General features: G+C 53.1%; 58 protein-coding genes and 2 pseudogenes (1 of these 60 cut by a window edge). 43 read left to right on the top strand and 17 right to left on the bottom strand.

Annotated elements, in window-relative coordinates:
* Nucleotides 1-62, bottom strand: partial view of a GMP/IMP nucleotidase gene (yrfG, locus tag OGV57_RS21875; RefSeq protein ID WP_003023533.1) — the 5' end (the start) only. 607 nt of this gene lie to the left of the window's left edge; only the first 62 of its 669 coding nucleotides appear in the window; its start codon is at nt 60-62; its stop codon lies off the left edge, out of view.
* 62 nt (nt 63-124) lie between these two features.
* On the bottom strand, nt 125-2,260 hold the full coding sequence (igaA, locus tag OGV57_RS21870; protein ID WP_054528853.1) for an intracellular growth attenuator protein IgaA: 2,136 nt from the start codon (nt 2,258-2,260) through the stop codon (nt 125-127).
* Between the two features lie 322 nt (nt 2,261-2,582).
* On the opposite strand from igaA, the gene nudE reads away from it, so the two are divergent.
* Nucleotides 2,583-3,143 carry an ADP compounds hydrolase NudE gene (nudE, locus tag OGV57_RS21865; RefSeq protein ID WP_003023537.1) on the top strand — a complete coding sequence of 187 codons (561 nt, stop codon included), beginning with the start codon at nt 2,583-2,585 and terminating at the stop codon, nt 3,141-3,143.
* A gap of 120 nt (nt 3,144-3,263) precedes the next feature.
* On the opposite strand, the gene mrcA is transcribed toward nudE, so the two are convergent.
* Nucleotides 3,264-5,816 carry a peptidoglycan glycosyltransferase/peptidoglycan DD-transpeptidase MrcA gene (gene mrcA / locus OGV57_RS21860; RefSeq protein ID WP_003837905.1) on the bottom strand — a complete coding sequence of 851 codons (2,553 nt, stop codon included), beginning with the start codon at nt 5,814-5,816 and terminating at the stop codon, nt 3,264-3,266.
* A 120-nt stretch (nt 5,817-5,936) separates the two neighbouring features.
* Here mrcA and OGV57_RS21855 point away from each other — a divergent pair, with 120 nt between their 5' ends.
* The 20 genes from OGV57_RS21855 (at nt 5,937) to OGV57_RS21760 (ending at nt 23,699) form a co-directional block, all read left to right on the top strand.
* A complete protein-coding gene (locus OGV57_RS21855) occupies nt 5,937-6,716 on the top strand; it encodes a type IV pilus biogenesis protein PilM (protein ID WP_032950388.1) in 780 nt (259 codons plus the stop codon).
* Complete coding sequence (locus OGV57_RS21850) at nt 6,716-7,255, top strand: PilN domain-containing protein (protein ID WP_003837909.1); 540 nt, start codon at nt 6,716-6,718, stop codon at nt 7,253-7,255. The genes OGV57_RS21855 and OGV57_RS21850 overlap by 1 nt, the downstream gene beginning before the upstream one ends.
* Complete coding sequence (locus tag OGV57_RS21845) at nt 7,239-7,694, top strand: HofO family protein (protein WP_044713870.1); 456 nt, start codon at nt 7,239-7,241, stop codon at nt 7,692-7,694. The genes OGV57_RS21850 and OGV57_RS21845 overlap by 17 nt, the downstream gene beginning before the upstream one ends.
* Nucleotides 7,684-8,097, top strand: a complete 414-nt coding sequence (locus tag OGV57_RS21840; protein ID WP_032937259.1) for a HofP DNA utilization family protein — start codon at nt 7,684-7,686, stop codon at nt 8,095-8,097. Before OGV57_RS21845 ends, OGV57_RS21840 begins: the two co-directional genes overlap by 11 nt.
* A complete protein-coding gene (gene hofQ / locus OGV57_RS21835) occupies nt 8,000-9,247 on the top strand; it encodes a DNA uptake porin HofQ (protein ID WP_032937260.1) in 1,248 nt (415 codons plus the stop codon). Before OGV57_RS21840 ends, hofQ begins: the two co-directional genes overlap by 98 nt.
* Before the next feature lie 404 nt (nt 9,248-9,651).
* Nucleotides 9,652-10,173, top strand: coding sequence for a shikimate kinase AroK (aroK, locus tag OGV57_RS21830; protein WP_003023552.1), 522 nt, complete (start codon nt 9,652-9,654; stop codon nt 10,171-10,173).
* 57 nt (nt 10,174-10,230) lie between these two features.
* Nucleotides 10,231-11,319 carry a 3-dehydroquinate synthase gene (aroB, locus tag OGV57_RS21825; protein ID WP_003837915.1) on the top strand — a complete coding sequence of 363 codons (1,089 nt, stop codon included), beginning with the start codon at nt 10,231-10,233 and terminating at the stop codon, nt 11,317-11,319.
* Between the two features lie 96 nt (nt 11,320-11,415).
* Nucleotides 11,416-12,717 (top strand): cell division protein DamX, encoded by a 1,302-nt coding sequence (gene damX / locus OGV57_RS21820; protein WP_032937261.1) that lies wholly within the window; start codon nt 11,416-11,418, stop codon nt 12,715-12,717.
* Nucleotides 12,718-12,834: 117 nt separating this feature from the next.
* A complete protein-coding gene (dam, locus tag OGV57_RS21815; protein WP_003023558.1) occupies nt 12,835-13,671 on the top strand; it encodes an adenine-specific DNA-methyltransferase in 837 nt (278 codons plus the stop codon).
* Nucleotides 13,672-13,688: 17 nt separating this feature from the next.
* Nucleotides 13,689-14,366, top strand: coding sequence for a ribulose-phosphate 3-epimerase (rpe, locus tag OGV57_RS21810; protein WP_003023561.1), 678 nt, complete (start codon nt 13,689-13,691; stop codon nt 14,364-14,366).
* Nucleotides 14,359-15,117 (top strand): phosphoglycolate phosphatase, encoded by a 759-nt coding sequence (gene gph, locus OGV57_RS21805; protein WP_003837920.1) that lies wholly within the window; start codon nt 14,359-14,361, stop codon nt 15,115-15,117. Before rpe ends, gph begins: the two co-directional genes overlap by 8 nt.
* Nucleotides 15,110-16,114, top strand: a complete 1,005-nt coding sequence (trpS, locus tag OGV57_RS21800; RefSeq protein ID WP_003023564.1) for a tryptophan--tRNA ligase — start codon at nt 15,110-15,112, stop codon at nt 16,112-16,114. Before gph ends, trpS begins: the two co-directional genes overlap by 8 nt.
* A gap of 165 nt (nt 16,115-16,279) precedes the next feature.
* On the top strand, nt 16,280-17,185 hold the full coding sequence (yhfZ, locus tag OGV57_RS21795) for a GntR family transcriptional regulator YhfZ (RefSeq protein WP_044713866.1): 906 nt from the start codon (nt 16,280-16,282) through the stop codon (nt 17,183-17,185).
* A 15-nt stretch (nt 17,186-17,200) separates the two neighbouring features.
* Nucleotides 17,201-17,563 carry a hypothetical protein gene (locus OGV57_RS21790; protein ID WP_003023568.1) on the top strand — a complete coding sequence of 121 codons (363 nt, stop codon included), beginning with the start codon at nt 17,201-17,203 and terminating at the stop codon, nt 17,561-17,563.
* Nucleotides 17,564-17,646: 83 nt separating this feature from the next.
* Nucleotides 17,647-18,810 carry a YhfX family PLP-dependent enzyme gene (locus tag OGV57_RS21785; RefSeq protein WP_054528852.1) on the top strand — a complete coding sequence of 388 codons (1,164 nt, stop codon included), beginning with the start codon at nt 17,647-17,649 and terminating at the stop codon, nt 18,808-18,810.
* On the top strand, nt 18,810-20,036 hold the full coding sequence (locus OGV57_RS21780) for a phosphopentomutase (protein ID WP_054528851.1): 1,227 nt from the start codon (nt 18,810-18,812) through the stop codon (nt 20,034-20,036). The genes OGV57_RS21785 and OGV57_RS21780 overlap by 1 nt, the downstream gene beginning before the upstream one ends.
* Complete coding sequence (locus OGV57_RS21775) at nt 20,033-20,911, top strand: phosphotriesterase-related protein (protein ID WP_032950375.1); 879 nt, start codon at nt 20,033-20,035, stop codon at nt 20,909-20,911. Before OGV57_RS21780 ends, OGV57_RS21775 begins: the two co-directional genes overlap by 4 nt.
* 10 nt (nt 20,912-20,921) lie before the next feature.
* Nucleotides 20,922-21,275 carry a DUF2620 domain-containing protein gene (locus tag OGV57_RS21770; protein ID WP_003023576.1) on the top strand — a complete coding sequence of 118 codons (354 nt, stop codon included), beginning with the start codon at nt 20,922-20,924 and terminating at the stop codon, nt 21,273-21,275.
* Nucleotides 21,276-21,286: 11 nt separating this feature from the next.
* Complete coding sequence (locus OGV57_RS21765) at nt 21,287-22,591, top strand: YhfT family protein (protein ID WP_032950373.1); 1,305 nt, start codon at nt 21,287-21,289, stop codon at nt 22,589-22,591.
* 13 nt (nt 22,592-22,604) lie between these two features.
* Entirely contained in the window at nt 22,605-23,699 is a 1,095-nt protein-coding gene (locus tag OGV57_RS21760) for an aminotransferase class I/II-fold pyridoxal phosphate-dependent enzyme (RefSeq protein WP_054528850.1), read from the top strand.
* Nucleotides 23,700-23,766: 67 nt separating this feature from the next.
* On the opposite strand, the gene OGV57_RS21755 is transcribed toward OGV57_RS21760, so the two are convergent.
* From OGV57_RS21755 to tsgA, 6 genes are all read right to left on the bottom strand, one after another.
* Nucleotides 23,767-23,937, bottom strand: coding sequence for a YhfL family protein (locus tag OGV57_RS21755; protein ID WP_070808248.1), 171 nt, complete (start codon nt 23,935-23,937; stop codon nt 23,767-23,769).
* 271 nt (nt 23,938-24,208) lie between these two features.
* Entirely contained in the window at nt 24,209-25,582 is a 1,374-nt protein-coding gene (gene cysG / locus OGV57_RS21750) for a siroheme synthase CysG (protein WP_016151091.1), read from the bottom strand.
* A 15-nt stretch (nt 25,583-25,597) separates the two neighbouring features.
* A complete protein-coding gene (nirC, locus tag OGV57_RS21745; RefSeq protein ID WP_003023587.1) occupies nt 25,598-26,407 on the bottom strand; it encodes a nitrite transporter NirC in 810 nt (269 codons plus the stop codon).
* 186 nt (nt 26,408-26,593) lie between these two features.
* Complete coding sequence (nirD, locus tag OGV57_RS21740; RefSeq protein ID WP_003023590.1) at nt 26,594-26,920, bottom strand: nitrite reductase small subunit NirD; 327 nt, start codon at nt 26,918-26,920, stop codon at nt 26,594-26,596.
* The gene (gene nirB / locus OGV57_RS21735) at nt 26,917-29,460 is read right to left on the bottom strand and encodes an NADPH-nitrite reductase large subunit (RefSeq protein WP_003023592.1); all 2,544 of its coding nucleotides are present in this window, start codon (nt 29,458-29,460) and stop codon (nt 26,917-26,919) included. The genes nirD and nirB overlap by 4 nt, the downstream gene beginning before the upstream one ends.
* Nucleotides 29,461-29,766: 306 nt before the next feature.
* Complete coding sequence (tsgA, locus tag OGV57_RS21730; protein WP_003023593.1) at nt 29,767-30,948, bottom strand: MFS transporter TsgA; 1,182 nt, start codon at nt 30,946-30,948, stop codon at nt 29,767-29,769.
* A 264-nt stretch (nt 30,949-31,212) separates the two neighbouring features.
* Here tsgA and ppiA point away from each other — a divergent pair, with 264 nt between their 5' ends.
* The 6 genes and pseudogenes from ppiA to OGV57_RS23865 form a co-directional block, all read left to right on the top strand.
* Nucleotides 31,213-31,785 (top strand): peptidylprolyl isomerase A, encoded by a 573-nt coding sequence (ppiA, locus tag OGV57_RS21725; protein ID WP_003023595.1) that lies wholly within the window; start codon nt 31,213-31,215, stop codon nt 31,783-31,785.
* 106 nt (nt 31,786-31,891) lie between these two features.
* Nucleotides 31,892-32,059: a FicA/YhfG family antitoxin gene (ficA, locus tag OGV57_RS21720; RefSeq protein WP_003023597.1), complete on the top strand. Its 168-nt coding sequence runs from the start codon at nt 31,892-31,894 to the stop codon at nt 32,057-32,059.
* On the top strand, nt 32,049-32,651 hold the full coding sequence (locus OGV57_RS21715; protein WP_003023599.1) for a putative adenosine monophosphate-protein transferase Fic: 603 nt from the start codon (nt 32,049-32,051) through the stop codon (nt 32,649-32,651). The genes ficA and OGV57_RS21715 overlap by 11 nt, the downstream gene beginning before the upstream one ends.
* Nucleotides 32,652-32,682: 31 nt before the next feature.
* Complete coding sequence (gene pabA, locus OGV57_RS21710; RefSeq protein ID WP_046671296.1) at nt 32,683-33,246, top strand: aminodeoxychorismate synthase component 2; 564 nt, start codon at nt 32,683-32,685, stop codon at nt 33,244-33,246.
* Between the two features lie 85 nt (nt 33,247-33,331).
* On the top strand, nt 33,332-34,549 hold the full coding sequence (gene argD / locus OGV57_RS21705; RefSeq protein ID WP_054528849.1) for a bifunctional acetylornithine/succinyldiaminopimelate transaminase: 1,218 nt from the start codon (nt 33,332-33,334) through the stop codon (nt 34,547-34,549).
* A gap of 4 nt (nt 34,550-34,553) precedes the next feature.
* Nucleotides 34,554-34,652 (top strand): annotated as a pseudogene (locus OGV57_RS23865) (hypothetical protein); the annotation flags it as partial.
* Here OGV57_RS23865 and OGV57_RS21700 read toward each other — a convergent pair.
* Together OGV57_RS21700 and crp are read right to left on the bottom strand one after the other, a co-directional pair.
* On the bottom strand, nt 34,645-36,732 hold the full coding sequence (locus tag OGV57_RS21700) for a YccS/YhfK family putative transporter (RefSeq protein WP_054528848.1): 2,088 nt from the start codon (nt 36,730-36,732) through the stop codon (nt 34,645-34,647). The pseudogene OGV57_RS23865 and the gene OGV57_RS21700 sit on opposite strands and share 8 nt — an antisense overlap.
* 51 nt (nt 36,733-36,783) lie before the next feature.
* Nucleotides 36,784-37,416, bottom strand: a complete 633-nt coding sequence (gene crp, locus OGV57_RS21695; protein WP_000242758.1) for a cAMP-activated global transcriptional regulator CRP — start codon at nt 37,414-37,416, stop codon at nt 36,784-36,786.
* A gap of 306 nt (nt 37,417-37,722) precedes the next feature.
* On the opposite strand from crp, the gene OGV57_RS21690 reads away from it, so the two are divergent.
* Nucleotides 37,723-38,127, top strand: a complete 405-nt coding sequence (locus OGV57_RS21690) for an OsmC family protein (protein WP_003023611.1) — start codon at nt 37,723-37,725, stop codon at nt 38,125-38,127.
* A gap of 98 nt (nt 38,128-38,225) precedes the next feature.
* Here OGV57_RS21690 and OGV57_RS21685 read toward each other — a convergent pair whose 3' ends face one another.
* The 4 genes and pseudogenes from OGV57_RS21685 to OGV57_RS21670 all read right to left on the bottom strand — a co-directional run bounded on the left by OGV57_RS21685 (nt 38,226) and on the right by OGV57_RS21670 (nt 41,187).
* Entirely contained in the window at nt 38,226-39,095 is an 870-nt protein-coding gene (locus tag OGV57_RS21685; protein WP_003827751.1) for a phosphoribulokinase, read from the bottom strand.
* Between the two features lie 53 nt (nt 39,096-39,148).
* Nucleotides 39,149-39,367 carry a YheU family protein gene (locus OGV57_RS21680; RefSeq protein WP_003023615.1) on the bottom strand — a complete coding sequence of 73 codons (219 nt, stop codon included), beginning with the start codon at nt 39,365-39,367 and terminating at the stop codon, nt 39,149-39,151.
* Nucleotides 39,364-40,432 (bottom strand): annotated as a pseudogene (locus OGV57_RS21675) (hydrolase). The gene OGV57_RS21680 and the pseudogene OGV57_RS21675 overlap by 4 nt, the downstream one beginning before the upstream one ends.
* 35 nt (nt 40,433-40,467) lie before the next feature.
* Entirely contained in the window at nt 40,468-41,187 is a 720-nt protein-coding gene (locus tag OGV57_RS21670) for an NUDIX hydrolase (protein WP_054528846.1), read from the bottom strand.
* Nucleotides 41,188-41,378: 191 nt separating this feature from the next.
* Here OGV57_RS21670 and prs point away from each other — a divergent pair, with 191 nt between their 5' ends.
* Nucleotides 41,379-42,239, top strand: coding sequence for a ribose-phosphate diphosphokinase (gene prs / locus OGV57_RS21665; RefSeq protein WP_003023622.1), 861 nt, complete (start codon nt 41,379-41,381; stop codon nt 42,237-42,239).
* Between the two features lie 14 nt (nt 42,240-42,253).
* Nucleotides 42,254-43,744 carry a nicotinate phosphoribosyltransferase gene (locus OGV57_RS21660; protein WP_054528845.1) on the top strand — a complete coding sequence of 497 codons (1,491 nt, stop codon included), beginning with the start codon at nt 42,254-42,256 and terminating at the stop codon, nt 43,742-43,744.
* Nucleotides 43,745-43,853: 109 nt separating this feature from the next.
* Here the strand turns inward: OGV57_RS21660 and OGV57_RS21655 are convergent, their stop codons facing one another.
* On the bottom strand, nt 43,854-45,755 hold the full coding sequence (locus OGV57_RS21655) for an ABC transporter ATP-binding protein (RefSeq protein ID WP_044701446.1): 1,902 nt from the start codon (nt 45,753-45,755) through the stop codon (nt 43,854-43,856).
* Between the two features lie 132 nt (nt 45,756-45,887).
* Between OGV57_RS21655 and kefG the strand changes: the two genes are divergently transcribed.
* The 4 genes from kefG to slyD all read left to right on the top strand — a co-directional run bounded on the left by kefG (nt 45,888) and on the right by slyD (nt 49,148).
* Nucleotides 45,888-46,439, top strand: coding sequence for a glutathione-regulated potassium-efflux system ancillary protein KefG (gene kefG, locus OGV57_RS21650; RefSeq protein ID WP_003023629.1), 552 nt, complete (start codon nt 45,888-45,890; stop codon nt 46,437-46,439).
* A complete protein-coding gene (kefB, locus tag OGV57_RS21645; RefSeq protein ID WP_032937277.1) occupies nt 46,439-48,244 on the top strand; it encodes a glutathione-regulated potassium-efflux system protein KefB in 1,806 nt (601 codons plus the stop codon). The genes kefG and kefB overlap by 1 nt, the downstream gene beginning before the upstream one ends.
* Before the next feature lie 9 nt (nt 48,245-48,253).
* A complete protein-coding gene (locus OGV57_RS21640) occupies nt 48,254-48,454 on the top strand; it encodes a YheV family putative zinc ribbon protein (protein ID WP_054528844.1) in 201 nt (66 codons plus the stop codon).
* Nucleotides 48,455-48,548: 94 nt separating this feature from the next.
* A complete protein-coding gene (gene slyD / locus OGV57_RS21635) occupies nt 48,549-49,148 on the top strand; it encodes a peptidylprolyl isomerase (protein WP_054528843.1) in 600 nt (199 codons plus the stop codon).
* A 198-nt stretch (nt 49,149-49,346) separates the two neighbouring features.
* Here the strand turns inward: slyD and OGV57_RS21630 are convergent, their stop codons facing one another.
* Nucleotides 49,347-49,565, bottom strand: coding sequence for a protein SlyX (locus OGV57_RS21630; RefSeq protein WP_003023639.1), 219 nt, complete (start codon nt 49,563-49,565; stop codon nt 49,347-49,349).
* A 232-nt stretch (nt 49,566-49,797) separates the two neighbouring features.
* On the opposite strand from OGV57_RS21630, the gene fkpA reads away from it, so the two are divergent.
* From fkpA to tuf, 9 genes are all read left to right on the top strand, one after another.
* Nucleotides 49,798-50,616 (top strand): FKBP-type peptidyl-prolyl cis-trans isomerase, encoded by an 819-nt coding sequence (fkpA, locus tag OGV57_RS21625; RefSeq protein WP_003023641.1) that lies wholly within the window; start codon nt 49,798-49,800, stop codon nt 50,614-50,616.
* 167 nt (nt 50,617-50,783) lie between these two features.
* A complete protein-coding gene (locus tag OGV57_RS21620; protein ID WP_003023643.1) occupies nt 50,784-51,506 on the top strand; it encodes a helix-turn-helix transcriptional regulator in 723 nt (240 codons plus the stop codon).
* Complete coding sequence (gene tusD, locus OGV57_RS21615; RefSeq protein ID WP_054528842.1) at nt 51,506-51,892, top strand: sulfurtransferase complex subunit TusD; 387 nt, start codon at nt 51,506-51,508, stop codon at nt 51,890-51,892. Before OGV57_RS21620 ends, tusD begins: the two co-directional genes overlap by 1 nt.
* Nucleotides 51,892-52,251 (top strand): sulfurtransferase complex subunit TusC, encoded by a 360-nt coding sequence (gene tusC / locus OGV57_RS21610; protein ID WP_003837966.1) that lies wholly within the window; start codon nt 51,892-51,894, stop codon nt 52,249-52,251. Before tusD ends, tusC begins: the two co-directional genes overlap by 1 nt.
* A 7-nt stretch (nt 52,252-52,258) precedes the next feature.
* Entirely contained in the window at nt 52,259-52,546 is a 288-nt protein-coding gene (gene tusB / locus OGV57_RS21605) for a sulfurtransferase complex subunit TusB (protein ID WP_003023651.1), read from the top strand.
* Between the two features lie 125 nt (nt 52,547-52,671).
* On the top strand, nt 52,672-53,046 hold the full coding sequence (gene rpsL, locus OGV57_RS21600) for a 30S ribosomal protein S12 (RefSeq protein WP_286531714.1): 375 nt from the start codon (nt 52,672-52,674) through the stop codon (nt 53,044-53,046).
* Between the two features lie 95 nt (nt 53,047-53,141).
* Nucleotides 53,142-53,612 carry a 30S ribosomal protein S7 gene (rpsG, locus tag OGV57_RS21595; RefSeq protein WP_003023657.1) on the top strand — a complete coding sequence of 157 codons (471 nt, stop codon included), beginning with the start codon at nt 53,142-53,144 and terminating at the stop codon, nt 53,610-53,612.
* A 96-nt stretch (nt 53,613-53,708) separates the two neighbouring features.
* Nucleotides 53,709-55,823 (top strand): elongation factor G, encoded by a 2,115-nt coding sequence (fusA, locus tag OGV57_RS21590; protein WP_003023659.1) that lies wholly within the window; start codon nt 53,709-53,711, stop codon nt 55,821-55,823.
* 69 nt (nt 55,824-55,892) lie between these two features.
* On the top strand, nt 55,893-56,989 hold a 1,097-nt coding region (tuf, locus tag OGV57_RS21585; protein ID WP_118262821.1), incomplete at its 3' end, for an elongation factor Tu.

Raw genomic sequence — 56,989 nt, 5'->3', positions numbered from 1 at the left:
AGCGTGCCGTCCATATCTAACAACACGGTGTCGACATCCTGCCAGGCAATATTGATATGCATGGAAACTCCCCACAAGAAAACATGATGCGCGACAGAGTAGCATATCCTGTCGTGCGAGCGTGTTATCGAATCAGGCTTTCCGGGTCGTCAATCAGCGTTGGATTCAGGCAACTTTCGTAGTAGCTCTGAATTTCCGCGATGCGGGTGCGGTGACGCTGGTAGCGTCTGAATGCCTGCACGCTGTTGTAGACAGCGCATCCGAGCATGGAGAACATCAGCAGCGTCGTGCCAAGGTAGCGCCATAACCCTGAACGATCCGGGATACGGTGCAGGCCAATGTGCTGGGTGCCATTGGCGTCAGTCGAAATATTGGTGACGATCCCCTCTGCGCGAAATGGTGTCTGCATCAGCATCTGCGCCAGGCGCTGGAAGGCGTTCCACTGTTCCTGGGGAGGATAGTCATATAGCGAGGTCGTCGGCCACGGCTGATCGACCAGATCGCTGCCTTCATCGCTGATAATCAGGAAACCGCCGGGAGCAGGGCTATTCAGCGCCTGGGCCGCTCGCGCAGTCTCGCGTGAAATAAATGGTGCCGTAGAGGTATTCACCAGATTATCTAACGACTCAGCGCTTACCGGACGCAGCAGCACGTTCACCCCATCCAGTTTGCCTGCGTTCGCTCGCTTTACCAGCGCGGCCCAGTCTTTGCTGTTACCGAGGTTAACCAGCGCATTCTTTAAGCGTACACATTCATCTTTGGCTGCACACAGATCGGCCGTTTTCAGGACAATCTCACCAAAATCGTCCAGTAACACCATGCCGGACTTTTGGATTGCCGAGCGTAGTGATGCGCTGACGCGAGAGTCATCGTCAGGTTTGGGATGCAGCTGGCGGTTCACGGCCTGCGTGAGCGCAGTGGCCTTATTCACCAAATCGGATTCGGGCAGTGGTAATGCGCGTGCGTCATTCCAGATAATTTGTGAGCAATCGAAAGGCATAAACGGCGTGGTGGGCTGCGCATTCCAGCTCCCTTGGGTATGAATATTACACATACCCGTACCGCTCAGGTGCAGCGTATCACCCACGCGAACGCCCGCGTTTTCGAGCTGTTTAACGCTGGTGGCTTCGATAGTTTGCGCGCCCTTCATCCAGGAAAGCGTGACCTTTATCGGCATATCCAGCGGGATCCAAAACAGCAGCATCAGCAGTACCAGCAACGAGCCGCCAGCGATGACGGCGTTGCGCAGCCAATGTTGCAACGGGAAATTTTTGACTTCATCGTGCAGAGATAAAAAACGCCCCTGGCGGACAACGTGGCGATCGAGATAAATATCGATATCCGTTTGCTGGCCAAGGTCTTGGGCGATGTAAGGTTGCCAGTGAGGTGGGTAGATCAGATCGATAATACCCAGCGAGATATTATTAATTTGCTCCTGGTCGTTTTCGCCAAACAACCCCCAGCGACGCGGCGTACCGCGCAGACAATGAATTTCCCGCAGGGCGGTATTGGGCGGCGGGGCGAATAATCCCCACAGACCCGCAGCTAACAGCAACACCGCGCCACCGACTGCCCACGGAACAAACGTATTCGGGATAACCAAACAGAAAAAGAACAGCAGGAATGATGCGGTTATCAGCAACGCCTCGCGCAATCCCGAAGGGCGGCTGAGCGCATATTCTTCATGGGTTTCCTGGCGAATATTCAGCAGTTCAATCTGCTCACTTTCTTCACCACGAATGGATGCCTGGGTAGAAGCGGTGTGCTGCAACGCATAGCCACGCGCTTCCTGCATATATTCCTGCAGCGTATGGCCGTTCAACGAGATAACCAGCGGTATTGTATTGGTATGGATTATCTCAACGCTGTTTTCGTCATTGATGTATTGTTCCCAGAAAGGGGGAAGGTGCACCTCAACGGAATCAAGATAGTAGCGCCATTTGTTAGGATCGTCGGTGGTGATGCCGTAACGTGTAATCGAACGAGTAAGCACGATGACGCTATTACTTTGGGCATTCAACGTTAATGAGACTGGCGCAGAACTGGCTCCAGTTGGACCAGGTACTTGCTGAATTTGACTAAGGCTTTCGAGATAGTTTTCGACGGCACTGCGTTCTTCAGGCGCGAGTTTACGTTTCGAGGCGTCTGAGAAGACGCTGCTCAAGGGTAAATTTTTCTGCCTGGATTTTGATTTGAGTAGCCATCCTGCAAGCAATGAGCAGGCCAGCAAAGCAGCTAAAAAAATCAGAATGGTGCTCATGCTTTCCCCATCTTACTTAGTCTGTCAGGCGTGGTCAGTCGCACCCTGTTCAATATTCGTGATTCTGTGGTTGGCTATCGGCAAGTGTGGAGTCGAACTTGAGCATCTTTAAGTACAGCCCAGTAAAAGCGAATCATAGCAAAATCACTAAAAATGGAATATCAGCAAATTCCTGGAGTTATTTCAACCTATTGACTTTTAATTTGAAATAGGGATTAACTTTTAGTACGTTACATAAATGTAAATAAACGGCAATTCACATTGCCGAAACCGTGCGGTATATCGCACAATAACCCCAGATTTCACAGCAAAGATCCTCACAATGAGCAAATCATTACAGAAACCCACGATTTTGAAAGTGGAAACCGTCGCCCAATCCCGGCTGTTTAAAGTCGAAAGCGTGGACCTTGAGTTCAGCAATGGCGTACGCCGCGTTTATGAACGTATGCGTCCATCCACGCGTGAAGCGGTAATGATTGTGCCGATTGTTGACGACCACATGATCCTCATCCGCGAGTACGCAGTCGGGACCGAATCTTACGAACTGGGTTTTTCCAAGGGATTAATCGATCCTGGCGAAAGCATTTTTGAGGCGGCGAATCGGGAGCTGAAAGAAGAGGTGGGGTTTGGCGCAAAAGATCTGACGTTTTTAAAGAAACTCAGCATGGCACCATCTTATTTCTCCAGCAAGATGAACATCGTGGTGGCAGAAGATTTATATCCTGAATCGCTGGAGGGTGATGAACCTGAGCCATTGCCGCAGGTGCGCTGGCCGCTGGCGCATTTGATGGACCTGCTGGAAGATCCTGATTTTCACGAAGCGCGTAATGTCAGTGCGTTGTTCCTCGTACGCGAATGGCTGAAAGGGCAGGGGCGATTGTAGTTTATATTGCCGGATGGCGGCTGACGCCTTATCCGGCCTACAGAGTTCAGCACTTTCAAATAATTGCGCCGAAAATGTAGGCCGGATAAGACGCCCCTGGCGTCGCCATCCGGCAAAAGATTAGAATAGTTCGTGCGTCTCACCATTATCGATAATGGTCGTCCCCACTTCATGCACCGCCTGTTGCGTCGGCTGAGTGCCTTCAATGAAGTACTCTGCGCGGCTATTGCCACCGCTTGCCAGTTGTCCTGTGCTGCGATCGATATTGACCGTTACGATACCCGGTGGCGGCGTCAACGGCTGTTCAGGCACGCCTTCCAGCACGGACTTCATGTAGGCATCCCATGCTGGCTGCGCACTCTTCGCACCGCCTTCGTAGCCGGAGATTTGGTCTTTGATCGCGCCGGAAGCTGTCGTATGGCCAAGGTTGCGGCGATGATCATCAAAGCCGATCCATACTGACGTCACCACGCCTGGTCCGTAACCGGAGAACCACGCATCTTTAGAGCTGTTGGTGGTTCCGGTTTTCCCGCCGATATCATGACGCTGTAAATCGCGACCTGCGCGCCAACCGGTTCCCATCCAGCCTGGTTCACCAAATATATTGGTGTTCAGCGCGCTTTTAATCAGGAAGGCCAGCGGTGTGTTGATCACGTGCGGAGCGTATTCCTGTGTGCCGCTTTGCGCGACCAGTGCCTGGTTAGCCTGCTCAAGCTGCGGCATAGGCACGGCGGCATTCTGCTGTTCCTGCGAGACGGCGACATCTTCTACATTACTGTTTTCCAGCACGTTAGATTTCTGGGTATCGCCGTAAATCACCGGAATATCGCATTCCGGGCAGGCAATTTTCGGCTTCGCTTCGAAGATAACGCCGCCCATATCGCTTTCGATCTTACTGATGAAATACGGATCGACCAGGAAGCCGCCGTTAGACATCACTGCGTAACCGCGCGCCACCTGCAACGGTGTGAACGAAGCCGAACCCAGCGCCAGTGACTCGGTATGCACAATGTTCTGTGCCGGGAAACCGAAACGTTGCAGATACTCTGCCGCGTAATCCACGCCCATGGCGCGCATGGCGCGTACCATCACCACGTTTTTCGACTGACCCAGCCCCTGACGTAAGCGGATAGGACCGGCGTACTGCGGCGGGGAGTTCTTCGGCTGCCAGTCGGAACCAGCACCGGCATCCCAGCGGGAGATTGGCACGTCATTGAGCATGCTCGCCAGCGTCAGACCTTTATCCATCGCGGCGGTATACAGGAATGGCTTGATGTTAGAACCCACCTGGCGTAACGCCTGCGTTGCACGGTTAAACTTGCTCTGGTTGAAGTCAAAACCACCAACCAGTGCCAGCACCGCGCCGTTTTGCGGATTGATGGAGACCAGTGCGGAGTTGACGTCTGGCACTTGCGCCAGCCACCAGGCATCGCCCACCTGGCGTACCCAGATTTGCTGGCCGGCCTGTACCACGTCGGTCACTTTGCGCGGCGTTGGGCCTTGTTGAGTATCCGAGCGGTAAGGACGCGCCCAGCGCATGCCATCCATGCGTAATGACACTGACGTACCATCCGCCAGCGCGGCAATGGCTTCCTGCGGATTGGCACTGGTAACAACCGCCGGTAACAGCGGTCCATAAGTCGGCAGCGCTTTCAGCGTATCGGTGATTTTTTTGCTGTCCCAACTGCTTTCGCCCACTTTCCACAGCACGTTCGACGGGCCGCGGTAGCCGTGGCGCATGTCGTAATCCATCACGTTGTTGCGTACTGCCTGCTGAGCTGCCTGCTGTACTTTGCGTGTAATGGTGGTGGTGATGCGATACCCGTCTTCATAGGCTTTCTCACCATAACGGTTATACATCTCCTGGCGCACCATTTCAGACAGATACGGTGCAGAGAAAGCGATTTCCGGCGCGTGGTAGTTGGCGTCAATGGCCTCGCCGCGCGCCTGATCGTACTGGGCCTGCGTGATGTAGTTTTCGCTCAACATACGCGACAGTACAACGTTACGTCGCGCGGTTGCCCGGTCCATCGAATAGAGAGGGTTGAAGGTTGACGGCGCTTTTGGCAGACCGGCAATCACCGCAATTTCACTTAAGCTGAGTTGATCCACCGTTTTACCGAAATAGACCTGCGCGGCAGCACCCACACCATAGGCGCGATACCCCAGGTAAATCTTGTTCAGATACAGCTCGAGGATCTCATCTTTACTCAGCAGTTGTTCAATGCGGATCGCCAGGAACACTTCTTTGATCTTACGCATCAGCGTACGTTCCGGGCTCAGGAAGAAGTTTCTCGCCAACTGCTGGGTAATGGTACTCGCCCCTTGCGACGCGTGACCAGAGAACAATGCTACGCTGGCCGCACGGAAGATCCCCACCGGGTCTACCCCGTGGTGCTCATAAAAGCGGCTGTCTTCTGTGGCGATAAAGGCTTTAACCATTACCGGCGGCATCTGATCCAGCGTGACCGGGATTCGACGTTTCTCGCCATACTGCGCGATTAGCTCGCCGTCAGCGCTGTAAACCTGCATCGGGATCTGTAAACGCACATCTTTGAGCGTCGCGACGTCAGGTAATTGCGGCTCGATATAGCGATAAAGGCCATAAATCGAGCCTGCTCCCAGCAGGATGCAACATACTGCAAGGATTAATAAATACTTTACGAACTTCACTGGAGATTTCCCATTTAGTGGCATTTGGGCAGTTTATAAACAAACGCGCGGTAGTATAAAGGCAAGCCAGACGCATTGATATACCCGTTAAAGCGACGGGTGATAAGGAGATCATCAGCAATGGCTTTCAATATCTGGAAAATTGGTCTGCATATTCAGCAACATGAAGTGCTGGCTGTCGCTATCGTTCGCGAAGCATCAGGTTGGTATCTGCAACGCTGGTGGCGTATACCGCTGACGCCTCAGGTTATCGTCGATGGCCACATTCGCGAGCCTGAACAGCTGGTCGCCGCGCTACTGTCGTGGAGCCGGGAGCTCCCTCGCCGACACCATATTCATCTCTCTTTTCCCGCCAACAGGACGTTACAAAAAAAGTTTCCTCGTCCGACAATGACGTTACGTGAGCCAGAGCAAACCGCATGGCTGTCCGGTTCGATGGCGCGTGAACTGGATATGGCGCCGGATGCACTGCATTTTGATTATAGCGAAGACACGTTGAGCCCGGCGTTTAACGTCACTGCTGCGCAAAGCAAAGAGATTTCAGCGCTTCTGACGCTTATCCAAACCCTGAAGGTGCAGGTTACGGCGATTACCCCGGACGCCAGCGCGTTACAGCGATTTATTCCCTTCCTGCCGGAGCATCACCAGTGTCTGGTATGGCGTGATGATGCCCAGTGGTTATGGGCGACCCGTTCAGCATGGGGACGTAAATCAACGGGCGATATTGGCCGTATCGAGGAGCTTGCCACGACATTATCTCTGCCCACGACAGTCATTGCGCAATGCTCCCCCGGCGGCTTCGATCCTTTAAGCGCCGTGTCTGTACGCCAGCCGCCCATTCCAACGCAAAGCCATCACTTCGCCATTGCGCTGGGACTCGCTATGGGGGGCGTGTACTGATGATTGCGACCATTAATCTTCTGCCCTGGCGTCAGGCTCGGCGTTACGCTTGCCTGCGCTTCTGGGGCATCTTATTTAGCGCTTCACTCTTGCTTAGTATTGGCGTGTTGTTGCGCTATTACAGCGCTTTGAGTGTAGAAAATCGGGCTGAATTGTTGCTGGCAGACGCCGAAAAGACGCGGGCTGAGGCCCTCATGGCGCTGAAGCCGCGTGTGCAACAGCGCCAGCAACGATGGCAGCAGGTTCAGGCGCGGAACAAACAGCGTGAGCAGACCCGAAGCTGGCAGCGGGCTTTGCAAGGGCTGGCGGAATTACTGCCGGAGCAGGCGTGGTTAACAAAAATGACCTGGCAGGAGGACACGCTGGAACTGACGGGAAACACACTGAACTTTGCCGCATTGAAGGCATTGGAAGCGCAATTACGCCAGTTGCCGTTGTTTATGTTGAACAGCCCTGGAGAAACGCAGCAGGATGCGCAGGGACGCTGGCAATTCCACTTTCGACTGACACGGAGCGGTGCGCATGATAACGCTCTGTGATGTCTGGTTAGCGCAGTCGCCACGCTTTCGACTCATATGCTGGTGCGGCTGGATGTTGGGGTTACTCATACTGGTGACGCTATGTCTTTACCCCTTAGCGCGGGAGCGGACTATGCAACGCGAGTCGCTGGTCCAGCAACGTGCGGCTATTCAGATGCAATGGCGAGATGTATATCTGCTGGCGGCATCACCAGCAGAGTCTGAAGAGAAACTGACCCTGTTCTCCCCGCTGCTGTTTCAGAATTCACTTACCCGTCTTATCCACTGGCAACCCTCAGCTCAGGGGGGAGAGATGGCGCTGATATCGGCCTGGGATGCTATCCCGCTGACGTTTGTCCAGTTGGCGGCTCAGGGGATGAACGTCAGCCGATTTTCGCTTAGCGCAGAAGGTACGGAGCTGCTGCTAACGCTAAAGCTGGAGCGCCTGAATGATGGTTGAGCGCTGGCTGTTGATATGCGTAAGCGTACTGATGCTTACCGGTATGCGTAATCCCTTCCTGCCGCCGGAGGACCGTTGTCAAATTGCTGAGCTGTCGACATGGCGTTTTCAGGGCATGGTGAGTCAGGGCACACGACCCATCGGCATCGTTCAGGATAGCCAGAAAAAATGGCTGCGGGTTAAGCGAAATGACGTCCTGAAAAACGGTTGGACGATTATGCAGATAACGGCCCAGAACATAACTCTCGACACAGAAAAAAACTGCGAACCGCCGCGGTGGCAGTGGCAGCGACAAGGAGCGGTAAATGAAGCGATGGATAGCGTTGATACTAATGGCACTGGCGGTTGGGATAACAAGCGCGCTGGCGACGAAACCGCAAAACGTGACGCTGGTAGTCGATGATGTGCCGGTTACGCAGGTATTGCAGGCGCTGGCTGAACAAGAACAAAAAAACCTGGTGGTTTCGCCGGATGTCAGCGGTGTGCTGTCGCTGCATTTGACGGATGTCCCCTGGAAGCAGGCATTGCAGACGGTGGTGAAAAGCGCCGGTCTGGTATTACGCCAGGAGGGCAATATTCTGCATGTGCATTCTGTTCAATGGCAGAGTGAAAATGCGGCTCGTCAGGAAAACGAGCAGGCGCGGATTCAGGCTAGTCTTCCGCTGGAACATCGCAGCATCATTTTGCACTATGCTGATGCCACCGAGCTGGTAAAAGCCGGAGAAAAGCTGCTCAGTGCCAAAGGAAGCATGACGGTGGATAAACGAACCAACCGCTTACTGCTGCGTGACAATCGTGTTGTTCTCAACACCCTGGAAACGTGGGTGGCGCAAATGGATTTGCCGGTTGCCCAGGTTGAACTGGCGGCGCATATCGTCACCATTAATGAGAAAAGTTTGCGTGAGCTGGGGGTGAAGTGGTCACTGGCTGACGCACAACAACCGGGGGCGGTTGGGAATGTCACAACGCTTGCCAGCGATCTCTCTGTAGCCACCGCCACATCCCGTGTGGGATTTAACATTGGCCGTATTAACGGTCGTTTACTGGAACTGGAGTTGTCTGCGCTGGAGCAAAAACAGCAACTGGATATCATTGCCAGTCCACGATTACTGGCATCTCACCTGCAACCTGCCAGTATTAAGCAGGGCAGTGAGATCCCTTATCAGGTCTCCAGCGGTGAAAGCGGTGCGACATCCGTCGAGTTCAAGGAAGCGGTACTGGGGATGGAGGTGACGCCAACGGTGTTGCAGAAAGGGAGAATCAGGCTGAAACTGCATATCAGCCAGAATGTTCCGGGACAGGTTCTACAGCAGGCAGATGGCGAAGTGTTGGCTATCGACAAGCAAGAGATTGAAACGCAGGTCGAGGTAAGAAGCGGCGAGACGATTGCGCTTGGCGGGATTTTTTCACATAAGAATAAATCCGCAGCCGACAGCGTGCCGCTATTAGGCGACATTCCCTGGCTTGGCTCTCTTTTTCGCCATGATGGTAAAGAAGATGAACGGCGCGAATTAGTGGTCTTTATAACGCCCAGACTGGTTTCAACGGAATAACTTATGCATGAAAAGCCATTGTTTTTGCACTGAACACGTTTCAGGGATTTGACGTGAGGGTGTATTTAGCATACAAGGAGTACCGATTTGAGCGTCGGTACTTTTCTTTACTTATGCGGCAGTGAATACGCTTTGCCTTTCCGGTGGTGTGCCATAGGCTTATTGGGTGTCATTTGGCTGCGCGATACGTCGCCAGGTCTGATGTTTGCAGGGTAGCATGCCTGCCACGACCAGAAATGCGTTAGGTTTGGTGATTTATTCAGTTGCCAAACCCGCTTGAGTATTGAGATAATTTTCAGTCTGACTCTCGCAATATCTTATGAGGTTTCAGTTCATGTCCTGCTGCGCTGGGTGTCTGCGAAGCGGGTTTACCATTAACGAATAGTCTTAGTAGTACCGAAAAAATGGCAGAGAAACGCAATATCTTTCTGGTTGGGCCTATGGGTGCCGGAAAAAGCACTATTGGGCGCCAGTTAGCTCAACAACTCAATATGGAATTTTACGATTCTGATCAAGAGATTGAGAAACGAACCGGAGCTGATGTGGGCTGGGTCTTCGATGTAGAAGGTGAAGACGGCTTCCGTGATCGCGAAGAAAAAGTCATCAACGAGTTGACGGAAAAACAGGGTATTGTGCTGGCAACTGGCGGTGGCTCTGTAAAATCACGTGAAACACGTAACCGTCTTTCCGCGCGTGGCGTCGTGGTCTATCTTGAAACGACAATTGAAAAACAACTTGCGCGTACTCAACGTGACAAGAAACGCCCGTTGCTGCAGGTAGAATCACCGCCTCGTGAAGTTCTGGAAGCGTTGGCTGACGAACGCAATCCTCTGTACGAAGAGATTGCTGACGTGACCATTCGAACCGACGATCAGAGCGCAAAAGTCGTAGCAAACCAGATTATTCATATGTTGGAAAGCAACTAATTCTGGCTGAATACACACTCGTCTGCGGGTACATGTAACTAAGGTGGATGTCGCGTAATGGAGAGGATCACAGTCACTCTCGGGGAACGTAGTTACCCTATCACCATCGCGGCTGGTTTGTTCAATGAGCCAGCTTCATTCTTACCGCTGAAATCGGGCGATCAGGTTATGTTGGTGACCAACGAAACCCTGGCCCCCCTTTATCTCGATAAGGTTCGCGGCGTACTTGAACAGGCGGGTGTTAACGTTGATAGCGTTATCCTTCCCGATGGCGAGCAGCATAAAAGCCTGACGGTTCTGGATACGGTTTTCACCGCGTTACTGCAAAAACCGCACGGTCGTGATACCACGTTAGTTGCCCTTGGCGGCGGCGTGATTGGCGATCTGACCGGTTTTGCGGCAGCCAGCTATCAACGTGGTGTTCGTTTTATTCAAGTCCCGACAACCCTGTTGTCGCAGGTCGACTCCTCCGTTGGCGGCAAAACCGCCGTAAACCATCCCCTCGGTAAAAACATGATTGGCGCGTTTTACCAACCGGCCTCCGTGGTGGTGGATCTCGATTGTCTGAAAACGCTTCCTGCGCGTGAGCTGGCATCGGGGCTGGCGGAAGTGATCAAATACGGCATCATTCTTGACGGTGAATTTTTCAGCTGGCTGGAAGACAATCTGGATGCGTTGTTGCGTCTGGACGGTCCGGCGATGGCGTACTGTATTCGTCGTTGTTGTGAGCTGAAAGCAGAAGTTGTCGCAGCAGACGAGCGTGAAATGGGCTTACGTGCTTTACTGAATCTGGGGCACACGTTTGGCCATGCGATCGAAGCTGAAATGGGTTATGGCAATTGGTTACATGGTGAAGCGGTGGCCGCTGGTATGGTAATGGCTGCCCGTACGTCTGAACGTTTGGGTCAGTTCACCTCCGCTGATACGCAGCGCATCATTACGCTGTTACAGCGAGCAGGCTTACCGGTGAATGGGCCGCGTGAAATGTCCACTGAGGCTTATCTGCCGCACATGCTGCGAGATAAAAAAGTGTTAGCGGGAGAGATTCGTTTGGTGCTTCCGCGAGCGATAGGGAAGAGTGAAGTGCGCGGCGGAGTGTCGCACGAGGTGGTTCTTAACGCTATTGCTGATTGCCAGCAGGCGTAACAACAAGAAAGGTCAGGCTTACGTTGCGAAACGTAGGTCTTTTAGCTTCAGGTTATGTGCAAAGTCGTAAGCATTAACCTTTGAGTGGGGTGTTAAATGGATGAATTCAAACCAGAAGACGAGCTGAAACCCGATCCCAGCGATCGTCGTACTGGTCGTTCTCGTCAATCGTCTGAACGCGATAATGAGCCGCAAATCAATTTTGATGATGTTGATCTGGATGCTGACGATCGCCGTCCTGCGCGCGCACGCAAAGAGCGTGATGAAGAGCAGAACATTGAAGAAGAGTATGAATCTGATGACGATACCGTGGATGAAGAGCGTGTAGAACGTCGTCCGCGCAAGCGTAAGAAAGTCGCCAGCAAGCCTGCCTCCCGCCAGTATATGATGATGGGCGTGGGTGTTCTGGTACTGCTGCTGCTGATTATCGGCATTGGTTCTGCGCTGAAAGCCCCCTCATCTTCTTCCAATGAGCAGGCAGCATCTGGTGAGAAGAGCATCGATCTCTCTGGCAGCAATGCAACGGATCAGGCGAGTGCAACGACACCTGCAACGGGCGCAGAGCAGACTGCTGGCAATACCCAGCAGGATGTTTCCCTGCCACCGATTTCCTCTACCCCGACTCAAGGTCAGGCACCTGCGGCAACTGAAGGGCAGCAGCGTGTTGAAGTGCAGGGCGATTTGAACAACGCTCTGACACAACCGCAAGGCCAGGAGCAAGTTAACAACGCTGTAGTTAACTCTACGCTGCCGACCGAACCTGCGACCGTTGCGCCGATGCGTAATGGTAATGCTGCGCGCCAGACTGCGAAAACGGAAACGACTGAACGTCCTGCGGCTACGCATCAGGAACGTAAACAGGCCGTAATTGAGCCGAAGAGCAAACCGCAAACTACGGTGAAAGCGACGCCGACAGAGCCGAAACCTGTTGCCCAGGCAAAACCAACCGCAACTGCGCCGACTACCACAACCAAAGCGCCTGTGGTAACCGCTACGCCGAAAGCGACCGCTGAGCCGAAAGCAACCACGACGGCGCCAGCACAGACCGCAACGCCTGCGCCAACGGCGACAGCAACAACGACAACACCTGTTGCTGGCGGAGCGAAAAGTGCAGGTAACGTTGGAGCGTTAAAATCTGCGCCGTCCAGCCATTACACGCTGCAGCTCAGCAGTTCTTCTAACTACGACAATCTGAACGGTTGGGCGAAGAAAGAAAACCTGAAGAACTATGTGGTGTACCAGACGACGCGTAACGGTCAACCGTGGTATGTTCTGGTGACAGGCGTGTATGCGTCTAAAGAAGATGCGAAACGTGCAGTGTCTACGTTACCCGCTGATATTCAGGCGAAAAACCCGTGGGCAAAACCGCTGCACCAGGTTCAGGCCGATTTGAAGTAAGATAGGATATGTTCTGCAATGGTTTGCTGTTTCGCCCAATTGCGGGACAAAGACTAAAGCGCAGGATGCTGTCGGAGCTTTCTCCACAGCCGGAGAAGGTGTAATTAGTTAGTCAGCATGAAAAAAAATCGCGCTTTTTTGAAATGGGCAGGGGGGAAATACCCCCTGCTTGATGATATTAAACGGCATTTACCTCAGGGTGAGTGCCTGATTGAACCTTTCGTGGGTGCCGGGTCGGTGTTTCTCAACACCGACTTTTCTCGTTATATTCTTGCCGATATCAACAGCGACCTTATCAGTCTCTATAACATCGTGAAGACGCGTACCGATGAGTATGTGCAGGCTTCTCGTGAGCTGTTTATGCCTGAAACCAATCAGGCTGAGGTGTACTATCGGTTCAGAGAAGAATTTAATGCCAGCCAGGATCCGTTCCGCAGAGCAGTGCTGTTCTTGTATCTGAACCGCTTTGGTTACAACGGATTATGCCGTTATAACCTGCGCGGCGAGTTTAACGTCCCGTTTGGGCGTTATAAAAAACCTTACTTCCCGGAAGCCGAGTTGTACCATTTTGCTGAGAAAGCGCAGAATGCGGAGTTCCATTGCCTCTCCTATGAAGAGTGCATGGACCGTGCGGATAGCAACTCTGTGGTCTATTGTGACCCGCCTTATGCACCACTTTCGGCGACGGCAAATTTCACTGCGTATCACACCAACAGCTTTAGCCCGAAAGAGCAGGCGCATTTGGCCGAGATGGCAGAAAAGCTGGTCAGTAAGCAGATCCCAGTGTTAATTTCGAACCACGATACGCCCGATACCCGTGAATGGTACCGAGCGGCGAAACATTTTCAGGTCAAAGTGCGGCGCAGCATAAGCAGCAATGGCGGCACGCGTAAAAAGGTGAACGAACTGCTGGCACTGTATAAACCAGGAGTCGTAACGCCTGCGAAGAAATAAATCTCAAGGAGAAGCGGATGAAACAGTATTTGATCGCCCCCTCAATTCTGTCGGCTGATTTTGCCCGCCTGGGTGAGGACACCGCGAGAGCGCTGACTGCCGGTGCCGACGTTGTGCACTTCGACGTCATGGACAATCACTACGTACCGAACTTGACCATCGGACCGATGGTACTGAAATCGCTGCGTAAATATGGCATCACTGCCCCGATTGATGTTCACCTGATGGTGAAACCAGTCGATCGTATTGTCCCGGACTTCGCCGCCGCCGGTGCCAGCATCATTACTTTTCACCCGGAAGCCTCCGAGCATGTCGATCGCACTTTACAGCTGATCAAAGAGCATGGCTGTAAAGCGGGCCTGGTGTTCAACCCGGCAACGCCGCTGAGCTATCTGGACTACGTCATGGATAAGCTCGATGTGATCCTGCTGATGTCCGTTAACCCAGGCTTTGGCGGGCAGTCCTTCATCCCACAAACGCTGGATAAGCTGCGCGAAGTGCGTCGTCGCATTGATGAATCTGGCTACGATATCCGCCTCGAAGTGGACGGCGGTGTCAAAGTGAACAACATTGGCGAAATAGCTGCTGCAGGCGCAGATATGTTTGTCGCAGGCTCCGCGATTTTCGACCAACCAGACTACAAAAAAGTCATTGATGAAATGCGCAATGAACTGGCGAAGGTAAGTCATGGATAAGTTTCAGGATATTCGGGGCGCTGCATTTGACCTCGACGGTACACTGGTCGACAGCGCGCCGGGATTAGCCGCAGCGGTGGATATGGCGCTGTATGCGCTGGAATTGCCGGTTGCCGGAGAAGAACGCGTTATCACCTGGATTGGCAACGGTGCAGACGTACTGATGGAGCGCGCGCTGGCGTGGTCTCGTCAGGAGCGCGCGACATTACGTAAAACGATGGGTAAACCGCCCGTTGATGATGATATTCCCGCTGAGGAACAGGTACGTATTTTGCGTAAGCTGTTCGACAGATACTACGGTGATGTCGCAGAAGAGGGGACATTCCTGTTCCCTGATGTTGCCGACACGCTGGGCGCGCTGCATGCGAAAGGATTGCCGCTGGGTCTGGTGACCAACAAACCGACCCCGTTTGTCGCACCATTACTCGAAGCATTAGATATCGCCAAATACTTTAGCGTGGTCATCGGTGGTGACGACGTGCAGAATAAAAAACCGCATCCGGATCCGCTGCTGCTGGTGGCAAGCAAGCTTGGCATCAAGCCTGAGCAAATGCTCTTCGTAGGGGATTCACGCAATGATATTCAGGCGGCAAAAGCTGCTGGCTGTCCGTCCGTTGGCCTGACCTATGGCTACAACTACGGTGAGTCGATCGCGCTGAGCCAGCCCGACGTTATTTACGACCGTATTAATGAACTACTGCCCGCTCTCGGGCTTCCGCATAGCGAAAATCAGGAATCAAAAAATGACTAAGCCCATCGTTTTTAGTGGCGCACAGCCCTCAGGTGAATTGACCATTGGCAACTATATGGGTGCGCTGCGTCAGTGGGTGAGCATGCAGGATGACTACCATTGCATCTACTGCATCGTTGACCAACATGCCATCACCGTTCGTCAGGATGCTCAGCAGCTGCGTAAAGCAACGCTCGATACGCTGGCGCTGTACCTGGCATGCGGTATCGATCCTGAAAAAAGTACAATTTTCGTGCAGTCTCACGTACCGGAGCATGCACAGTTAGGTTGGGCACTGAACTGCTACACCTACTTCGGCGAGCTGAGCCGTATGACCCAGTTCAAAGATAAATCCGCACGCTATGCGGAGAACATCAACGCCGGCCTGTTTGATTATCCGGTACTGATGGCGGCAGACATTCTGCTGTATCAGACCAACCAGGTACCGGTTGGCGAAGATCAGAAACAGCATCTGGAACTGAGCCGCGATATCGCCCAGCGCTTCAACGCCCTGTATGGCGAGATCTTCAAAGTGCCTGAGCCGTTCATTCCTAAATCCGGTGCGCGCGTGATGTCGCTGCTGGAGCCGACGAAGAAAATGTCCAAGTCGGATGACAACCGCAACAACGTGATCGGTCTGCTGGAAGATCCGAAATCTGTGGTTAAGAAAATCAAACGCGCGATGACCGACTCTGAAGAGCCGCCTGTTGTACGCTACGACGTGCAGAACAAAGCGGGCGTTTCCAACCTGCTGGATATCCTCTCTGCGGTTACCGGCCAGAGCATTCCGGAGCTGGAACAGCACTTCGAAGGCAAAATGTATGGTCATCTGAAAGGTGAAGTCGCAGAGGCCGTTTCCGGTATGCTGACCGAGCTTCAGGAGCGTTATCACCGTTTCCGTAACGATGAAGCTTTCCTGCAGAAAGTGATGAAAGACGGTGCGGAAAAAGCCAGCGCACGTGCTTCTGTTACGCTGAAAGCCGTTTACGAAGCGATTGGTTTTGTCGCCAAGCCGTAATGCGCTCTGTGTTGTTGAAGAAACCGGGTTAGGCCCGGTTTTTTTTCGCCTGTTGGTTTGTGAACCTCAAAAAATGTGAAGCGCCTCGCCGTTTGCATATTTCCTCATTGCGTTATATCTTCACTTTAATGAAGATATAAATATTCAATTTACTGAAAATATAAAATGCGTCGGACATTTATCAAGAAAGAGGGGGTTGTGCTGACAACCCTGGCCCGTTACCTGCTCGGTGAGAAGTGCGGTAACAGATTGAAAACTATTGATGAACTGGCAGCCGAGTGTCACTCATCGGTAGGGTTAACCCAGGCTGCGTTGAAAACGCTGGAATCCTCTGGGGCAATCCGTATTGAGCGTCGTGGGCGCAACGGTAGCTATCTGGTGGAGATGGATAACCGTACGCTGCTAAAGCATGTGGATATTAATAACGTGGTCTGTGCGATGCCGCTGCCTTACACCCGTTTATATGAAGGGCTGGCGAGTGGGCTGAAAGCGCAGTTCGATGGGATCCCGTTTTATTACGCACACATGCGTGGGGCTGATATTCGCGTGGAATGCCTGCTAAACGGCGTCTACGACATGGCGGTGGTTTCTCGTCTGGCGGCGGAAAGTTACCTTGCTCAGGACGGGCTGCGTATCACGTTGGCGCTGGGACCGCATACCTACGTTGGCGAGCATCAGCTAATTTGTCGCAAGGGCGAATCTGCAGATGTAAAACGTGTCGGGCTCGATAACCGTTCGGCGGATCAGAAAATCATGACCGAGGCCTGTTTTGGCAACCGTGACGTTGAATTGATCGATATGCCTTATCACGAAAGCTTGCAGCGCATCGCGAAAGGGGATGTGGATGCGGTTATCTGGAACGTGGTTGCCGAGGCCGAGCTGGCGGTACTGGGGTTAGAAGCCACGCCGCTCACCAACGATCCGCGATTTCTGCAGGCCACGGAGGCCGTGGTACTTACCCGCGCAGAGGATTATGCGATGCAGCAGCTACTGCGCGCCGTTGTTAACAAAGAGGCGCTGCTTGCCCACCAACAACGTGTGGCGAACGGTGAACAGGAACCCAGTTATTAAGTGAAGGCAAACGACATGGAAAACAGGCTTAACCTGCTGTGTGAAGCAGGCGTTATCGACAAGGATATTTGTAGCGGCATGCTGCAAGTGGTCAGGCGGTTGGATGAAGAGTGGCGTTTGCCGATTCACAGCGAGCAAGGAACCATGGCGATGACCCATATGGCGAGTGCGTTAATGCGCAGCCGCCAGGGCGAAGTGATTGAAGCGCTGGATGGCGAGTTGCTGGAGGAGTTGGCGCAATCTCATCTCTGGCCAACTATTTTGCTGGTACATCAGGCGCTGATGAAAGAGTTTACGGTGGCGCTGCACGCGAATGAAGAAGGCTATATGCTGGCGAACTTGTATGGATTGTGGATGGCGGCGAACGAAGGCGTCTGAAATCAATGGGGAATGAGCTTATTGCATCTTAAATATTCAAAAAAATGAATATTTAACTGAAGGATTAGAAACGAGGCCGAGAAATGTTTATAGACGCATTGAAACGCCAGAACCCCGCGCTAATCTCCGCCGCTATCGCGTTATGGCAGCAGGGAAAGATCGCTCCTGATAGTTGGGTCATTGATGTTGACCAGGTCATTGAGAATGGCAAACGTCTGCTGGATGTCGCGGGGCAACATGGTATCTCGCTGTATCTGATGACCAAACAGGTTGGACGTAACCCGTGGCTGGCGGAGAAACTGTTGCAGCTTGGCTATGAAGGCATCGTGGTTGTCGATTACAAGGAGAGTCGCGTCATGCGCCGTGCCGGGTTGCCGGTTGCGCATCAGGGACATCTGGTGCAGATCCCGTCGCGGCTGGTCAATGAAGCTGTAGCGCAAGGTACTGAAGTCATCACATTGTTCTCACTGGAGAAAGCGCGCGAAGTTTCCGCTGCTGCGGTGAAGGCCGGTTGTGAACAGAACGTGATGCTGAAGGTGTACGACAAAGATGATTTTCTCTACCCGGGGCAGGAAAGCGGATTTCCGCTGATGTATCTGACGGATGTGGTCAATGAAATCCGCAGACTGCCGTGCCTGCGCCTGAGCGGCCTCACCCATTTCCCATGCCTGTTATGGGATGAAAACTCCGCGCAGACGATGCCGACGCCTAATCTGCATACGCTGGTAAATGCCCGACGTCAGTTGGTTGAGGCCGGGATTGCCATTGAGCAGCTTAATGCGCCGTCAGCCAGTAGCTGTTCGTCACTCCCTTTGCTGGCGGAATATGGTGTCACCCATGCGGAGCCGGGTCATGCGTTGACCGGCACCATTCCTTCCAATCAAAAAGGCGACCAGCCGGAACGCATTGCGATGCTGTGGTTGAGCGAGATATCGCACAATTTTCGCGGGGACAGTTATTGCTACGGCGGGGGCTATTATCGTCGCGGCCATGCGCAAAATGCGCTGGTCTTTACGCCAGAAAATGACGCGCCGATCGCAGCGAAGCTAAAACCCGTGGACGACAGCAGCATTGACTACTACCTGCCTGTGGCCGGTGAGTTTCCGGTGAGCAGCGCGGTGATCTTCTGTTTTCGCACCCAGATCTTCGTGACGCGTAGCGACGTGGTGCTGGTGTCGGGCATTCAGCGCGGCGTAGCTGAAATCGTCGCGCGATACGACAGTCTCGGCAATATTCTGGAGGACTAATGGCCCGATTCGTGGTGTTGGTAATCGACAGTTTTGGCGTTGGCGCAATGAAAGACGTCACGCGGGTCAGGCCGCAGGATGCCGGAGCGAATACCTGTGGTCATATCCTGGGCGAACTCCCGCAGTTACGGCTGCCAACGCTTGAGAAGTTGGGGCTGATTAACGCTCTGGGCTTTGCGCCGGGCGTGATGAAACCTTCGGAATCGGCAGTCTGGGGCGTTGCGGAGCTGCAGCATGAAGGGGGAGATACCTTTATGGGCCATCAGGAGATTTTAGGTACACGGCCTCAGGCCCCGCTGCGGATGCCATTTAGCGACGTCATTGATCGCGTTGAGCAAGCGCTAAAAGCCGCAGGCTGGCAGGTGGAACGTCGCGGCGGCGACCTGGCGTTTCTTTGGATCAACGATGCGGTTGCAGTGGGCGATAACCTCGAAGCGGATTTAGGTCAGGTCTACAACGTCACTGCCAACCTGTCCGCTATTGCGTTTGATGAGGTGCTAAAGATTGGCCGCGTAGTGCGTGAACAGGTTCAGGTCGGGCGCGTCATCACCTTTGGCGGCCAGCTTGCGAACAGCCAGCGCATTCTGGATGCCGCCGAAACGATGGAAGGGCGCTTTGTCGGCATTAATGCCCCACGCTCCGGCGCGTATGAAAGCGGTTTTCAGGTCAGGCATATGGGCTTTGGCGTAGATGAGCAGGTACAGGTACCGCAAAAACTGCATGACGCCGGAATCCCTACCGTGCTGGTCGGTAAAGTGGCGGACATCGTTGGCAATCCGCACGGGCGCAGCTGGCAAAACCTGGTAGATAGCCAGCAGATTATGGATATCACGCTTAACGAATTTAACGCGGAATCGACGGTATTTATCTGTACCAACATTCAGGAAACCGATCTCGCCGGACACGCTGAAGACGTCGCACGTTATGCCGAACGGCTGCAGCTTGTTGATCTTAATCTTTCACGCCTTCTGACCGCTATGGAGCCAAATGACTGTCTGGTGGTCATGGCCGATCACGGCAACGATCCGACCATAGGGCACAGCCACCATACCCGGGAAGTTGTGCCGGTATTGGTGTATCAACAGGGGCTTGAGCCTGCGCAATTAGGCATCCGGGCGACGTTATCCGATGTTGGCGCTACGGTGTGTGAATTTTTCGGCGCGGCGGCGCCACAAAACGGCTGTTCTTTTCTCTCGGCATTACGCCTTACAGGAGACACCTTATGAACTTTGATCCGACGGGCTACACCTGGGTCCACGAACATCTGCATATCGATCTCTCCGGATTTAAGAATAACCTCGACTGCCGGTTAGATCAGTACGATCTCATTTGTCAGGAAATGAAGGATCTCCGGGCGTTAGGCGTCAGCAACATTATTGAGATGACCAACCGCTATATGGGACGTAATCCGCAATTCATGCTCGACCTGATGCGCGATACCGGAATCAACGTCGTGGCCTGCACAGGCTATTACCAGGATGCGTTCTTCCCTGAACATGTTGCGGCCCGCAGCGTAGAACAGCTCGCGCAGGAGATGGTCGATGAGATTGTCGTCGGTATTGATGGCACTGAATTGAAGGCCGGAATTATCGCGGAAATTGGCTCTAGTGAAGGCGTGATTACGCCGCTTGAAGAGAAGGTGTTTATCGCCGCGGCGCGGGCACACATCGAAACCGGACGCCCCATCTCAACCCATACCTCTTTTAGCACGATGGGAGTGGAACAGCTGGTGTTGCTACAGGCGCACGGCGTCGACCTTTCCCGCGTAACCGTTGGTCACTGCGACCTGAAAGATAATCTCGACAATATCTTACGCATGATCGAGCTCGGCGCGTATGTGCAATTCGATACCATCGGAAAAAACAACTATTACCCGGACGAGAAACGCATCGCCATGCTGCACGCGATACGCGATTGCGGACTGCTTAGCCACGTCATGCTCTCTATGGACATTACCCGCCGCTCGCATTTAAAAGCCAATGGCGGCAATGGCTACGACTATCTGTTAACCACCTTTATCCCACAGCTGCGCCAGTCAGGATTCAGTCAGGCCGATGTGGACACGATGTTACGTGATAACCCCTCAAAATTTTTCCAATAAGGACAGAATCATGAAAAAGATTGGCGTTGCTGGCTTACAGCGTGAGCAGATTAAAAAAACCATCGAAACCGCAGCACCGGGCTGCTTTGAAGTCTCCATTCATAACGATATGGAAGCGGCGATGAAGGTGAAATCCGGACAACTGGATTACTACATCGGCGCTTGTAACACCGGTGCGGGTGCAGCACTGTCGATTGCCATCGCGGTGATTGGCTACAACAAGAGTTGCACTATCGCCAAGCCGGGTATTAAGGCGAAAGACGAACATATCGCAAAAATGGTTGCGGAAGGGAAAGTGGCGTTTGGTCTCTCCGTCGAACATGTTGAACATGCGATTCCGATGCTGGTTAACCACCTGAAATAAAAGGCATGACTATGGATCTGTATATTCAGATTGTGGTGGTGGCCTGCCTGACCGGCATGACGTCACTTCTGGCACACCGCTCGGCGGCCGTCTTTCATGACGGCATCCGCCCGATTCTGCCGCAGCTGATCGAGGGGTACATGAACCGCCGGGAGGCGGGAAGTATCGCGTTTGGTCTGAGTATCGGCTTTGTCGCGTCGGTGGGGATCTCCTTTACCCTGAAAACCGGCTTGCTCAACGCTTGGCTGCTGTTCCTGCCGACGGATATTCTCGGCGTGCTGGCAATGAACAGCCTGTTGGCGTTCGGTCTGGGCGCTATCTGGGGCGTATTGATTCTGACCTGCCTGCTGCCGGTGAACCATTTGCTCACGGCGCTGCCGGTTGATGTACTGGGCAGCCTCGGTGAGCTGAGTTCTCCGGTGGTTTCCGCATTCGCACTCTTCCCGCTGGTGGCGATTTTCTACCAGTTTGGCTGGAAACACAGCATTATCGCGGCAGTAGTGGTACTGATGACCCGCGTGGTGGTGGTGCGTTACTTCCCGCATCTGAACCCGGAATCGATTGAGATTTTTGTGGGGATGATGATGCTGTTGGCGATCGCCATTACGCATGATATTCGCCATCGCGGTGATGAGGAGATGGATGCCAGTGGGCTATCGGTCTTTGAAGAACGAACCTCACGGATTATTAAAAACCTGCCGTATATTGCCATTGTAGGCGCGCTGATTGCCGCCGTTGCCAGTATGAAAATTTTTGCTGGTAGCGAGGTCTCAATTTTTACGCTGGAAAAAGCCTATTCAGCGGGGATTACGCCTGAGCAATCGCAGACGCTGGTTAACCAGGCGGCGCTGGCGGAATTTATGCGTGGGTTGGGTTTTGTGCCGTTGATTGCCACCACCGCGCTGGCAACCGGTGTATACGCGGTAGCGGGCTTCACCTTTGTTTATTCCGTTGGTTATCTGGCACCGAACCCGTGGATAGCGGCAATCCTTGGCGCTATCGTGATTTCCGCGGAAGTGTTGCTGCTGCGCTCAATTGGCAAATGGCTGGGGCGTTATCCGTCAGTGCGTAACGCATCGGACAATATTCGTAATGCGATGAATATGCTGATGGAAATGGCGCTGCTGATAGGCTCGATTTTTGCCGCCATTAAGATGGCTGGCTACACCGGTTTCTCGATTGCGGTGGCGATTTACTTCCTTAACGAATCGATAGGGCGTCCGGTGCAGAAGATGGCGGCCCCGGTCGTGGCGGTGATGATTACGGGTATTGTGCTGAATATTCTCTACTGGTTTGGTCTGTTTGTTCCGGCCTGAGGAGGCGTAAAACATGAAGACGTTCCCTCTACAAAGTCTGACGCTCGCGCAAGCACAACAAAAGCAGTTTGCGCTGGTGGATACGCTCTGCCGTCACTTTCCTGGCGCTGACTTTCTGGCCGGTGGCGATTTCGGGCTGACCCCGGGGCTGAATCAGCCCCGGGTCACGCAGCGTGTGGAAACGGTGCTGGCCGAGGCGTTTCATGCTGAAGCCGCCGTGCTGGTTCAGGGGGCTGGCACCGGGGCTATTCGCGCCGGGCTGGCCGCACTGCTCAAACCCGGGCAGCGGCTGCTGGTACACGACGCACCTGTGTATCCTACAACACAGGTGATCATCGAGCAGATGGGCATCACCCTGGTCAGGGCTGATTTCAACAGTCCCTCGGCAATCATGCGGGCTATTACGCAGTATCGCCCTGATGCCGCGCTGGTACAGCATACGCGGCAGCAACCGCAGGACCATTACGTTTTAGCGGATGTGTTGGCGGAAATAACACAATGCGGCGTACCGACATTAACCGATGATAACTACGCGGTGATGAAAGTAGAGGGTATCGGCTGCGAATGCGGGGCGACGCTGTCCACCTTTTCCTGCTTTAAGCTCTTCGGCCCGGAAGGCGTAGGGGCGGTTGTTGGCAAGGCAGAGGTCATCGCTAAAATCCGTAACACCCTCTATTCCGGCGGCAGCCAGATCCAGGGAGCGCAGGCGCTGGAGGTGCTGCGTGGCCTGGTTTTCGCCCCGGTGATGCATGCGGTACAGGCTGGGGTATCTGAACGGCTGCTAACAATGCTCAATAGTGGAGTGCTACCCGAGGTGAAACAGGCTGTTATTGCCAATGCCCAGTCGAAGGTGCTGATCGTGGAGTTTCACCAGCCGATTGCCGCCCGTGTGCTGAAAGCGGCGCAAGAGAGAGGTGCGCTACCGTATCCGGTAGGAGCTGAGTCGAAGTATGAGATCCCTCCGCTGTTCTATCGCCTTTCGGGGACGTTTCGCGAAGCTAATCCGTTGCTGGGTGATTATGCGATTCGCATTAATCCTAACCGAAGTGGAGAAGAAACGGTGCTGCGTATTTTGCGCGAGAGCGTGAGCGCGATGATGTGTGAATGAGTAGCTAATCTATAAATGCAAAAACCGGGAAATTCCCGGTTTTTTTGTATCTGCGCAATCGCGTATATTATTGATTTGCAGCCGGGCCGCAGCCACCAATAATTTTAGAAACTGAAATCGCCGGATGGAATAAATAATCGTAGCTACAGTTGTTTTTTGTGTTTTCAATATGACCAGTACATGCGGTCAGCGTAGCCAGTACACCTGCCACGATGGTGATTTTTGCAAATTTAAACATGATAAAATCCTTGTAAAATATCTATTTATTAAATGGATGAAATCCATTTCTCGGCGATTAAGATATCAACTAAGGAAGATTTTAAATAGTCCGAATAAGGACATGATAATGTTAGGATAAATTATATTTTTAATGAATTAAAATGCTATGAAATGTATCTATTTTTAATAAATTGATGAATGCTATGGATGATATTTTATTTAGATTAAATATTAACTTTTGTGAATCATAAATAAATGCCCTGAATATCAGGGCATTTATTAGCATTCAATTAATGATTCGAGAACCAGTTCAGCTTATCGCGTAGTCCAACCACGCGACCGACGATAATCAGCGCCGGACTTTCAACCTGCTGTGCCAGCTCGCCGAGCTGCGTCAGAACCCCGTTGACGACGCGTTGCTTCACGGAAGTCCCGTTTTCTACCAGCGCGACGGTCATATCAGGCTGCATGCCAAACTCAATCAGTTTTTCCTGGATGGTGGCTGCCTGATTCAGTCCCATGTAGAACACCAGCGTCTGTTTCTCGGCCGCCAGGTTTTCCCAGTCCAGCTCACCGCCGGTTTTCAGGTGTCCGGTAACCAGACGCACGCTCTGAGCGTAATCACGATGGGTCAGTGGAATGCCGGAATAGGCAGAACAACCGGATGCTGCGGTAATACCAGGCACTACAGAGAATGGAATACCGGCATGGCACAGCGTTTCCAGCTCTTCGCCACCACGGCCAAAGATGAACGGGTCGCCACCTTTCAGTCGTACCACGCGCTTGCCCTGTTGTGCTTCACGCAGCAGGATCTGATTGATCTCTTCCTGCGGTACGCAGTGATAGCCCGCACGTTTGCCGACGAACACCCGGTCTGCATCGCGGCGTACAAGGTTCATGATGTCGTCGGAAACCAGGCGGTCATAGACCACGACATCCGCTTGCTGGATCTGCTGTAGCCCTTTCAGCGTCAGCAGGCCGGCATCGCCAGGACCGGCGCCAACCAGCACCACTTCACCACGGTGATCCAGCGGTTCGCTGAGCATTTGCTCGGTGGTTTCCTCGACGGCTTTCAGGTCATTGTTCGCCAGCGACTGCGCCAGGCGGTCATTCACGAACAATTTTTCCCAGAAGCGGCGACGTTCACCCATGCTGGCAAACTGTTTCTTCACCCGGGAGCGCAACTTGCCGGCATATTGTGCGACCTGGCCCAAATGCTGAGGCAGTACGGATTCAAGCCTTTCACGCAGCAGACGGGCAAGCACCGGCGATGTCCCGCCGGAGGAGACCGCCACCATCAGCGGCGAGCGGTCGATAATGGAGGGCATGATAAAACTGGCTGCTTTTGGCGCGTCGACCACGTTGCAGAAGATACGACGTGACTCCGCGGCGGTGCTGACGCTTTGGTTGACGGCATCGTCATCGGTGGCGGCAATAGCCAGCCAGCAGGTGTTGAGCAGGGACTCATCGAACGGTCCCTCAACCAGCGTCAGCATGCCTTCATCTGCCCATACTTTGAACTGCGGAATAAACGCCAGTGCATTAACCGTTAAACGGGCGCCCGCTTCCAGCAGTAACCGCGCTTTGCGTTCTGCGACATCACCACCGCCGACGATCAAGCAGTCGCGGTCACGTAGTTGACAAAATATAGGCAAATGGTCCACGACATTACCCCTTAATTAATTATTAGCAGCCGCCTCTGGCTGGTTGATTTTTGCCGGAGCCGGACGCTCCGATTTTGGCGTAGCATACCAATAACCTAATCCCATGAATACGACACCGGACAAAGTATTACCGAGTGTCACCCACAGCAGGTTATGACCAATTCCTGACAGGGTATAAGCTTCGCTGTGATGACCGAACCAGGAGAGGGCAAACAGCGTCATGTTGGCCACCGAGTGCTCGTAGCCGGAAGCGATAAACGCCAGCAGACACCACCAGATAGCGAGGAATTTTGCCGCGCCTTCGGTACGGATTGCCATCCATATTGCCAGACAAACCAACCAGTTACACAGTGCGCCTTTAAAGAACAGCACCGTTGCAGGCGCGGTGGTTTTCGCCAGCGCGACCGAATGGACGATGCTGGTATCGACCGGCAGCAGACTGCCGCCTCCCCAGCTATAAAGCAGGGCGACAAACACGGATCCGACCAGATTTCCCAGCCAGGTTTGCGGTAGGATAGCCCACATTTGGCCGTGGCTGATGGTGCCCGCTTTGACGCCGAGCGTCAGGAACATGGTGTGACCGGTAAACAGTTCTGAACCGGCAATAATAACCAGCGTTAAGGCGATACCAAAGGTTGCACCCATCACCAGCGGACGTACGGACGGGTCGAGCAGGTTACCGAGGGTAAAAATAAGGATGATGCCGAGGCCAACGTAGGCCCCTGCCATTGCCGAACTGACCCAGAACCCGAGCGGGTTATTTGCCGACAGGCGTGCGATGCGCGCAGCGTTAGCCGCACACTTATTGATAGTGTCTGTGAACATGTGTTGATTATCCTTGAAGTACAAAAATAAAAAGAAATCGTAACCGTAGGCCGGATAAGGCATTTATGCCGCCATCCGGCAATGTGCTTTTGCAATTGCCTGATGGCGCTACGCTTATCAGGCCTACCAATAAAAGACCTACAAATACGTCAAAAAAGGGGAGGCGTTGCGCCTCCCAAAAATTTATTAACCGCGCAGTTGCACCGTGCCGTCTTTCACTCGCGCTTCGTAATGTTTCACGGAGAACTGTTCGTCTTCCATGCACAGTCCGTCGCTTAAACGAAAACGCTGTTTTTTCAGCGGGCTGGCAACCCACAATTCGCCCTGGTGTTCAGCAATCAGCCCACGAGAAAGCACGCTGGACTCAAAGAACGGGTCGATGTTGCTGATCGCAAACACCTGGTCGCTGTGATACGGGCGGAAAATTGCAACCTGCTCGTTACCTAACAGGGCGCAGACGCCTGTTGCAGGCAGAATGTCATCGATTTTGCAGATGTTTTTCCACTGGCTCATGCGTTTTCCTCCACCAGAGTCACCGGGATACGCTCATAAGGCGTGGCCGGACGATGTTGTTCACGTTCAGGCACAACCTGGACATTCGGATCGCGTTTATCGCTGTTGATAAAGTGTTTGAAGCGAACCTGCGCGGATGGGGTGTTAACGGTTTCTGTCCACTCGCAGACCACCGCTTCACGCAGACGGGCCATCTCTTCTTCAAGATGCTGGTTCAGGCCCAGCTTGTCGTCGATGATGACGGACTTCAGATACTCGATACCGCCTTCCAGATTGTCTAACCACGGTGCGGTACGGGTCAGTTTGTCGGCGGTACGGATGTAGAACATCATGAAACGATCAAGGTACTTGAGCAGCGTTTCGCGATCGATATCTGCTGCCAGCAGGTCTGCATGGCGAGGTTTCATCCCGCCGTTACCGCAAACGTACAGGTTCCAGCCTTTCTCAGTGGCGATGATACCCACGTCTTTGCCCTGAGCTTCCGCACATTCGCGGGTACAACCGGAGACGCCGAATTTCATTTTGTGCGGGGTACGAATGCCTTTGTAGCGATTTTCCAGCTCCACGCCGAAGCCGACGCTATCGCCGACACCATAACGACACCAGGTGCTACCTACGCAGGTTTTCGCCATACGCAGCGCTTTGGCATACGCGTGGCCGGTTTCAAAACCGGCTTCAATCAGCTGACGCCAGATTTCCGGCAGGTCATCTTTCTGCGCGCCGAACAGACCGATACGCTGAGAACCGGTAATTTTGGTGTACAGGTTAAACTCACGCGCGATACGGCCCACGGCCACCAGGCCTTCAGGGGTAATTTCGCCACCCGCAGAGCGCGGGATCACGGAGTAAGTACCGTCTTTCTGGATGTTAGCCAGGAAGTTGTCGTTGGTGTCCTGCAGCGGCGTATGCTGCGGTTTGAGGATGTACTCATTCCAGCAGGACGCCAGCAGAGAACCCACGGTAGGTTTACACACTTCGCAGCCGTAGCCTTTCCCGTGTTTGGCCAGCAGCTCTTCGAAGGTTTTGATGCCTTCTACACGGATGAGATGGAACAGTTCCTGACGTGAGTACGGGAAGTGTTCGCACAGGTTGTTATTCACTTCGATACCCTGTTTCGCCAGTTCGGCGTTCAGGACCTGCGTTACCAGCGGGATACACCCGCCACATCCGGTACCGGCTTTGGTTTCCGCTTTCAGCGCCGCAACGGTATGGCAGCCTTTGTTGATAGCGGCAACCAGCATGCCTTTGGTGACGTCAAAGCAGGAGCAAATCTGCGCGCTGTCCGGCAGTTTATCGACACCGATAGATGGCTTACCGCTGCCCGCATGTGCTGGCAGAATCAGTGAATCTGGATTTTCCGGCAGTTCAATGGCGTTCAGCACCAACTGCAGCAGATTGCCGTAATCGCTGGTGTCGCCAACCAGAACCGCGCCGAGCAGGGTTTTGTTATCTTCGCTAACGATCAGGCGTTTGTAGACTTCTTTGCTTTCGTCGAGATAGACATAGCTACGTGCGCCCGGCGTGCGAGCATGCGCGTCGCCAATACCGCCGACGTCAACGCCGAGCAGCTTCAGCTTGGCGCTCAGGTCCGCGCCTTCAAAGGCGTTTTCAGTTTCGAGAATATGGTCAACGGCAACCTGCGCCATTTTGTAGCCAGGAGCGACCAGACCATACACGCGGTTGTTCCAGCTTGCGCATTCGCCGATGGCATAGATGTCCGGGTCAGAAGTCTGGCAGGTGTCGTTAATGACGATACCGCCGCGTGGCGCGACGTCAAGGCCGCACTGGGTGGCCAGTTTGTCGCGTGGACGAATACCGGTAGAGAAGACGATGAAATCGACTTCCAGTTCGCTACCGTCGGCAAAACGCATGGTTTTGCGCGCTTCGGTGCCTTCCTGAACGATCTCTTTGGTGTTTTTGCTGGTGTGCACACGCACGCCCATGCTTTCAATTTTGCGACGTAACTGCTCGCCACCCATATGATCCAGCTGTTCAGCCATCAGCATTGGGGCGAATTCAATCACGTGGGTTTCAACGCCGAGGCTTTTCAGCGCACCAGCGGCTTCCAGGCCCAGCAGGCCACCGCCGACCACGGCACCGCGTTTGCTACGGCGCGCGCAAGACTCAATCGCGTTGAGGTCTTCGATGGTGCGGTAAACGAAGCAGTCCTGGGTTTCCGAACCTTTAATCGGTGGGATCCACGGGTAAGAGCCCGTCGCCATGATTAGCTTATCGTAGTAAACCGTACGACCTGCGCTGGAGTGGATTACTTTCTCCTGGCGGTTAATGGTAATTGCGCGCTCGCCCACTAACACCTTAACGCCATGCTTCTCGTAGAATCCTTCACGCACCAGAGAAAGCTCTTCGGCGGTGTGGTGGGAGAAGTAGGAAGACAGGTGTACGCGGTCGTATGCTTTGCGGGGTTCTTCACAGAAGACGGTAATATCAAAATTGGCAGCGTCGGATTTATCAAGAAGATCCTCAATAAAGCGATGGCCGACCATACCATTACCGATAATAGCGAGTCTGACTTTGCTCATTTTTGCCTCGATTTCTTTTCTATTACTGCCTACCTTAACGATTCAGCAATCGCACTTATTGATGCAAATCAAATTCGCCCTTATATACTCCTTAAGAGGTATATAACTGATTTGTCAGCATTTTTATAAGTGACGGAATTATTTGAGTTTTCGTGTTTGTACAAATAGCGTACAAATTAAGGGGTTTTTGTAAGAATTGGCCTACATGACCAGAGAAAGAAGAGAGGAGGCGAAAATATGCCGGATGATGTGGATACCATCCGGCAGTGTGTAGGCCGGGCTAGCGAAGCGCCCCCGGCACTGAAATTAATGCGTTGCTGGCGCGTTATGCTGGCGATGACGCGTGACGAAGCCAAGAATAAAGCACATTACGAATACAACCGCATATAAGCCGTTAGCCGTCTGCAATGCCGCCTGTGGGCCGCTATGTGCCACAATAGGGCCGGTTACCACGAAGGTGAGCATAGTACCGATGGTGCCGCAGGTCAGAACGAAGTTAACCAGTTTGGGTGAGGCGACCTTCGTCTGCTGGGATCCAAGGGTAATGATGGTGGTATAAATCGCGCTGGAGAAGAAGCCCAGCGTTAGAATGAACCACGGCATATGTTCCGGCGTACCCGTGATAAACAGATACATCAGTACGGTGGCCAGACCCGCCAGTACGGTCAGGATGCGTTGCAAATCGAAGAAACGCAGAATGAAGCTAAACGCCCACATGCCAACCATGTAAGACATCCAGAAGTCGCTGACCAGTTTACCTGCGTCGTTCAGGCTCATACCCAGGCTTTTGGCGTATTCCGGAACCCAGGAGATAAAGCCCAACTGACCGAGGATGTAGCACAGCGCGGCGATCGCCAGAAACAGCACGCCAATCCCCCATTTTTCTTTTACTACCGGCGCGTCTGACTGCTGAGCGTGTTTACCCAGTGCCGGAAATTCACAACCGAAGGTCAGCAGGAAAATAGCGACGTATACCAGGCCGATGCAAGCATAGACCCAATACCATTCGATGCTGCGCGCTAACAGGAACGCGGCAACCATCGGGAAAATCATACCGGCCATGCTGAAGAAGGAGTCAGTAAACAGCAGGCGTGAACCGCGCTGGCGACCTTCGTACATTTGAGTTACCAGGAACGTACCAATCGACATGGTTATACCGCTCACAAGACCCAATACAAACATGGCGGCAGAGAACAAGGCCAGGCTATGGCTGAGCATCAGTCCGGCGACTGCCAGTACCATCAGGATAAAGCCGAAGCGCAACTGGGTTTTCAGGGGCACGATTTCCATTAGCCATGCATTTAGAAAGATAGAGATCAGAATGCCGGCATTCAGGAAGGTGAAGGTGTTACTCATGCTGGAAACGGGCAAATGGAAGTAATCTGCGATGTTTCCCATCACCATCCCGGTGACAATTACCAACGCACCTGTCAGGGCGTAGGAGAGAAAGCTAATCCATGTGAGCTTGATGCGATTGCTGTTAGTCATGACTGGCCTGTATAGAAGTGTAAGGCGCATTGACTGCGCCGTGAGCGGGCAGATTTTAGGCGCTTTTGTGATGTATTTAAATATTTATTGGTAATGACTTTGTTTATTACATTTTTGTATGTGATCTAAATCACATTGATTCATGCGGCAGTAAGGTTACATTTGTTTCAAGTACGTAAAATTAGGTAAAGGGATGGCCTTGTCCTTGAAGGCTCTTTAGAATCAATTCACTTGCTTCATTTCTGCTCTTGTTAAGGAATTCTCATGCTCAAATCGACTCTGGCGGCTGTTGCAGCTGTTCTCGCTCTTTCTGCTCTCTCTCCCGCAGCACTGGCAGCAAAAGGTGACCCTCATGTTCTGCTGACAACCTCTGCTGGTAACATTGAGCTGGAGCTGAACAGTCAGAAAGCCCCGGTTTCAGTGCAAAACTTTGTCGATTATGTCAACAGCGGTTTCTATAACAACACTACGTTCCACCGTGTGATCCCTGGCTTCATGGTGCAGGGCGGCGGTTTTACCGAGCAGATGCAGCAGAAGAAACCTAACCCGCCCATCAAGAATGAAGCCGATAACGGACTGCGTAACACCCGCGGCACGATTGCTATGGCGCGTACAGCGGATAAAGACAGCGCGACCAGCCAGTTCTTTATCAACATTGCAGACAACGCTTTCCTCGATCACGGCCAGCGCGACTTTGGCTATGCTGTCTTCGGAAAAGTTGTGAAAGGTATGGATGTCGCGGATAAGATCTCTCAGGTACAGACCCATGATGTCGGTCCATACCAGAATGTTCCGTCAAAACCGATTGTTATCCTTTCTGCTAAAGTTCTGCCGTAATCGTATCTCGCGCGGGTAGTTCTTGCCCGCGTTCCCCCCTCTCTCTGCGTAACCCGAAATTGCTGCTTATACTTGTGGCAAGTGTCGGCTCATTCAGGGAGGTCACGTGAAAAAACTCACCGATAAACAAAAGTCCAGGCTGTGGGAACAGCGGCGAAACGCCAATTTCCAGGCCAGCCGACGGCTGGAAGGCGTAGATATTCTACGGGTTACTCTGAGTGCTGAAGACGCTCTGGCGCGTCTTGAAGAGCTGAGGAGGCACTATGAGCGATAAATTCGGTGATGGTCGCGACCCGTATTTATATCCGGGCCTGAATGTCATGCGTAACCGTCTGGGGATTCATCAGGCGCAGCGTTTGGCGCAGGCGGCTTATGAACTGACGGCGCTGCGTGCGGCGACTATCGAATTGGGGCCGCTTAAACGGGGCTTACCGCACCTGTGCGCCATTCATCGCCAGCTGTATCGGGATATTTTTGACTGGGCGGGACACCTGCGCGAAGTCGATATTTACCAGGGCGATACTCGCTTTTGCCATTTCGCCTATATCGAGAAAGAGGGCAATGCACTGATGCAGGACCTGGAAGATGAGTCCTGGCTGGTGGGATTACCGGAAGACAAGTTTGTCGATCGTCTTGCGCACTATTATTGCGAAATCAATGTGCTGCATCCGTTTCGCATTGGTAGCGGTCTGGCGCAGCGTATTTTCTTCGAACAGTTAGCGATTCATGCAGGGTATGTGCTGAGCTGGGATGGCATTCCGGTTGAGGAGTGGAATCAGGCTAATCAGAGCGGGGCGATGGGTGACCTCTCTGCACTGCGGGCGATATTTCGTAAAGTGGTAAGCGAAGCACCGGAAACTGAGTAGAATAGCGCGGTTCTTATGTACCGGAGCCGCCATGATCCTGCTTATCGATAACTATGACTCTTTCACCTGGAACCTGTACCAATACTTCTGCGAACTGGGGGCTGATGTCCTTGTCAGGCGCAACGACGAGCTGACGCTGGCGCAAATTGACGCGCTGAGCCCGCAAAAAATCGTCATTTCCCCGGGACCCTGTACGCCGGATGACGCCGGTATTTCGCTGGAGGTTATTCGCTATTTCGCAGGGAAGATCCCTCTGCTGGGCGTTTGTCTGGGGCACCAGGCGATGGCGCAGGCCTTTGGCGCGACCGTGGTTCGGGCGGCGAAAGTGATGCATGGTAAAACGTCGCCGATTACGCATAACGGGCAGGGCGTTTTTCAGGGGCTCGCCAATCCATTAACGGTAACGCGCTATCATTCTCTGGTGGTCGCTCCCGAAACCCTTCCTGACTGCTTTGAGGTGACCGCCTGGAGTGAAACGCAGGAGATCATGGGTATTCGCCACCGGGAGTGGGATATGGAAGGGGTGCAGTTTCACCCGGAGAGCATTCTCAGCGAACAGGGGCATCAGCTGCTGGCTAATTTCCTCAACCGGTGATTTGTGGTTGCTATTCAGTGATTTTTTATTCATATTTTGTGATTATAATTTCACTAGCATTTCTGCTTAACAGGGTGGTAATGACATGGCAACTGAACAAACTGCAATTACACGCGCGACATTCGATGAAGTGATTCTGCCGATTTATGCACCGGCTGAGTTTATCCCGGTAAAAGGGAAAGGGAGTCGAGTATGGGATCAACAGGGTAAAGAGTATGTTGATTTCGCGGGCGGCATTGCAGTTACCGCGTTAGGGCATTGCCATCCTGCACTGGTTGAGGCGTTAAAAACCCAGGGTGAAACCCTGTGGCATACCAGCAACGTTTTCACCAACGAACCTGCGTTGCGCTTAGGCCGTAAAATCATTGAGGCAACATTCGCCGAACGCGTACTGTTCATGAACTCCGGTACCGAAGCTAACGAAACCGCCTTTAAGCTGGCGCGCCACTATGCCTGCGTGCGTCATAGCCCGTTCAAAACCAAAATCATTGCCTTCCATAACGCGTTTCACGGCCGCTCGCTGTTTACCGTATCCGTCGGCGGGCAGCCGAAATATTCCGACGGCTTTGGACCAAAGCCGGCAGATATCATCCATGTCCCGTTTAACGATCTGCATGCGGTCAAAGCGGTGATGGACGATCACACCTGCGCGGTGGTGATCGAGCCTATTCAGGGCGAGGGTGGCGTTACTGCGGCAACGCCGGCATTCCTGCAAGGCTTGCGTGAGCTCTGTGATCAGCACCAGGCGCTGTTGGTATTTGATGAAGTACAGAGCGGGATGGGGCGTACTGGCTCACTGTTTGCCTATATGCACTACGGCGTGACGCCTGATATCCTCACCAGCGCCAAGGCGCTCGGTGGCGGTTTCCCGGTGAGCGCGGTGCTGACCACCCAGGAGATTGCCTCCGCGTTCCACGTGGGTTCACACGGCTCCACATACGGCGGTAACCCGCTGGCCTGCGCGGTTGCGGGAGCTGCGTTTGATATCATCAACACGCCGGAAGTGCTGGAAGGTATTCAGGCCAAACGCCAGGCGTTTGTTCAGCATTTGCAGAAAATTGACCAGCAGTTTGACATTTTCAGCGACATTCGCGGTATGGGACTGCTGATTGGCGCCGAACTGAAGCCGCAATTTAAAGGCCGGGCGCGTGATTTCTTGTACGCCGCGGCGAATGAAGGCGTGATGGTATTGAACGCCGGACCGGACGTGATGCGTTTCGCGCCGTCGCTGGTGGTGGAGCAGACTGATATCGATGAAGGGATGCAGCGCTTCGCGCAGGCCGTGGCGAAAGTGATGGGTTGACGGATTGCCGGATGGCGCTACGCTTATCCGGCCTACGAATCACACCTTACTCTGTAGGCCGGATAAGGCGTTTACGCCGCCATCCGGCAACTCTCTTAACCTTTCATGTCCCGCAACCGGCGGCTCAGCCAGATCCCATGGTGCGGTCGCTGACGCCATGCTACCGACGAAATGGTATGCATGGTGTTCAGATGCCCTAAAACCCGCTGCAGATGCTGCTCAAGGGTGCTTAAAGGCCCATGGGACAGCATCTCTGGCGCTTCGAGAATATTCACATCGCCGGAGCTTCCGGGACCGTCATATTCTAGCCGCTGCTGACAGCGCTGGATCGCAATTTCACAGGACTCCAGATACCGCTGCGCCAAATCCGGCGTCAGCATCGTATGTTCCCTTGCCAGCGTAGTCATTGCGTTGATGTGTTCGACGATGAACTGGCTATGCGTAACCCACAGTTTCATGTCCGCCAGGTAGTGCGAGTTGAACCCTGGCTCCTGCATCGCCTGGTTCAGCGAGTTGAACAGCGTGTTATGCGCCTGGTTGACCCGCATGCGTTGATACGCCAGCGGTGTGGCCTGGGGATCGTGGCTAAGAATCAGGCGAATGGCCTCCTGATCGGCTTCTAACGCATCGTGGGCGTTTTTACGCAGTAAACCGCTCTGCCACTGCGGCCACAGCCAGAGCATCCCGCCAAAAGCGATCAGGCAGCCAGTGACCGTATCGATAAACCGCGGCACGATAAACTGTTCCCCGTTCAGTGTCAGCAGTTGCAGGGTATATACCGCGGTGACGGTAAAGCCGACGGTAGCCCAGCCGTAGTTTTTGCGGATGGTCAGATAACTCACCAGGGTTATCAGTAGCATGCCTGCCAGCGTGTAACCTTCCTGAATATGAAAGTGCAGCGTGACGCCGGCGATCACCAGACCGACGAGCGTCCCTACTGAACGGTGTAAGATACGTACCCGGGTTGCCCCGTAGCCATTTTGCGTGACAAACAGGATTGTCATCAAAATCCAATAGGGTTTTGGCAGGTGTAAGGCGCTGCCCATCAGGCTGGCAATGCTCAACATGACGCTGATGCGTCCGGCATTACGCAGCGCAGGAGATTTCAACGACAAATAGCTTTTCAGGGCAGGGATCAGCGGCAGCCGACGCTGCTTGTCAGCCATTAAATCACGGGCATACAGTGGTCGCTGGGTGCGTAGCACACGGGCAATACGGCTGAAGTGCCAGTAGCAAAATTGACCTACCGGATTGTCCGGATGCTGGTTGGCGATTTTCTCCAGCGTGCCAATCTGCTTTTCCATTGAGAAACGGGTCGGTAAGCGGTGATACAAAATATCATCGGCCAGTACGCGAAGGCGTTCGGCGACAGTGCGCGCGTTCCAGCGAATCACTTGTTCGGCGTGGCTACGTTCGACCAGCTTTTGCACCTCTTCCGGCTGGTGGAGGCTAACGGAAATATGTTCCTGTAAATCGAGCGCCTCCTGAAAGGCACGTAGCAGGCGCTTATAATCGTTGTTGCGATGCGCCGACAACATATGCATTTGCTGATAGCACTGGGTAATTAAATCCACCGCTTTTTGCTGGCGCACCAGCAGGGGAGGCAGCGCTTTTTCTGGATCGGCATGCTGGGTCAGCATGCTGTACTTGGCCTCACAGTAATCGGCTAATTCGCGGTACAACAAGCTGAGCGACTCACGCAGCGGCTGCTCGCGCCACATCCAGAACCAGAACCAGTTGAACAGACCGTACCACAATGTGCCCAGCGCGTAGATTAGCAGCGGCTCCCAGACGGGCATGTTACCTGCCAGACTGAGTGTGAAAATTGCCGCGATAAGCGAGGCAGGTAGTAGTCGCGCATGCAGAGGGCCTAATTCTGCGGTTACACCAAGAATCAGCGTCAGGCCGGTGAGGATCAGCGGTAGCGGTATAGTCTGTGCCAGCAGTAATTGCATGATCAGACTGCATCCGGCAAACAAAGACGCGCCAATCACTAAGCGTTTGAAAAAGCGCTTATGCGGGGTATCAAGACCGGCAATATTGCAGCAGGCAGGGACGAGGGAAAAGAGGAGCCCCAGATGAAGCTGACCGATGATCAGACCGACGGCCACAGGTAAACATAGCACCAGCGTTTGTCGTAGTGCGTAGTTGATCTCTGGGTGGTATATCAGTCTTCGCCACATCGGAGCAAACAAAAGTGGCGCATTACGGGGTAACGCGCCACTTCGATGGGGTTAACGTGTGCCGTAGACGACGATGGTCTTACCGTGTGCGGAGATCAGGTTCTGATCTTCCAGCATCTTCAGAATACGACCGACGGTCTCACGGGAGCAGCCAACGATCTGGCCGATTTCCTGACGGGTGATTTTAATCTGCATGCCGTCCGGGTGGGTCATCGCATCAGGCTGTTTCGCCAGATTCAGCAGAGTCTGCGCGATACGACCGGTAACGTCGAGGAAGGCAAGGTTGCCCACTTTTTCAGACGTGACCTGCAGACGGCGAGCCATCTGAGAGGACAGGCGCATCAGAATATCTGGATTGACCTGGATTAATTGGCGAAATTTTTTGTAGGAAATTTCAGCGACTTCACATGCAGTTTTAGCACGGACCCAGGCGCTGCGTTCCTGACCTTCTTCGAAGAGGCCTAATTCACCAATAAAATCGCCCTGATTCAGATAAGAAAGGATCATTTCTTTCCCTTCTTCATCTTTGATCAGCACTGCCACTGAGCCTTTAACGATGTAGTACAACGTTTCCGCTTTTTCACCCTGGTGAATCAGCGTGCTCTTCGATGGGTACTTATGTATATGGCAATGAGACAAGAACCATTCGAGAGTCGGGTCTGTTTGCGGTTTGCCAAGCACCATGCGCGGTTATCCTCTGTTATAAGCTGTCTCCAGAGTCAAAAAACATCCTGTCTCTGGGTTTGCAAAAATGTGCTTCCCGCTACCTGGGAAGGGGGCTGTCAATACGTGCGACGGCCTGTAATGTGATGTCCTCTGCATACATGCAGTACGTCAATGTATTACTGTAGCATCCCGACTGTTTTAGCATAGCTTTCGCCGTGTGTCTCCTGGTGTCTCGCTTCAGCATGACGCAGGTCGCCTTCCGTTGCGAGATTTGTTGTGTGCGCGTAATCTGTCAGGAAAATTGATGCATCGGAGTAATAAAATATGCAAGCACGTGTTAAGTGGGTTGAAGGGCTGACCTTCCTCGGTGAGTCCGCTTCTGGCCACCAGATTTTGATGGACGGTAACTCCGGTGATAAAGCGCCGAGCCCGATGGAAATGGTCTTAATGGCTGCGGGTGGTTGCAGCGCAATTGATGTGGTGTCGATCCTGCAAAAGGGTCGTCAGGATGTGACCAACTGCGAAGTGAAGCTGACCTCCGAGCGTCGTGATGAAGCGCCGCGCCTGTTTACCCATATCAACCTGCATTTCATCGTAACGGGTAACGATCTGAAAGATGCTTCCGTCGCACGTGCGGTCGATCTTTCGGCGGAAAAATACTGCTCCGTGGCGCTGATGCTGGAAAAGGCGGTGAACATTACCCACTCCTATGAAGTGGTTGCCGCGTAATTGCTGATGCCGGATGGCGGCGTTGCCTTATCCGGCCTACAGGGTGATGTTGAGTCGTAGGCCCGATAAGCGAAGCGCCATCGGGCGCTTTCCACATATCACTCTATCTTTTTGCCTTCCATCAGTCGCTGCACCAGCGGCAGCATAATCAATTCCATCGCCAGACCCATTTTTCCGCCCGGTACGACCAACGTATTGATATGAGAAATGAATGAGCCCTGCAGCATGGCCAGTAGCCACGGGAAGTCGATCCCTTCCAGATTACGAAAATGAATCACGACAAAGCTTTCATCGAGTGACGGAATGCTCTTGGCGGCAAAGGGATTAGAGGTATCGACGGTTGGTACGCGTTGGAAGTTGATATGCGTACGGGAAAACTGTGGTGTGATGTAATTGATGTAATCGTCCATTGAGCGCACCACCGAGTCCATCACCGCTTCACGCGAGTGTCCACGCTCGCTGGTATCGCGGGTCAGCTTCTGGATCCACTCCAGGTTCACGATCGGCACCACGCCAACCAGCAGATCGACATGCCGGGCCACATTTTGCTGAGGGGTGACAACGCCGCCGTGAAGTCCCTCATAGAACAGGACATCCGTCGGTTCAGGCAGCGGCTGCCAGGGCGTAAATGTCCCCGGAACCTGATTCCACGGTACGGCCTCATCGTAGGTGTGCAGGTATTTACGCGACTGACCTTTGCCCGTCTGGCCGTATTCAATGAAGGTTTGCTCCAGCAGACCGAAGTCGTTAGCTTCGGGGCCGAAATAGCTGATATGCCGCCCGGCATCGCGTGCTTTGCGAATCGCCATGTCCATTTCCGGACGGGTATAGCGGTGAAAACTGTCACCTTCCACCTCGGCGGCGCGCAGGTTTAACTGCGCGAAAATTTTACGAAACGCGAGGCTGGTGGTGGTGGTCCCCGCGCCGCTGGATCCTGTTACCGCAATCACCGGATGTTTGGCAGACATAACAACTCCATGAAATGGTTGTAATTATAGTAAAGTCGGCCGGCGGCTACGGATTACTCGTGAATCTGCTTCCTCGGCATAATGTTGACCGTTTCATGCAGTTCGGACCACACCAGCACGGCTTCACCTGATTGTAGTTGGCGTTTGACGTCGGCGACTTTTTGTTCGAGCGAGCGTTCATGTTCACCGTAATCGGTGCCTTCACGCAAGACAAAGCTTTCAATCAGATTGTCCAGCGCGTCCGGAGAGATATCTTGCCATGGGATAATCATGATGACGCCTCCAGATACGTTGTCAGCCAGTCCGGGATTCTTGATTCCAGCCACATCTCAGGACGGCGCACTGTGCCACCAATAAATCCGACGTGGCCGCCATGTTCAGTCAGCTGATATTCCACCTGCGAAGGCAGATTTTCCGGTTTCGGGATCACGTGATGATCCATAAACGGATCGTCTTTAGCATGGATAATCAGCGTTGGTTTGGCGATCCGATTGAGCAACGGCATGGCGCTGCACTGGCGGTAATAGTCTATAGCATCGGCGAAACCGTGGATTTTGGCGGTGATCAGATCGTCAAAATCGCGAATGCGGCGCAAAGATTTCAACTGGGCCAGGCTTACCGGCAGCGAACCGGGATACGCCTCAAGCTTACGCGAGGCGTTGGCTTTCAATAAATTGAGCAGGTAGCGCTGATAGACACGGGAAAAGCCCTTGTCCATATGGTAGCTACAGGCTTCGAGCACGAAAGGCGCAGAAACGATAACCGCTGCATCTATCGGAATATCGTTGCCTTCTTTTGCCAGCAGACAAGCCAGCATGTTTCCACCGAGTGAATAACCTACCGCGGCGGTCGGTGCGTGACCGAACTCACGATCCAGCCAGTGTAAAAACCAGGTGCCATCTTCTGTTTCACCGGAGTGATAAATACGGTTCAAACGATTGGGCTCACCACTGCAACCGCGAAAATGCATTACCACGCCCAGCCAGCCGCGCTTTTGTGCTGCTTCAATCAGGCCATGTGCGTAGGGGCTGTTCAGACTACCTTCCAGACCGTGAAAAACCACCAGGCGCGGTTTGTGTTTCGCCTGTTGTGGATCTTCACTCCACGCCAGATCGACGAAATCACCGTCGGGCAATTCCAGACGCTGCCAGTGGGCGTCGAACTTCACCTTACGGCGAATTAATCGCGGCAGCATCGTCTGCAGATGGCGGTTACTGATACCGCGCATCGGGCGGAATTCTCGCGAATCGTCGGTAGGTGGGGTCATTTCTGTGGACGTGATTTCAACCATAACACCGGAGCAATTAATAATCGGAAAGAATAACTATACCGCGCACAGCGCGTGCGGGTTAGCCAATATGTGATTTTGTCGCTAGTCAGTCAGCAGGTTACGCGAGAAAAAATGAAAATCGACGTTAGGTTTACGTCGCCACAGACGGGCTTTACGCGTCCCTGTCGCCACGCTTTCTCCAGTATCTTCAAACATTCCTGACGCTTCAAAGCGACGAATCAGACTTTTACGCTGGATCGACTGACCGAGGATCACCTCAGTGGCTTCGAGTAGTTGCCCATGGGTAAATGTTTCCGGCAAGCAGTACACTGGCAGGAGCGAGTACATCGTTTTTTGCCGCAAGCGATGCAGCGCCGCTGTAATGATTTTCTCGTGATCAAACGCGAGTGAATAGTTTTTCAACTCATCAACCGGCACCCAACGGGCATTGCTGACGCTGGCGATATGGGGCGAGCAGTCTACCCAGGCGATTAGTGCAAACCAGGTGACCGTCAGGCTCCAGCCGCGCGGGTCACGATCAGGCCCGGAAAAGGTATCCATTTGTTCCAGCCACGAAGGCGAAACACCCGTTTTTTCAGTGAGCTTGCGCAGCGCGGTGGCACGGGTTGAATCATCGTTTTCGATATCAATAAAGCCGCCGGGTAATCCCCAACGTCCTTTTTGCGGCTGCTTTGCCCGCTCGACCAGTAATACGCACAGCGCCTGCTGATGCAGGGTAAATAACGCACTATCTACCGTCACCAGAGGTGAAGGGAAGCGGCTGGCGTCGTACTGATTCAGGTAGTCGGCTTCGGTGGTCATAAGGTACTCACGATGATTTGTAACGCTGATAAGTGTACCAGCCCGGCACCGGGGGGCAAGGTTCGTTTTTTCTCATTATTTATCAGTAGATTAACTAACAGCTTAAAAATAATTCATTTTCTGCTTGCTTAATATGTGTCTTAGAGACATTATTAATTGTGTCGAAGGGACACAATTAAGGGGTGAGCGCGATGAACATAAAATTGACACTAACTTTGGACGACCAGGTCTATGCCGTTGCCAGCGGTGTTTTTCCTGATGGTGCTGTCTGGTTAAAAGTCACCGATGCGTTGCCAACCTTTGCTCGCCTGATGCGCATCCGTGCCACGGCTATGCGCGATATGAACGATTTTATGCTGCTGGCGCAACTGGTTGAGGCGGTCCGTCATCAGACCGATGTTCTGGTCAGCCATCTCGACCTTCCCTGGCTGCCGTGGGCGCGTCAGGACAGACATATGGTATCGGGTGACAGCTTTGCGCTGAAAGTCTTCGCCAGTCAGCTCAATACGTTGAAATTTGACAAGGTCAACGTGCTCGACCCGCACAGTGACGCGGCGGCGGCTGCAATCGACAACTTTGTGGCGATCCCCCAGGAGGTTTGCCTGATGCAAAGCGCGTCATTATCGCGGCTGTTTCAGCAAAACGCGCTGATGTTGGTTGCTCCCGATGCAGGATCGCTGAAGAAGATTGATGCCGTAGCCAGAGCGGCCGGTGTGGAGCAGTACGCCATCCTGAGCAAAAAACGTGATGTGGCAAGCGGCAGCCTGACGGGATTTGCGTTATTGGCCGGAGACGTCAGGGGGAGGGATCTGCTGATTGTCGACGACCTGTGTGATGCTGGCGGCACCTTCATAGGTTCTGCGCAGGTGCTACGTGATGCCGGTGCCCGCAGCGTTAGCCTGTACGTCACCCACGGGATCTTTTCTAAGGGCGTTGAACACCTGTTTGCTAACGGTATTGACGCCATCTACACCACCACTTCTTTAGCTGCCCCGACGCTGGAACATCCGCAGCTTGAACTTATCGATATTGACGCGATTTACCGCGCCTGAGAGAGAGACTGATTATGAAAATGAATCCAATTTTAGCTATCGACGGCTACAAAGTGTCTCACCGCGTTCAGTATCCGCAGGGCACCCGTCGCGTATATTCCAACTTTACCCCACGCAGCGATCGCTTTTTCTCCTCGCCGTTGGCGGATGGCAAACTGGTATTTTTCGGCCTGCAGGGGTTTATGCAGTGGTTTTTAGTCGACCTGTTTAATGAGGCGTTCTTTGCCCGCCCGGAAGATGAGGTTGTGAGTGAATACAAACAGGTCATGGATAGCTATCTCGGCAAAGATGCGGTGGCGGTGGACCATATTCGTGCATTGCATCAGTTGGGCTATCTGCCGCTGCATATCAAGGCGCTGGATGAAGGTAGCAAAGTTCCAATGACTGTGCCGGTTTTAACCATTATCAACACCAAACCCGAATTTTTCTGGCTGGTGAATTACCTGGAGACCGTCCTGTCGGCGGAATTGTGGAAAGCGTCGACAAACGCCACGATTGCTCACCATTACCGTAAAATCTGCGCACGCTGGGCACAGAAAACCTGTAGCGACCTGACGCATCTTGACTTCCAGTGCCATGACTTTTCATTTCGCGGTATGTCCGGATTACAGGACACCATGCAGGCGGGCAGTGGGCATTTGTTGAGCTTTAAAGGGACCGACAGTATTCCATCTCTGTTGTACGCCCGCGATTACTACACCGACGGCGAGCCCTATTTTATCGGCGCCAGCATTCCAGCTACTGAACACAGCGTGATGTGTATGGGCGAGCGCGAGCATGAGATTGAAACCTTCCGCCGCCTGATTGCCGATCTCTACCCGCAAGGATTTGTATCGATAGTATCTGATACCTGGGACTACTGGCAGGTGCTGACGGAATTTACTCGCGAACTGAAGAGCATCATTCTGGCGCGTGAAGGTCGTGTGGTATTCCGTCCGGATAGCGGCAACCCGGTAGAGATTCTGTGCGGTACTGGCGAAGATAACGATACAAGCAGCGATCGTACCGCTCAGGAGAAAGGGTCCGTGGAAGTGCTGTGGGAGATTTTTGGCGGTACGATTAACGCCAAAGGTTACAAGGTGCTCGACCCACATGTTGGACTGATTTATGGCGACTCCATCACCCTTGAGCGGGCGAATGAGATCCTGCGTCGTCTGGAAGCGAAAGGATTTGCCAGTTCAAACGTCGTGTTTGGCGTCGGTTCCTTTACCTATCAGTACAACACGCGTGACACCTTCGGTTTTGCGATGAAAGCGACGTGGGGAGAAGTCGACGGCAAAGGCCGGACGATTTTCAAAGAGCCGAAAACCGATAATGGCCTGAAGCGTTCAGCCCGTGGTCTGCTTCGCGTCACGCGTGATGAGCAAGGGGAACTGCGTCTGCATGATGAACAAACCTGGAAACAAGAGCAGGAAGGGGAGCTGAAAACTCGTTTTCTCAACGGCAAGCTGTTTAACCGCGAGCATTTCGAAGAAATCCGCCAGCGTCTGGCGATGCAACGCTAAGCTGGGCTTTTGCCGGATGGCGGCTTTGCCTTATCCGGCCTACGGGCAGCAGGCCGCACGCTTTATGTAGGCCGGATCAGACGCGCCAGCGTCGCCATCCGGCAAAACCTTACTCACCCAACATCTGCTCAAGTTGTTCCTGAGCGTCCAGCCAGGCCATTTCACACTCTTCCAGCCCGGATTTCGCACTGGCCTGCTGCTGCAGACAAGCGGTGAGTTCGGCTTTGCGGCTTTGGTCGTACAGTTCGCTGTCGCCGAGTTTCTCTTCCGCCTGAGCTAACTGCGCGTGCAGTTTCTCCATCTCTTTTTCCAGACGGATGATCTCTTTGCGCAGCGGTTGCGTCAGAGTGCGCAGTTCCGCTTCACGACGCTTCTGGTCTTTACGTGCCTGGGCGCTGTTAACGCTCTCTTTCGCTGGTTCGTCGCTCTGATTTTCCTGTTTCTGGACATCGCTCAGCCACTGCTGATAATCCTCCAGATCGCCATCAAACGGCTCGACTTTCTTGTCGTGTACCAGATAGAGGTCGTCGGTGGTGGAGCGGATCAGGTGACGGTCGTGCGAGACGACAACCAGCGCGCCTTCAAAATCGATCAGCGCTTCGGTCAGCGCCTGACGCATATCTAAGTCCAGGTGGTTGGTCGGTTCATCGAGCAGCAGCAGGTTCGGGCGCTGCCAGACGATCAATGCAAGCACCAGACGCGCTTTTTCGCCACCGGAGAAGCGGCGAGTCTCTTCGCTGACTTTATCGCCCTGGAAGCCGAATCCACCCAGGTAGTCTCGCAGTTTCTGCTCCAGCTCCTGCGGCGCCATGCGCGCCAGATGTTGAATTGGTGATTCATCAGCGCGTAAAAACTCCAGCTGGTGCTGCGCGAAGTAGCCCAGCTTGATGCCTTTCGCCAGGCCAATCTCGCCGCTGATGGGGGCCAGTTCGCCGGCCAGCAGCTTAATCAGCGTCGATTTACCCGCGCCGTTGCGACCGAGCAGACCGATGCGGGAACCCGGCACCAGGTTCAGTTTGATCGAATCGAGAATGACGCGATCGCCGTAGCCAGCGCTGACCTTTTCCATCTTCAGCAGCGGGTTTGGCAGGCTTTCCGGTTCACGGAAGCTGAAGTGGAACGGGTTGTCCACGTGCGCTGGGGCAATCAGCTCCATGCGTTCCAGCATTTTGATACGACTCTGCGCCTGTTTTGCTTTCGTTGCTTTAGCGCGGAAACGATCGATATAGCTTTGCAGATGTGCCACGCGCTCCTGCTGGCTTTCGTACATGGCCTGTTGCTGCGCGAGGCGGGTCGCACGCTGGATTTCAAACGCGCTGTAGTTGCCGGTGTACTCGAACATGGTTTGCTGTTCGATATGAATAATTTTATCCACCACCGGATCGAGGAAGTCGCGGTCGTGGGAGATCAAGATCAGCGTGCCCTGATAGCTTTTCAGCCATCTTTCCAGCCAGATCACCGCGTCGAGATCGAGGTGGTTGGTAGGTTCATCGAGCAGTAGTAGGTCTGAACGGCAAATCAGCGCCTGGGCCAGGTTGAGGCGCATACGCCAGCCACCGGAGAAGTCGCTGACCGGCCGTTCAAGCTGTTCGTTGGAGAAACCGAGGCCATGCAGCAGGCTGGCGGCGCGTGAACGCACGGTCCAGGCGTCGATGGCATCCAGCTTGCCATGGACAGTGGCAATGGCATGTCCATCGTTACGTTCGTTGGCGTCGTTCAACTGCGCTTCCAGTTGACGATATTCGCGGTCACCGTCAATGACGTACTCCAGCGCGGGCTGTGGCAACGCAGGCGTTTCCTGATTCACCCACGCGAGCTGCCAGTTTCCCGGATAGGTAAATCCTCCAGCGTCGGCGCTGAGTTCATTTTTCAGCAATGCCAGCAGGGTAGATTTACCGCAGCCATTTTTACCTACCAGGCCAACCTTCTGCCCTGGATTAATGGTGGCCGTGGCATTGTCCAGCAAGACGCGCACGCCGCGACGAATTTGTAACGATGAGAAAACAATCATAAGGCGCCGTATGTTCAGACTATGTTAATTTATCATTATGATAATGTAATGTGCGGGCCGTTTGCCGCACCGAGGCGCAATGGTAGCCCAAAACGTCGAAAATAGACAAAAGACAAAACCGGGAGGGGGATGATGTTCCAGCCAGCGAAAGTCTTGCTGCTGTATGCCCATCCGGAATCTCAGGACTCGGTCGCGAACCGTGTTCTGCTTAAACCGGCCATGCAGCTCAGCAATGTTACCGTGCACGACCTTTACGCGCACTATCCTGATTTTTTTATCGATATTCCGCATGAACAGGCGCTGCTGCGTGAGCATGATGTGATCGTTTTTCAGCATCCGCTTTACACCTATAGCTGTCCGGCGCTGTTAAAGGAGTGGCTTGACCGCGTACTGAGCCGCGGATTTGCCAGCGGTCCCGGAGGGAATCAACTGGCGGGAAAGTACTGGCGTAGCGTTATCACTACCGGAGAACCGGAAAGTGCCTACCGCTATGACGCGCTAAACCGTTATCCAATGAGCGATGTGCTGCGCCCTTTCGAGCTGACGGCCGGTATGTGCCGCATGCACTGGATGAGCCCTATTATCGTTTACTGGGCCAGAAGGCAAACGAAGCAGGAGCTGGACAGCCATGCGAAAGCGTATGGTGACTGGCTGGCGAATCCGATCCCTGTGGGAGGCCGCTGATGGAAGGTTCAGATTTGTTGACAGCCGGAGTGTTGTTTCTCTTCGCGGCGGTGGCGGCGGTACCGTTGGCGTCCAGGTTGGGTATCGGTCCGGTGTTGGGTTACTTGCTGGCGGGTATTGCCATCGGCCCGTGGGGATTAGGGTTCATCAGCGATGTGGATGAAATCCTGCACTTTTCCGAGCTGGGCGTGGTTTTTCTGATGTTCATCATTGGGTTGGAACTTAATCCGGCCAAGCTGTGGCAACTGCGGCGTTCAATTTTTGGCGTCGGCGCCGCGCAGGTGATGCTGAGCGCGGTGGTGCTGGCCGGATTATTGATACTCACTGCGTTCTCCTGGCAGGCGGCAGTGGTTGGGGGCATTGGTCTGGCGATGTCATCGACCGCGATGGCGCTGCAGTTGATGCGCGAAAAAGGCATGAACCGCAGTGAATCCGGGCAGTTGGGTTTTTCGGTGCTGCTGTTTCAGGATCTGGCGGTGATCCCTGCGCTGGCGCTGGTTCCGCTGCTGGCGGGGTCTGCTGACGAACATTTTGACTGGATTAAAGTGGGAATGAAGGTGCTGGCCTTTGCCGGCATGCTGATTGGCGGGCGCTATTTGCTGCGTCCGGTTTTCCGCTTCATTGCGGATTCTGGCGTGCGGGAAGTGTTCACCGCTGCCACGCTGCTATTGGTGCTGGGTTCTGCTTTATTTATGGATGCGCTGGGGCTGTCGATGGCGCTGGGAACGTTTATCGCGGGTGTGCTGCTGGCGGAAAGTGAATACCGACATGAGCTGGAAACGGCAATCGATCCGTTCAAGGGACTGTTGCTCGGGCTGTTTTTTATCTCCGTTGGCATGTCGCTCAATCTCGGCGTGCTCTACACCCATATTCTGTGGGTGGCAGCGAGCGTGATCGTGCTGGTGGTCGTTAAAATGCTGGTGCTGTATGTACTGGCGCGTCTTAACGGCATGAGAAGCTCTGAACGGATGCAATTTGCCGGGGTTTTAAGTCAGGGCGGTGAATTCGCTTTCGTGCTGTTTTCAACGGCATCCTCGCAACGGCTGTTTCAGGGCGACCAAATGGCGTTGCTGCTGGTGACCGTCACGCTGTCGATGATGACCACGCCGCTGGTGATGAAGCTGATTGATAAATGGCTCTCCCGCCAGTTTAACGGCACGGATGAGGAAGACGAAAAACCCTGGGTGGAAGATGATAAACCGCAGGTGATTGTGGTGGGGTTTGGGCGTTTTGGTCAGGTTATTGGTCGCCTGTTGATGGCCAATAAAATGCGTATTACCGTCCTGGAGCGAGATATCAGCGCGGTGAATCTGATGCGCAAATATGGCTATAAGGTCTACTACGGTGACGCCACTCAGGTGGAACTGTTGCGCTCCGCAGGAGCAGAGGCGGCACAGTCTATTGTTATTACCTGTAATGAGCCTGAAGACACAATGAAACTGGTGGAACTGTGCCAACAGTATTTTCCGCATTTGCATATTCTTGCGCGAGCGCGCGGACGTGTAGAGGCGCATGAGTTATTACAGGCCGGTGTGACGCAGTTTTCCCGCGAAACGTTCTCCAGTGCGCTGGAGTTGGGGCGTAAAACGCTGGTTACACTGGGGATGCATCCGCACCAGGCCCAGCGTGCTCAGCTGCATTTTCGTCGGCTGGATATGCGCATGCTGCGGGAACTGATCCCCATGCATACAGATACGGTACAAATCTCTCGAGCAAGGGAAGCACGGCGCGAGCTGGAGGAAATTTTCCAACGAGAGATGCAGCAAGAGCGACGTCAGCTGGATGGCTGGGATGAATTTGAGTAGAGGATAATCATGGCAATTCGTAAACGTTTTATCGCAGGCGCAAAATGTCCGTCCTGCCAGTCGCAGGATACGCTGGCGATGTGGCGTGAAAATAATATCGATATTGTTGAGTGTGTTAAGTGCGGTCATCAGATGCGGGAAGCCGATAAAGAGGCGCGCGAGCACGTTCGCAATGAAGAGCAAGTGATCGGGATTTTTCATCCGGACTAGCGATATGGCGCAGCTTTTTTTAAGCTAGAGGGTACACGGGTGCAGAATTCCGCTACAATCTGCGCCACTATTCTTTCCATGCTCAGGAGATATCATGAAAGTAGCAAAGGACCTGGTGGTCAGCCTGGCCTATCAGGTACGTACAGAAGACGGTGTGTTGGTTGATGAGTCTCCGGTGAGTGCACCGCTGGACTACCTGCATGGTCACGGTTCCCTGATTTCTGGCCTGGAAACAGCGCTGGACGGTCATGAAGTTGGCGACAAATTCGATGTTGCTGTTGGCGCAAACGACGCATACGGTCAGTACGACGAAAACCTGGTGCAGCGCGTTCCTAAAGACGTCTTTATGGGCGTTGACGAACTGCAGGTTGGCATGCGTTTCCTGGCTGAAACTGACCAGGGTCCAGTACCGGTAGAAATTACCGAAGTGGAAGACGACCACGTTGTGGTTGACGGTAACCACATGCTGGCTGGCCAGAATCTGAAATTCAACGTAGAAGTTGTTGCTATCCGCGAAGCGACCGAAGAAGAACTGGCTCACGGCCACGTTCACGGTGCGCACGGTCACGACCACGATCATGACCACGGTCATGACGGTTGCTGCGGTGGACACGACCATGGTCACGAGCACGGCGGCGAAGGCTGCTGCGGCGGTGGCGGTAAAGGTAACGGCGGCGGCTGCGGTTGCCACTAATACCCTTCGTCTTTCAACCCACAGCGGTGTTGGCTGCGCTTTCGAATCCTGGTCACATAGTTATCTATGCTCCCAGGACTTCCTCAAGCTTGCCGCCTTGCTGTGATTTGAAATCCTTTGGGTATATGTGAGTAGATCCGATAAGCGTTAGCGCTTTCGGACACAAAAAAAGCGGGGATATCCCCGCTTTTTTACGTCTCAATAATGTGGCGGAGGGGTCTCTTCAGATTGCGACGCGATGTGGGACGGTTGCGTTGCTTTGAGCTTTTCCGTCAGCAGACGCAGATGGTCGCGCAGTTTGGCCATTTCCAGTTCATGCGCGGTCACCGTCACGTTGAGCTCTTCAATGGTTATCTCCTGAAATGCCAGGCGACTTTCCAGTTCAGCCAGGCGAGTTTCCATTGTTGTATCCTGCATGATTCACCTCTTTCTTTTTTCTCCGGCAGATCGCGGACTGCGGCGAATTCTACTTAACTTTGCCTGTTTGCACAGCACTCAATCTTCGGTAACGAAACTAATTTAAACAAAAAGAGTCTGAAAAGTGGTGATAATAGGGCGTGCCTGTATGTTGATTTGTTCTGCAACGCTTTATAGTACATTTTTATGTTAGTTAACCCTGGGGTGAGATGCCCCGGCCCTGGAGATATGGATGAAATCACTGTTTAAAGTAACGCTGCTGGCGACCACAATGGCTGTTGCTCTGCATGCCCCGATCACCTTCGCTGCTGATGCTGCGAAACCAGCCGCTACTGCTGACAGCAAAGCAGCATTCAAGAATGACGACCAAAAAGCCGCTTACGCGCTGGGCGCGTCCCTGGGTCGTTATATGGAAAACTCTCTGAAAGAGCAGGAAAAGCTGGGCATCAAACTGGATAAAGATCAGCTGATCGCTGGTGTTCAGGATGCGTTTGCAGACAAGAGCAAACTGTCTGACCAGGAAATCGAACAAACTCTGCAGGCGTTTGAAGCGCGCGTGAAGAGCTCCGCTCAGGCAAAAATGGAAAAAGACGCGGCTGACAACGAAGCCAAAGGTAAAGTTTACCGCGAGAAATTTGCTAAAGAGAAAGGCGTTAAAACCTCGGCTACTGGCCTGGTCTACAAAGTAGAGAAAGAAGGTACCGGCGCTGCACCGAAAGACAGCGATACCGTGGTTGTTAACTACAAAGGTACGCTGATCGATGGTAAAGAGTTTGATAACTCTTATACCCGTGGTGAGCCGCTCTCTTTCCGTCTTGACGGCGTGATCCCGGGTTGGACTGAAGGCCTGAAAAACATCAAGAAAGGCGGCAAAATCCAGCTGGTTATCCCACCGGATCTGGCTTACGGCAAAACGGGCGTTCCGGGCATTCCGGCCAACTCTACGCTGGTCTTTGATGTTGAACTGTTAGACATCAAACCGGCACCGAAAGCTGACGCGCAGCCAGATGCTGCACCGGCAGATAAAGCTGCAGACAGCAGCAAAAAATAAGCTAACAGAAACCGCCGCCCACAGGGCGGCGGTTTTTTATTATCGACAGGATATAATTAATACTGGAAAGCGCCTTGTGCGCTGTATTACTTTAGATGCCCCTATAATAGTGATGAGCCTGCCCTGACAACATAACGACAGGCTCCTGAAAAGGAGTGCTTTTTTTCATGTCCAGGTCGCTTTTAACCAACGAAACCAGTGAGCTAGATTTGCTGGATCAACGTCCTTTCGATCAAACCGACTTCGATATCCTCAAATCCTACGAAGCGGTAGTGGACGGGTTGGCGATGCTCATTGGTTCCCATTGTGAAATCGTATTGCACTCTTTGCAGGATTTGAAATGCTCGGCCATCCGCATTGCTAACGGTGAACACACGGGCCGTAAAATTGGCTCACCGATTACCGACCTTGCGTTGCGTATGCTGCATGATATGACGGGTGCGGATAGCAGCGTGTCGAAGTGTTACTTCACACGTGCGAAAAGCGGTGTCTTGATGAAGTCGGTGACGATTGCCATTCGCAACCGTGAGCATCGCGTGATTGGTCTGCTGTGCATCAACATGAACCTTGATGTCCCTTTCTCGCAGATAATGAATACCTTTATCCCACCGGAAACCCCGGAAGTGGGCTCTGCCGTCAACTTTGCTTCTTCGGTGGAAGATCTGGTTACCCAGACGCTGGAATTCACAATCGAAGAAGTGAATGCCGATCGTAATGTTTCCAACAACGCGAAGAACCGCCAGATCGTCCTGAATTTGTATGAGAAAGGCATCTTCGATATTAAAGATGCCATCAACCAGGTCGCCGATCGGCTGAACATCTCCAAACATACGGTCTACCTCTATATTCGTCAGTTCAAAAGTGGCGATTTCCAGGGGCAAGATAAGTAATGCGTTTTGCCATCATGGTGACGGGGCCAGCCTACGGCACGCAGCAGGCGAGCAGCGCGTTGCAATTTGCTCATGCGCTACTCAAAGAAGGGCATGAGCTAAGCAGCGTCTTTTTCTATCGTGAAGGTGTGTATAACGCCAACCTACTCACTTCGCCTGCCAGTGATGAATACGATCTGGTACGGGCCTGGCAACAGCTGAACCAACAGCATGGTGTAACACTGAATATTTGCGTGGCTGCGGCGTTGCGACGCGGCGTGGTTGATGAGACTGAGGCAAAGCGGCTGGGGCTGGCAGGATCTAATTTACAATCAGGTTTTAACCTCAGCGGGCTTGGATCGCTGGCTGAGGCTTCCCTGACCTGCGATCGCGTGGTGCAATTCTGATGAAACGTGTTGCTTTTGTCTTTTCTACCGTGCCGCACGGCAGCGCATCTGGCCGTGAAGGGTTAGATGCATTGCTGGCGACCTCTGCATTAACGGAAGACCTCGGCGTGTTTTTTATCGGTGATGGCGTCTTTCAAATCCTTCAGGGACAGCAACCGGATGCCGTGCTGGCGCGAGACTATATCGCGACCTTCAAGCTGTTAGGGTTGTACGATATCGATCAATGTTGGCTCTGCGCTGCCTCATTACGCGAGCGGGGCCTTCAGCAGGGGAGTAATTTTGTGATCGATGCGACAGCGCTTGAACCGGAAGATTTACGCCGTGAGTTAGGCAACTATGACGTCATTTTAAGGTTTTGAGACTCTCATGCTGCACACACTACATCGCTCCGCGTGGCTTACCGATTTCTCCTCTCTTCTTCGTCTGATTGATAAAGACGATGAACTTTTATTGCTCCAGGATGGCGTGACGGCAGCAATCGAAGGAAGCCGTTTCCTTGAAAGTCTGCAAAATGCCTCCATTAAGGTCTATGTACTGGAAGAAGACATTAAGGCTCGCGGGTTGAGCGGTCAAATTTCAGACAGTGTCGTCAGGGTTAGCTATACTGACTTCGTCAGACTTACGGTGAAGCATCCCAGCCAGATGTCCTGGTAATTGTGGGATCGTTGTATATTTCTTGACACCTTTTCGACACCGACCTAAAATTCTGCGTCCTCATATTGTATGAGGTCGTTTTATTACGTGTTTACGAAGCAAAAGCTAAAACCAGGAGCTATTTAATGGCAACAGTTAACCAGCTGGTACGCAAACCACGTGCACGCAAAGTTGCAAAAAGCAACGTGCCTGCGCTGGAAGCATGCCCGCAGAAACGTGGCGTATGTACTCGTGTATATACTACCACTCCTAAAAAACCGAACTCCGCACTGCGTAAAGTTTGCCGTGTTCGTCTGACTAACGGTTTTGAAGTGACTTCCTACATCGGTGGTGAAAGTCACAACCTGCAGGAGCACTCCGTGATCCTGATCCGTGGCGGTCGTGTAAAAGACCTCCCGGGTGTTCGTTACCACACCGTTCGTGGTGCGCTTGACTGCTCCGGCGTTAAAGACCGTAAGCAATCACGCTCCAAGTATGGCGTGAAACGTCCTAAGGCTTAATGGTTCTCCGTTAAGTAAGGCCAAACGTTTTATATTAATGTCAAACTAAACTCTTAGAGTTTTGGACAATCCTGAATTAACAACGGAGTATTTCCATGCCACGTCGTCGCGTCATTGGTCAGCGTAAAATTCTGCCGGATCCGAAGTTCGGATCAGAACTGCTGGCTAAATTTGTAAATATCCTGATGGTAGATGGTAAAAAATCTACTGCCGAAACTATCGTATACAGCGCGCTGGAGACCCTGGCTCAGCGTTCTGGTAAAAACGAACTGGAAGCTTTCGAAGTAGCTCTCGAAAACGTGCGCCCGACTGTCGAAGTTAAGTCTCGCCGCGTTGGTGGTTCTACTTATCAGGTACCAGTTGAAGTCCGTCCGGTCCGTCGTAATGCTCTGGCAATGCGTTGGATCGTTGAAGCTGCTCGTAAACGCGGTGATAAATCCATGGCTCTGCGCCTGGCGAACGAACTTTCTGATGCTGCAGAAAACAAAGGTACTGCAGTTAAGAAACGTGAAGACGTTCACCGTATGGCAGAAGCCAACAAGGCGTTCGCACACTACCGTTGGTAATCCCTTCGGAGTTTTAGTCACCAGGCGGGCGCTTCTAGTAAGCAGCCCGCTTTGGGCTACTTAAATTGAACGCCTAAAAGATAAACGAGGAATCAAATGGCTCGTACAACACCCATCGCGCGCTACCGTAACATCGGTATCAGTGCGCACATCGACGCCGGTAAAACCACTACTACCGAACGTATTCTGTTCTACACCGGTGTAAACCATAAAATCGGTGAAGTTCATGACGGCGCAGCCACCATGGACTGGATGGAGCAGGAGCAGGAACGTGGTATTACTATCACCTCCGCAGCGACTACTGCATTCTGGTCTGGTATGGCTAAGCAGTATGAACCGCATCGCGTAAACATCATCGACACCCCGGGGCACGTTGACTTCACTATCGAAGTAGAACGTTCCATGCGTGTGCTTGATGGTGCAGTAATGGTTTACTGCGCAGTTGGTGGTGTTCAGCCTCAGTCTGAAACCGTATGGCGTCAGGCAAACAAATATAAAGTTCCGCGCATTGCGTTCGTTAACAAAATGGACCGTATGGGTGCGAACTTCCTGAAAGTTGTTGGTCAGATCAAAACCCGTCTGGGCGCGAACCCTGTTCCGCTGCAGCTGGCAATTGGCGCTGAAGAAGCGTTCACCGGTGTTGTTGACCTGGTGAAAATGAAAGCCATCAACTGGAACGAAGAAGATGCAGGCGTAACCTTCACTTATGAAGATATCCCGGCTGACATGCAGGAACTGGCTGAAGAATGGCACCAGAACCTGATCGAGTCCGCTGCAGAAGCTTCAGAAGAGCTGATGGAGAAATACCTGGGTGGTGAAGAACTGACTGAAGAAGAGATCAAAAAAGCTCTGCGTCAGCGTGTTCTGAACAACGAAATCATCCTGGTAACCTGTGGTTCTGCGTTCAAGAACAAAGGTGTTCAGGCGATGCTGGATGCGGTAATTGATTACCTGCCATCCCCAGTAGACGTACCTGCGATCAACGGTATTCTGGACGACGGTAAAGATACTCCTGCTGAGCGTCATGCTAGCGATGACGAGCCGTTTGCTGCTCTGGCATTCAAAATCGCTACCGACCCGTTCGTGGGTAACCTGACCTTCTTCCGCGTGTACTCTGGTGTGGTTAACTCCGGTGACACCATCCTGAACTCCGTGAAAACTGCACGTGAACGTTTCGGCCGTATCGTACAGATGCACGCTAACAAACGTGAAGAGATCAAAGAAGTTCGCGCGGGCGATATCGCTGCTGCTATCGGTCTGAAAGACGTGACCACTGGTGACACTCTGTGTGACCCGGATCACCCGATCATTCTGGAACGTATGGAATTCCCTGAGCCGGTAATTTCCATCGCGGTAGAACCGAAAACCAAAGCTGACCAGGAAAAAATGGGTCTGGCTCTGGGCCGTCTGGCTAAAGAAGACCCGTCATTCCGCGTATGGACTGACGAAGAATCTAACCAGACCATTATCGCTGGTATGGGTGAGCTGCACCTCGACATCATCGTTGACCGTATGAAGCGTGAATTCAACGTTGAAGCGAACGTCGGTAAACCTCAGGTTGCTTACCGTGAAGCGATTCGCGCGAAAGTTACCGATATCGAAGGTAAACACGCTAAGCAGTCTGGTGGTCGCGGTCAGTACGGTCATGTTGTTATCGACATGTACCCGCTGGAGCCGGGTTCAAACCCGAAAGGCTACGAGTTCATCAACGACATCAAAGGTGGTGTAATTCCTGGCGAATACATCCCGGCCGTTGATAAAGGCATCCAGGAACAGCTGAAATCTGGCCCGCTGGCTGGTTACCCGGTTGTTGATCTGGGCGTGCGTCTGCACTTCGGTTCTTACCATGACGTTGACTCCTCTGAGCTGGCGTTTAAACTGGCCGCTTCTATCGCCTTCAAAGATGGCTTTAAGAAAGCGAAACCAGTTCTGCTTGAGCCTATCATGAAGGTTGAAGTAGAGACTCCGGAAGAGAACACCGGTGACGTAATCGGTGACTTGAGCCGCCGTCGTGGTATGCTTCGTGGTCAGGAATCCAACGTCACTGGCGTTGTTATCCATGCTGAAGTTCCGCTGTCTGAAATGTTCGGATATGCAACCCAGCTGCGTTCTCTGACCAAAGGCCGTGCTTCTTACTCCATGGAGTTCCTGAAGTACGACGATGCGCCGAACAACGTTGCTCAGGCCGTTATTGAAGCCCGTGGTAAATAATCCACAGGATTAAAACCTAAGTCCCGTGCTCTCTCCATAGGGGAGAGCACTATAGTAAGGAATATAGCCGTGTCTAAAGAAAAATTTGAACGTACAAAACCGCACGTTAACGTCGGCACCATCGGCCACGTTGACCACGGTAAAACTACCCTGACCGCTGCAATCACTACCGTACTGGCTAAAACCTACGGCGGTGCTGCTCGTGCATTCGACCAGATCGATAACGCGCCGGAAGAAAAAGCTCGTGGTATCACCATCAACACTTCTCACGTTGAATATGACACCCCGACTCGCCACTACGCACACGTAGACTGCCCGGGCCACGCCGACTATGTTAAAAACATGATCACCGGTGCTGCGCAGATGGACGGCGCGATCCTGGTTGTTGCTGCGACTGACGGCCCGATGCCGCAGACTCGTGAGCACATCCTGCTGGGTCGTCAGGTAGGCGTTCCGTACATCATCGTGTTCCTGAACAAATGCGACATGGTTGATGACGAAGAGCTGCTGGAACTGGTAGAAATGGAAGTTCGTGAACTTCTGTCTCAGTACGATTTCCCGGGCGACGACACTCCGATCGTTCGTGGTTCTGCTCTGAAAGCGCTGGAAGGCGAAGCAGAGTGGGAAGCGAAAATCATCGAACTGGCTGGCTTCCTGGATTCTTACATCCCAGAACCAGAGCGTGCGATTGACAAGCCGTTCCTGCTGCCTATCGAAGACGTATTCTCCATCTCCGGTCGTGGTACCGTTGTTACCGGTCGTGTAGAGCGCGGTATCATCAAAGTTGGTGAAGAAGTTGAAATCGTTGGTATCAAAGAGACTGCTAAGTCTACCTGTACTGGCGTTGAAATGTTCCGCAAACTGCTGGACGAAGGCCGTGCTGGTGAGAACGTTGGTGTTCTGCTGCGTGGTATCAAACGTGAAGAAATCGAACGTGGTCAGGTACTGGCTAAGCCGGGCTCTATCAAGCCGCACACCAAGTTCGAATCTGAAGTGTACATTCTGTCCAAAGACGAAGGCGGCCGTCATACTCCGTTCTTCAAAGGCTACCGTCCGCAGTTCTACTTCCGTACTACTGACGTGACTGGTACCATCGAACTGCCGGAAGGCGTAGAGATGGTAATGCCGGGCGACAACATCAAAATGGTTGTTACCCTGATCCACCC

Source organism: Citrobacter sp. Cf087, assembly GCF_030334285.1.
GTDB classification, from domain to species: Bacteria; Pseudomonadota; Gammaproteobacteria; order Enterobacterales; family Enterobacteriaceae; genus Citrobacter; species Citrobacter freundii.
This window is presented reverse-complemented; position numbering and strand designations above follow the sequence as displayed.

Bases quoted from the DNA above. Each gene is read 5' to 3' on its own strand.
- igaA (WP_054528853.1), bottom strand. From the start codon at position 2,260: ATGAGCACCATTCTGATTTTTTTAGCTGCTTTGCTGGCCTGCTCATTG.
- nudE (WP_003023537.1), top strand. From the start codon at position 2,583: ATGAGCAAATCATTACAGAAACCCACGATTTTGAAAGTGGAAACCGTC.
- OGV57_RS21855 (WP_032950388.1), top strand. From the start codon at position 5,937: ATGGCTTTCAATATCTGGAAAATTGGTCTGCATATTCAGCAACATGAA.
- OGV57_RS21850 (WP_003837909.1), top strand. From the start codon at position 6,716: ATGATTGCGACCATTAATCTTCTGCCCTGGCGTCAGGCTCGGCGTTAC.
- OGV57_RS21845 (WP_044713870.1), top strand. From the start codon at position 7,239: ATGATAACGCTCTGTGATGTCTGGTTAGCGCAGTCGCCACGCTTTCGA.
- OGV57_RS21840 (WP_032937259.1), top strand. From the start codon at position 7,684: ATGATGGTTGAGCGCTGGCTGTTGATATGCGTAAGCGTACTGATGCTT.
- hofQ (WP_032937260.1), top strand. From the start codon at position 8,000: ATGAAGCGATGGATAGCGTTGATACTAATGGCACTGGCGGTTGGGATA.
- aroK (WP_003023552.1), top strand. From the start codon at position 9,652: ATGGCAGAGAAACGCAATATCTTTCTGGTTGGGCCTATGGGTGCCGGA.
- aroB (WP_003837915.1), top strand. From the start codon at position 10,231: ATGGAGAGGATCACAGTCACTCTCGGGGAACGTAGTTACCCTATCACC.
- damX (WP_032937261.1), top strand. From the start codon at position 11,416: ATGGATGAATTCAAACCAGAAGACGAGCTGAAACCCGATCCCAGCGAT.
- dam (WP_003023558.1), top strand. From the start codon at position 12,835: ATGAAAAAAAATCGCGCTTTTTTGAAATGGGCAGGGGGGAAATACCCC.
- rpe (WP_003023561.1), top strand. From the start codon at position 13,689: ATGAAACAGTATTTGATCGCCCCCTCAATTCTGTCGGCTGATTTTGCC.
- gph (WP_003837920.1), top strand. From the start codon at position 14,359: ATGGATAAGTTTCAGGATATTCGGGGCGCTGCATTTGACCTCGACGGT.
- trpS (WP_003023564.1), top strand. From the start codon at position 15,110: ATGACTAAGCCCATCGTTTTTAGTGGCGCACAGCCCTCAGGTGAATTG.
- yhfZ (WP_044713866.1), top strand. From the start codon at position 16,280: ATGCGTCGGACATTTATCAAGAAAGAGGGGGTTGTGCTGACAACCCTG.
- OGV57_RS21790 (WP_003023568.1), top strand. From the start codon at position 17,201: ATGGAAAACAGGCTTAACCTGCTGTGTGAAGCAGGCGTTATCGACAAG.
- OGV57_RS21785 (WP_054528852.1), top strand. From the start codon at position 17,647: ATGTTTATAGACGCATTGAAACGCCAGAACCCCGCGCTAATCTCCGCC.
- OGV57_RS21780 (WP_054528851.1), top strand. From the start codon at position 18,810: ATGGCCCGATTCGTGGTGTTGGTAATCGACAGTTTTGGCGTTGGCGCA.
- OGV57_RS21775 (WP_032950375.1), top strand. From the start codon at position 20,033: ATGAACTTTGATCCGACGGGCTACACCTGGGTCCACGAACATCTGCAT.
- OGV57_RS21770 (WP_003023576.1), top strand. From the start codon at position 20,922: ATGAAAAAGATTGGCGTTGCTGGCTTACAGCGTGAGCAGATTAAAAAA.
- OGV57_RS21765 (WP_032950373.1), top strand. From the start codon at position 21,287: ATGGATCTGTATATTCAGATTGTGGTGGTGGCCTGCCTGACCGGCATG.
- OGV57_RS21760 (WP_054528850.1), top strand. From the start codon at position 22,605: ATGAAGACGTTCCCTCTACAAAGTCTGACGCTCGCGCAAGCACAACAA.
- OGV57_RS21755 (WP_070808248.1), bottom strand. From the start codon at position 23,937: ATGTTTAAATTTGCAAAAATCACCATCGTGGCAGGTGTACTGGCTACG.
- nirC (WP_003023587.1), bottom strand. From the start codon at position 26,407: ATGTTCACAGACACTATCAATAAGTGTGCGGCTAACGCTGCGCGCATC.
- nirD (WP_003023590.1), bottom strand. From the start codon at position 26,920: ATGAGCCAGTGGAAAAACATCTGCAAAATCGATGACATTCTGCCTGCA.
- nirB (WP_003023592.1), bottom strand. From the start codon at position 29,460: ATGAGCAAAGTCAGACTCGCTATTATCGGTAATGGTATGGTCGGCCAT.
- tsgA (WP_003023593.1), bottom strand. From the start codon at position 30,948: ATGACTAACAGCAATCGCATCAAGCTCACATGGATTAGCTTTCTCTCC.
- ppiA (WP_003023595.1), top strand. From the start codon at position 31,213: ATGCTCAAATCGACTCTGGCGGCTGTTGCAGCTGTTCTCGCTCTTTCT.
- OGV57_RS21715 (WP_003023599.1), top strand. From the start codon at position 32,049: ATGAGCGATAAATTCGGTGATGGTCGCGACCCGTATTTATATCCGGGC.
- pabA (WP_046671296.1), top strand. From the start codon at position 32,683: ATGATCCTGCTTATCGATAACTATGACTCTTTCACCTGGAACCTGTAC.
- argD (WP_054528849.1), top strand. From the start codon at position 33,332: ATGGCAACTGAACAAACTGCAATTACACGCGCGACATTCGATGAAGTG.
- OGV57_RS21700 (WP_054528848.1), bottom strand. From the start codon at position 36,732: ATGTGGCGAAGACTGATATACCACCCAGAGATCAACTACGCACTACGA.
- crp (WP_000242758.1), bottom strand. From the start codon at position 37,416: ATGGTGCTTGGCAAACCGCAAACAGACCCGACTCTCGAATGGTTCTTG.
- OGV57_RS21690 (WP_003023611.1), top strand. From the start codon at position 37,723: ATGCAAGCACGTGTTAAGTGGGTTGAAGGGCTGACCTTCCTCGGTGAG.
- OGV57_RS21685 (WP_003827751.1), bottom strand. From the start codon at position 39,095: ATGTCTGCCAAACATCCGGTGATTGCGGTAACAGGATCCAGCGGCGCG.
- OGV57_RS21680 (WP_003023615.1), bottom strand. From the start codon at position 39,367: ATGATTATCCCATGGCAAGATATCTCTCCGGACGCGCTGGACAATCTG.
- OGV57_RS21670 (WP_054528846.1), bottom strand. From the start codon at position 41,187: ATGACCACCGAAGCCGACTACCTGAATCAGTACGACGCCAGCCGCTTC.
- prs (WP_003023622.1), top strand. From the start codon at position 41,379: ATGAACATAAAATTGACACTAACTTTGGACGACCAGGTCTATGCCGTT.
- OGV57_RS21660 (WP_054528845.1), top strand. From the start codon at position 42,254: ATGAAAATGAATCCAATTTTAGCTATCGACGGCTACAAAGTGTCTCAC.
- OGV57_RS21655 (WP_044701446.1), bottom strand. From the start codon at position 45,755: ATGATTGTTTTCTCATCGTTACAAATTCGTCGCGGCGTGCGCGTCTTG.
- kefG (WP_003023629.1), top strand. From the start codon at position 45,888: ATGTTCCAGCCAGCGAAAGTCTTGCTGCTGTATGCCCATCCGGAATCT.
- kefB (WP_032937277.1), top strand. From the start codon at position 46,439: ATGGAAGGTTCAGATTTGTTGACAGCCGGAGTGTTGTTTCTCTTCGCG.
- OGV57_RS21640 (WP_054528844.1), top strand. From the start codon at position 48,254: ATGGCAATTCGTAAACGTTTTATCGCAGGCGCAAAATGTCCGTCCTGC.
- slyD (WP_054528843.1), top strand. From the start codon at position 48,549: ATGAAAGTAGCAAAGGACCTGGTGGTCAGCCTGGCCTATCAGGTACGT.
- OGV57_RS21630 (WP_003023639.1), bottom strand. From the start codon at position 49,565: ATGCAGGATACAACAATGGAAACTCGCCTGGCTGAACTGGAAAGTCGC.
- fkpA (WP_003023641.1), top strand. From the start codon at position 49,798: ATGAAATCACTGTTTAAAGTAACGCTGCTGGCGACCACAATGGCTGTT.
- OGV57_RS21620 (WP_003023643.1), top strand. From the start codon at position 50,784: ATGTCCAGGTCGCTTTTAACCAACGAAACCAGTGAGCTAGATTTGCTG.
- tusD (WP_054528842.1), top strand. From the start codon at position 51,506: ATGCGTTTTGCCATCATGGTGACGGGGCCAGCCTACGGCACGCAGCAG.
- tusC (WP_003837966.1), top strand. From the start codon at position 51,892: ATGAAACGTGTTGCTTTTGTCTTTTCTACCGTGCCGCACGGCAGCGCA.
- tusB (WP_003023651.1), top strand. From the start codon at position 52,259: ATGCTGCACACACTACATCGCTCCGCGTGGCTTACCGATTTCTCCTCT.
- rpsL (WP_286531714.1), top strand. From the start codon at position 52,672: ATGGCAACAGTTAACCAGCTGGTACGCAAACCACGTGCACGCAAAGTT.
- rpsG (WP_003023657.1), top strand. From the start codon at position 53,142: ATGCCACGTCGTCGCGTCATTGGTCAGCGTAAAATTCTGCCGGATCCG.
- fusA (WP_003023659.1), top strand. From the start codon at position 53,709: ATGGCTCGTACAACACCCATCGCGCGCTACCGTAACATCGGTATCAGT.